Origin of the sequence: Actinomycetospora chiangmaiensis DSM 45062 (assembly GCF_000379625.1) — a bacterium.
Taxonomy (GTDB): domain Bacteria; phylum Actinomycetota; class Actinomycetes; order Mycobacteriales; family Pseudonocardiaceae; genus Actinomycetospora; species Actinomycetospora chiangmaiensis.
The window spans coordinates 225,282-282,952 of sequence record NZ_KB903244.1 but is presented as its reverse complement, the minus strand read 5'-3'; the positions used below and the strand labels follow the sequence as shown (position 1 = coordinate 282,952).

Here is a 57,671-nt window from a genome sequence, read left to right as displayed (position 1 = left end):
GGTGCTCGTGCTGGTCGGCGCGTTCGGGCTGCTCGTGCTCACCGGCACGCCCGTCCGCGACGTCCCGCGGCGCGTGCGTTGCCTGGTCACCGGGGAGGCGTTCGACGAGGACTACGACGACGAGTGGGGCAGCCCCGAGGACGTCGAGGACACCACGGACACCACGGACACGGCGGACGTCGCCGAGACCGAGGTCATCGAGAAGCCCCGGCGACGCCGCAGGAAGGCCGTCGACGAGGACGCGGCCGAGTCGCTCGAGGCCGACGCCCACCCGGCCCGCCACCGCGACCACCTCTCGGAGCCGGTCGAGCGGCCCGCCGAGCCCGAGCCACCCGTCGTCGAGAGGCCCGAACCCGCCGTCGCGAAGGAGCCGGCGAAGAAGCGGCGCCCGGCGGCGGAGATCCCCGAGACGCCCCCCGTCGTCGAGGACTCCGAGACCGACCCGCAGGCCGCGCAGTCGTTCTCGAGCCACCGCGAGCCGCCGGAGGGGGAGCGGGACTACCACCTGCCGCCGCCCGACCTGCTGGTTGCGGGCGACCCGCCGAAGGCCCGGTCCGCCGCGAACGACGCCATGATCGACGCGATCACCGGCGTGCTGGAGCAGTTCAAGATCGACGCGCAGGTCACCGGCTTCGTGCGCGGCCCGACGGTCACCCGGTACGAGGTGGAGCTCGGCCACGGCGTGAAGGTCGAGAAGATCACGCAGCTGCACCGCAACCTGGCCTACGCCGCGGCGACGGACAACGTCCGGCTGCTCGCGCCCATCCCGGGGAAGTCGGCGGTCGGCATCGAGGTGCCGAACTCCGACCGCGAGATGGTCCGGCTGGCGGACGTGCTCTCCTCGAACACGGCCCGCCGCGAGACGCACCCGATGGTCATCGGCCTGGGCAAGGACATCGAGGGCCAGATGGTGCTGGCGAACCTCGCGAAGATGCCGCACCTGCTGGTGGCGGGGTCCACCGGCTCCGGTAAGTCCAGCTTCGTCAACTCGATGCTGGTCTCACTGCTGGCGCGGGCGACGCCGGACGAGGTCCGGATGATCCTCATCGACCCGAAGATGGTCGAGCTGACGCCCTACGAGGGCATCCCGCACCTGATCACGCCGATCATCACCTCGCCGAAGAAGGCCGCGACCGCGCTGCAGTGGCTCGTCGAGGAGATGGAGCAGCGCTACGCGGACATGCAGGCCAACCGCGTGCGGCACATCGACGTGTTCAACGAGCACGTGCGCTCGGGGAAGATCCAGGCGCCGCTCGGCTCGGAGCGGGTGTACCGGCCCTACCCGTACATCATGGCGATCGTCGACGAGCTCGCCGACCTCATGATGACCGCCCCGCGCGACGTCGAGGAGGCGATCGTCCGCATCACGCAGAAGGCGCGTGCGGCCGGCATCCACCTGGTGCTCGCGACGCAGCGGCCCTCGGTCGACGTCGTCACCGGCCTGATCAAGACGAACGTGCCGTCGCGGCTCGCGTTCGCCACCAGCTCGCTCACCGACTCGCGGGTCATCCTCGACCAGCCGGGCGCCGAGAAGCTGATCGGCATGGGCGACGCGCTCTTCCTGCCGATGGGCGCGGGCAAGACCAACCGCCTGCAGGGTGCCTTCGTCGGCGACGACGAGATCCAGGCGATGGTCGACTTCGCGAAGTCCCAGGCCGACCCGGACTACGACGACTCCGTCACCACCGAGGCCGCGGCCGAGAAGAAGGAGATCGACCCGGACATCGGCGACGACCTCGACGTCCTGCTGCAGGCGGCGGAACTCATCGTCACCAGCCAGTTCGGCTCGACGTCGATGCTGCAGCGCAAGCTGCGCGTCGGGTTCGCGAAGGCCGGCCGCCTCATGGACCTGCTCGAGACGCGCGGGGTCGTCGGCCCCAGCGAGGGGTCCAAGGCCCGTGACGTGCTGTTCAAGCCCGACGAGCTGCCCGACCTGCTCGCCTCGATCCGCGGCGAGCCGGCGCCGGCCGCCGTTCCCGACGACGGGGATCCCGGCTCCGAGGACCCGGATCGGGTGGACGCCTGATCGTGTGCGCGTGTCCCGCGAGGGCACACAGGGTGGTCTGTCAGGCTGCCTCCCGGCTGGTTCCTCCGGGGGTCGGGAGTGGCGGACATGATCGGTGACGAGGAGCAGGACGCAGCGCGGACGGTCGAGACGGTCGGTCCGGACGTGCCGGGCGCCGTCGCCCGGGAACGCGACCGGGTGGCGGGCGACCTGCGGGCCGTCGTCGTCGACCACCTCCACCGCCTCGAGTCCGCCCTGGACGACGAGGCCGCCGGGCACGCCGCCGCGGCGCTCGACGCCGCGAGCCGGGCGGCCGCCCTCGGCGGCCTCCCGACCGTCGAGAGCCCGACGCGACCCGGGCGCGGCCGCTGGCCGTGGCTCGTCGTCGGGACCGCCGTGGGCGCCGCGATGCTCGCGCTCCTCGCGCTCGTGGTGGTCCTGCTGCCCGCGTCGGTGGCCGCCGGGCCGCTGCTGGTGCTCGTCCTCGCCGTCGCGATCGCCCTCACCGCCCGCCACGCCCCGCCGACCGCCTCCGCCCTCGGGCTCGCCGTCGTGCTCGGTGTCCTCGTCGTCGCCGCTCCGTTCGCGACGACGGCCGCTCCCGCGGCCGGGGTGGTCGCCGGTGCGGTGGACCTGCCGACCGGCACCACACCGGAGTCGGGGGCCTGCCTGCTCCTCGGGGTCGTACTCGCCGCGGCGTGGGGCCTCGGGCTCCACCGTCGCCGCCGCGCCGACGCGGCCCGTCGCCGCCGCTGGCTCGGGGCGGTCGACGCGCTCGGGCGCTGCGACGCCCACGGCCGGCTGGGGCTCGCGCCGGTCGTGCACCGGACCCTCGTGCACGAGCTCGCGGTGCTCGCCTCCGGCGCGGCCGAGGCCCGCCGCGCCCGGGTGGCCCGGCACCGCCTCGCCGGCGTGCTGCCCGCCCTGACCGTGGTCGACCCGGCGGGCCGGCCGCAGACCGTCCTCGCCGCGACCCTCGACGCCGGGCGCGTCGCCATGCTGGTGGCCGACGCCCAGCAGGCCGCGCTCGGCGACGTGCGCCGGGCCGGGCGCCCGCCGTCGGTCGTGGTGTGCGGGGTGCCCGCGACGGACCGTCCCGAGGTGGGCCTGCTCGCCGCGCGGCTGCTCAGCGACCTCGTCGCTGACGTCGCCTCGTGCCCCGGGCCGGTCCCGGCGAGCGTGTCCGTCGAGCACCGCGCGGACGCCGTCACCCTCGAGGTGACCTCCGGGCGGGGACGACGGGCCACCGACCTCCCGCCCGCCCTCGCCGAGCGGGCGGCCGTGCTGGGCGGCACCGTCGACGTGATCGCCACGAGCGGCACGCTGGCCGTGCGGGTCGTCCTGCCGACCGGCGCGCCCGCCGACGCCGGCGACCTGCCCGTCGCGCCGCCCGTCGTCGTGGACGAAGGCCCCGCGCGGGCCGCCTGAGAGCTACAGGTCGAGCAGCATCCGCGTGTTGCCGAGGGTGTTCGGCTTCACGTAGGCGAGGTCGAGGAACTCCGCGACGCCCTCGTCGGCCGACTGCATCATCTCGACGTAGATCTCCTGGCTCACCGGCGAGCCGTCGATCTCGCGGAAGCCGTGGCGCAGGAAGAAGTCGACCTCGAACGTCAGCACGAACAGGCTCGCCAGACCGAGGGCGCGCGCCTGGGCGATGAGTTCCTCGACGAGGGTGTGTCCGACACCACCGCCCTGCGTCGACGGGTGCACGGCGATGGTGCGGACCTCCCCGAGGTTCTCCCACAGCACGTGCAGCGCGCCGCAGCCCACGACCTCGCGGCCCCGCACCGCCACCCGGAACTCCTGCACGGTCTCGTACAGGGTGACCAGCGGTTTGCGCAGCAGGATGTTGTCGTCGGCGAAGGAGTCGACGAGGGCCTTGATCCCGCGGACGTCGGCCGTCCGGGCGCGTCGCAGCAGGACCGGGGACGACGGCGACGGCGACGGCGGAGACACGGGGTGCCACTGTAGGCACCGGACGACCGGCGGCGGGTCCGGGTGCGTCTACGCTGGACGGGTGCCACAGCGTTCCGGTTCTCCCCGCGCGGGCGCATCCCAGGAGGAAGCCCGGGGCCGTGTGGCGCTCGTGACCCTGGGGTGCGCGCGCAACGACGTCGACTCCGAGGAGCTCGCCGGGCGGCTCGCCGCCGAGGGCTGGGAGATCTCCGCCGACGACGACGGCACCGCCGACGTCGTCCTCGTCAACACCTGCACCTTCGTCGAGCAGGCCAAGAAGGACTCGGTCGACGCGGTGCTCGCTGCAGCGGGAGCGGCCGAAGGAACCCGGACGAAGGTCGTCGCGGTCGGCTGCATGGCGGAGCGCTACGGCACGGAGCTGGCCGAGGCCCTCCCCGAGGCCACGGCGGTGCTGGGCTTCGACCACTACGGGTCGATCGGCGAGCGCCTCGACGACGTCATGGCCGGCCGCCCGCTCGCCTCGCACCAGCCCGCCGACCGTCGCGCCCTGCTCCCGCTCAGCCCGGTGAAGCGGCCCGAGGCGGTCCGCGACGGCAGCATCCCCGGCCACGACTGGCTGCCCGAGGTGCCCCGCAAGCGCCTCGACGACGCGCCGGTCGCCCCGCTCAAGCTCGCCTCCGGCTGCGACCGGCGCTGCGCCTTCTGCGCGATCCCGTCGTTCCGCGGCGCGTTCGTGTCCCGCGCGCCGCAGGACGTCGTCGCGGAGGCGGCCTGGCTCGCCGACCACGGCGTGGCCGAGGTGACGCTGGTCAGCGAGAACTCGACGTCCTACGGCAAGGACATCGACGCGCGCGGTGCCGCCGGGGGAGCCCTCGAGCGGCTGCTCGGCTCGCTCGCGGAGGTCCCCGGCCTGCGGCGCGTCCGCGTGTCGTACCTGCAGCCCGCCGAGGTCCGCCCGCCGCTGCTGGCCGCGATCGCACGGACGGAGAAGGTCGCCGACTACTTCGACCTCTCCTTCCAGCACGCCTCCGGCCCGCTGCTGCGCCGCATGCGCCGGTTCGGCTCGCGCGAGTCGTTCCTCGCCCTCTGCGCCGAGATCCGCGCGCTCGCGCCCGAGGCCGGCATCCGCTCCAACGTCATCGTAGGCTTCCCGGGCGAGACCGAGGACGACCTCGCGGAGCTCGAGGCGTTCCTGTCGGAGGCCGAGCTCGACGCCGTCGGCGTGTTCGGCTACTCCGACGAGGACGGCACCGAGGCCGCCGACCTGCCCGACAAGATCGACCCCGCCGAGGTCGCCGCCCGTGTCGAGCGGATCACCTCGCTGGTCGAGGTGGTCAGCGCCGACCGCGCCGCCCGCCGCATCGGCACCGAGGTCGAGGTGCTCGTCGAGCGCCAGGAGCTCTCCGAGGGCGCGGCGGCCGCCTACCCCGACCTCGCCGACGTCGAGGACCTCGACCTCGCCGAGCTGGGTCTCGACGCCGAGCCGGAGATGACCGACCTGACCGACCCCACCGACTCCGAGGACGACGGGCCGGACGACGTCGAGGACACCGAGCCGGGCGACCTCGTCTGGATCGGCCGGGCCGCCCACCAGGGCCCGGACGTCGACGGGGAGTGCCTGCTCACCGGCTCCGAGGACCTGCTCGCGGACCTCACCCGGGGTGCGATGGTGCGCGGCCGCGTCGTCGGCTCCGACGGCGTCGATCTCGTCGTCGAGGCCCTCGAGGTGCTCACCCCCACCGTCGACCGTGAGCCCGCCGCGGCGGGCGCCCGGTGACCCAGCAGGCCGTGGATAGGAACGCGGCGGATCGCGTCGTTCCACTGGTCAACATCGCCAACGCGCTCACCGTGGCGCGGCTGGTGCTCGTCCCGGTGTTCCTCGTGGCGCTGTTCACGGCCGGGGGTCACGACGCCGGGTGGCGCTGGATCGCGTTCGGCGTCTTCGCCCTGGCCTCGGTCACCGACTCCTTCGACGGCGAGTTCGCCCGGCGCTGGGGCCTCGTCACCGACTTCGGCAAGATCGCCGACCCGATCGCCGACAAGGCCCTCGTCGGGGCCGCGCTGATCGGGCTGTCGGTGCTCGGCGAGCTGGGCTGGTGGGTGACGATCGTCATCGCGGTCCGCGAGCTCGGGGTGACCGCGCTGCGCTTCTGGGTGCTGCGCCACGGGGTGATCCCCGCGAGCCGCGGCGGCAAGGTCAAGACGGTGCTGCAGACCTTCGCGCTGGGGCTCGCGATCATGCCGCTGCCGGCCTGGGCCGCGCCCGGCGTGGCGACGTTGTTCCTGCTCGCGGTGGTGGTGACCGTCGTGACGGGGCTCGACTACGTCGCCCAGGCGGTCCGCCTGCGCCGTGCCGCGCTGCACTGACCGACGGACCGACCGGCAGTTCGCCCACGGTGAACGTGGTGCTCGCCCCCGACGCGGGGACGCGGGAGTCGGTACCGTGGTCGGAACGGTCATCGATGCCGGGCTCTCCGCGGGGCCGCTGGGTTCCCGACGGCGGGTACGGCCGGGAGGTGCTCACATGGCGCTGTTGTTGCGCGAGGCGATCGGCGGCACGATCCGTCGCGCCCGCACCGAGCGTCGGCGGACCCTGCGGGACGTCTCGCGGGACGCACGGGTGAGCCTGGGCTACCTGTCCGAGATCGAGCGTGGGCGCAAGGAGCCGTCGAGCGAGTTGCTCGCGGCGATCTGCGACGCGCTCGCGCTCCCGCTGCCCGACCTGCTCGACGACGTCGCGGCCACCATGCGGCCCGCGCCGGCGGAGCCCCGCCGCCCGGCCCGCCCGGCCCGCCTGGCCGACCGGCGGCTGGTCGAGGCGAGCGGAGCGACGGGGAAGTACTCGGTGGACCCCGCGCTCCGTTCGGCGGTCGAGGAGGCCTTCGAGGGCGCGCCCGCCGAGGGCGCCGGCACGGCCACGGACGAGACGCCCGCGGCCGAGGTGGTGGACCTGGTGGAGACCCCCGAGGGGTCGGGCGAGGACCGGGACGAGGCCCCGGTCGACGAGTCGACGGGCGAGCTGCGTCTGGTCGAGCTCGTGACGTTGGGCCGGGCCGACACGGTGCGTTCGGCGGCCTGAGTCCACCGCCCGCCACACCGGGGACGGGACCTCGGTGGTCGACTGCGGGCGGAGCTGACACGATGGGTACGGACCAGGTCAGCGTCAGCGGCCTGTGCGGACGGTGACGAGTTGGGCGGGAGCAGATGGCCAACCCCTTCGTGAAGGCCTGGAAGTACTTCCTGGCGGCGTTCTCGTCGAAGATCGACGAGCACGCGGACCCCAAGGTGCAGATCCAGCAGGCGATCGAGGACGCCCAGCGCCAGCACCAGGCGCTGTCGCAGCAGGCGGCCTCGGTGATCGGCAACCAGCGGCAGCTGGAGATGAAGCTGAACCGCCAGCTGGGTGACATCGAGAAGCTGCAGTCGTCGGCGCGGCAGGCGCTGACGATGGCCGACCAGGCGCGTGCCAAGGGCGACGAGCAGGCCGCGCAGCAGTACGAGCAGTCGGCGCAGGCGTTCGCCACCCAGCTGGTGACCGCCGAGCAGAACGTCGAGGACCTCAAGACGCTGCACGACCAGTCGATCGGTGCGGCGCAGCAGGCCAAGCAGGCCGTGGAGCGCAACGCCATGGTGCTGCAGCAGAAGCTGGCGGAGCGCACGAAGCTCCTCAGCCAGCTCGAGCAGGCCAAGATGCAGGAGCAGGTGTCGAACTCGCTGCGCCAGATGAGCGAGGTCGCCGCCCCGGGCAACACCCCGTCGCTCGACGAGGTCCGCGACAAGATCGAGAAGCGGTACACTACCGCCCTCGGCCAGGCGGAGCTCGCGCAGAACAGCGTGCAGGGCCGGATGCTCGAGGTGCAGCAGGCGTCCGCCGACTTCGCCGGGCAGAGCCGCCTGGAGCAGATCCGGGCGTCGATGCACGGGCCGAGCCAGGTCACGCAGGGTCAGCCCGCGGCCGGTCAGACGCAGCCGGCGCAGCCCGCCCCGGCGCAGCCGACCCAGCAGTACGCGCCGCCGCAGCAGAACTGAGGCGCCCGCTTCGGAGACCGGAGGGCCCCGTCGCTCGGACACCGAGCGAGGGGGCCCTTCGTGCGTTCCGCGCCGACCGGGTGCCGGCCCCGTCAGTAGCGGGCCCGGCGGCCCGTCTGCTGCTGGGGACGACGGCCACCCCGGGCGCGGGGGACGTCCGGATGGGGCCCGGGCTGGCACGTCGGGCACCAGTAGGCGACCCGGTCCTCGGCGTCCTTGGTCCCGTCGTCCTGCCGGGACACCCGCACCACGTCCCGGCAACGCCGGCAGTTCCGGCCGCCCCGCTCGAAGACCCAGTGCTGGGCGCCCTCACCGAGGTCGCCGGTGGTCGACTGCTCCGGGCGCCAGGCGTTGCGCAGCAGCAGCTTGCGCGACCAGCTGACGGCGTCGGCGGTCTGCCGGTCGGTGAGGTCGCCGACCTTCGTCCACGGCGACACCTTGAGCAGGAAGCAGATCTCGGCCTTGTAGAGGTTGCCCACGCCGCAGGCGACCCGCTGGTCGAGCAGCGCCGTCCCGAGCTCCCGGTCGGGGTCGGCCCGCAACCGGCGCAGGACCTCGGCGGTCGACGTCTCGTCGTCCCAGTCATCGCCCAGCAGGTCCGGGCCGAGGTGGCCGACGAAGCGGTCCTCCTCGTCGGTGGGCAGCAGCTCGAGGTCGTGCAGCCGGAACCCCACCGCGACCCGGTCCTCCACCGCCAGGATCGCCCGGATCTCGTGGTCGGCGCCCCGCCACGGGCGCCCCGGCCGGTAGAGGTGCCACGACCCGTCCATGCGGAAGTGGCTGTGCAGGCTGCGCCCGTCGTCGAAGCGGGTGAACAGGTGCTTGCCGACGCTCGCGACGCCGAGGACGGTGCGCCCCGCGAGGTCGTGGCCGATCAGCCGGGGGTGCCGCAGCTCGCCGCGGGTCAGCTCCTTCCCGGCCAGCGCGTCGTCGAGGCGACGGCCGGCGAGGAACACGGTGTCACCCTCGGGCACGCCCCCAGCATGCCCCGCCGGGGCCGTTCCCACCCGTGCCGTGGGCGGGCTCCACCCTGTGGCAGCGGAGCGTCGTTGCTGCCGTCCAGTGACAGCAACGACGCTTTCCTGCCACGAGGGGGAGTGACTAGCGCGCCAGCACCAGGTCCCGCGGGGCCGAGCGCTCGGCGGGCGACACGTGCTGGGCCGTCGGCCGCCCGCCGGGGCCGCTGGCGATGACGAGCACGGTCTCGGGGTGGTCGACCGGCGCGCGGAAGGTCCCGTCGGCCTCGACCGGGACGACGGCGAGCTGGCGGCCGTGCAGGTCGACCAGGGTCACGCGCGCGTCGGACGCCGGGGCGCCGCCGGCGAGCCGGACGTGCCCGTGCACGGCAGGACCACGCCCGTCGTCGGGAAGGGGGACCTCGGTCTCGACCACCGTGGCGTCCACGGACCGCGACCGCGGCAGCACCGGGATCAGCGCCGACGCGACCAGGGCGACGAGGCCGCAGCCCGCGGCGATCCACAGCGTGGTCTGCAGCCCGGCGAGCGAGGGGCCGGTGTAGAACGGGGACCGGACGATCATGGCCGAGAGCACGACGGCGGCGACGGCGGAGGCCGTCGAGGTGCCGACCGAGCGCATCAGCGTGTTCAGTCCGTTCGCCGCGGCCGTCTTGTCGGTGGGGACGGCCCGCATGATCAGGTCGGGCAGCGACCCGTAGGCCAGCGCCACACCCGCGCCGACCAGCGAGATCACCAGGGCGACGTGCCAGGGCGCCGAGAGCAGCATCGTGCCCAGGGCGTAGGCGATCACGATGATCACGAGCCCGATCCGCAGCGAGGTGCGGGGGCCGAACCGCGCCGAGACCCGCGCGGTGACCGGCGACATCAGCATCATGACGACGCCGTTGGGCGCGAGCACGAGGCCCGCCGCGAGCAGCGAGAGCCCGAGGCCGTAGCCCGACGACGTCGGGGCCTGCAGCAGCTGCGGGAAGGTCACCATGCCCGTGAACATCGCGACGCCGACCGGCACCGAGACGAGGTTCGGCACGAGCACGGCCCGCCGGGCGGTGACACGGAGGTCGACGATCGGGTCGGTGGTCCGGAGCTCCCAGCCGCCCCAGGCGAGCAGGACGACGACGGCGCCGATCGCCGAGCCGAGGGTCGGGGCGCTGCCCCAGCCCCACTCGGCGCCCTTGGAGATCGCGAGGAGACCGAGGACGAGGCCGACGGTGAGCGCGACCGCGCCGAGCCCGTCGAAGCGGCCCCCGGAGCGCTGGGCCGACTCGGGGATGACCGCGAGGATCAGCAGGATGCCGGCGACGCCGAGGGCCCCGGCGGTCCAGAACAGCGCGTGCCAGTCGGCGATCTGGACGATGAGGGCCGAGAGCGGCAGGCCGAGCCCGCCGCCGATACCGAGGGTCGCGCTCATGAGGGCGATGCCCGAGCCGAGGCGCTCCGGCGGGAGCGCGTCGCGCATGAGGCTGATGCCGAGCGGCACCGCGCTGACCGCGACGCCCTGCAGCGAGCGCCCGACGAGCACCGGCACGAGCGAGGAGGTCAGGGCGCAGATCAGGGCCCCGACGACGAGCAACGCGAGGGTGGCGATGAGGACACGGCGCTTGCCGATCATGTCGCCCAGCCGGCCCGCGATGGGCGTGGCGACCGCGCCGCCGAGCAGCGTCGCGGTGATCACCCAGGAGGCGTTCGCCGGCGTCGTGGCGAGCAGGGCGGGGAGCTGGGGCACGATCGGCACCACCAGCGTCATGCACAGCGAGGCGATCAGCCCCACCGAGGAGAGGACCGCGACGACCAGCGCGGGTGAGGCACCCGGCCGAGCTCCGACGTCAGCCTGCGCCACCCGTCCTCCGATCCGTCGATTCCGTGTATCGCGCAACGAAACACTAGACGCACCGTACGTCCGGGTGTGCCCGGATATTCCCTATCTCACGATCAGCGGGTGGCGAGCAGGACCGCGACGAGCCCGACGACGTTGGTGCCGAGGTGGATGCCGATGGAGGCGAACAGCGAGCCGGTCCGGCGGCGCACCACCGACATCACGACCCCGCCCAGGGCGGTGACCAGCAGCACGACCACCACGCCGAGCACGGGGACACCGCCGACCGGGGAGGCCAGCGCACCCGCGAGGTGCCACACGGCGAACGCCGAGGCCACGGCGAACACGACCCCGCGCCCGGCCCAGAGGCGCCCCGCCCAGGCCCGCTCGGTCAACCCGTGCAGCACCCCGCGGAACGCCAGCTCCTCGCACAGCACGGTGCCCACGGGGATGAGCAGCAGCGCACGCAGCACCAGGGCGGAGGACGAGCTCGACTCGACGCCCGGGTTCTCCAGCAACGGGCGGGTGGCCGGCAGCAGGAACGCGATGCCGTAGCCGAGCGCCGCCAGGCCCACCGCGGCGCCGCCCCAGCGCAGGCCGGCCCGCCACGTCGTCGGGCAGAGCCCCAGGTCCCGCCACGTGAGACCGCCCGCGCGGGCGGCCAGCACCAGCACCAGCACGCCCGCGACGTTCGCGATCATGCGCACCACCGGGTCGGCGGGCAGCACGGGCACGAGCAGGTTGTTCCACGCCACCAGCCCGGCGGCCACCACGGCCACGACGGCGGAGAGGACGAGGACGGCGGGCACGCGCCGTGGGGGAGCGGCGGGGAGGGCGGCGGTCATGTCACCTCGGGGGAGCGGTCGCGGACCCCTCCACGGTGCCACCCGGTCCTGTGTGCGAGCGGTGAGGGCGCCCACTCCCCGGGCGGTCACCCGCCGACGGAGGTCGCGGAGGTCCCGACGAGGGCCTGCTGCACCCGGGTGGTGTCGGCGTCGGTCCATCCCTGCGGGGCGCCGATCGCCGCCCACCCCCGGAGGACCTCGTCCTGGTAGACGTGGCCGTGGCCCGGCGGCACGTCCACGGCGTTGACCAGGTCGATCGTCACCTGCCAGAAGGTGATCACCGGGTACCAGCTCATGGCGCCGAGCACGTCGTAGCCCCGGGGCTCGACGAGCCAGTCGGGCCGTTCCCAGAGCAGGCGCGGGGACCACCAGACGACGGGGTCGGACGGGTGCTGCAGGTAGAGCACGTGCGGTGTGATCCACGGGGTGGAGGGTGTGTGGGACACCGCGGCCGCCCCCGCCCCGGCGGCGAAGCGCACCACCAGACCGTCGGAGTAGGTCGGGAGCACCTCGGGGGAGCCGGGGTCGCGGCGGGACACGATCTGCGACCACAGCCGGTTGGAGTTCGGCGGCCCGACCCAGAGCGCGCCGTCGGTGTTCGCCCGCACGTCGGCGAGGGAGGAGAACGCGGCCTCCGAGCCCTGCGAGCCGAGGCTCTCCCCGAAGACCAGCATCCGCGGGCGGGGCAGACCGGCCGGGATGGCCTCGATGCGCGCGTGCACCGCGTCGATCAGCAACCGCCCGGCCTCCTCCGCGCGCGGCCCGTCGAACAGGAACGACAGCCAGCTCGGCAGGTAGGAGTACTGCGTCGCGACGATGGCGCTGTCCCCGCCGTACAGGGCCTCCAGCGAGTTGGACACGGGATCGTCGACCCAGCCGGTGCCCGTCGTCGTGATGACCGCGATCACCGGCCGGGCGAACGCGCCCTCGCGGTCGAGCTCGGCGACGGCGAGGTCCGCGCGCGCCTGGGCGTCGGGGGCCGACTCGAGGCCCACGTAGGCCCGGACCGGATCGACGGCCGGGCGTCCCGCCGCGCGGGCGAGGGTCGCCGCCGGCAGACCGGCCGCGACGAAGCGACGGCCCTCCTTGCCGAGGGTCTCCCAGGGCACGAGCGAACCGGGCGAGCCCGAGCGCGTCGGGCTCGTGGGCCGGTCGAACCCCGGGTAGCTCTCGTCGTTGACCCCGGAGAAGGCCTGGTCGACGACGGCGAGGGTGCCGCGCAGCACCACCTGGTTCGCGAAGGCCGCCAGGACGACGGCGAGCAGCACCACGGCCACCGCGGCGGCGATGCGCCGCGGCAGGTGGGCGTAGCGCCGCAGGCCGCGGACGAGCACGTGGTCGGCGTGGCGGACGATCCGGACGGCGCCGATCGGCACGACGGCCACCAGGAGGCCGAGCGGTACCGCGCGGGAGTACCCGAGCAGCGTCGGAGGCTCCAGCCCCATGAGCGCGGCCAGCTCCCGTTGCCAGTGCACGCCCGCCACCAGGGCGATCAGCACGACCACCACGGCCGCGACGAGCAGGATGGGCCACGCGGCCAGCCGCACCGGACGCGGCACCCACAGCCGGAGGTGGGCGACGAACCGCAGGCCGACACGGGTCCGGCGGACGAGGAACCACAGCGACGTGCCCACCGCGTACCCCGCCGCGGCGGAGAGGCCGGTGGCGAGGCCCTGGACCATCCAGTCGCGGGGGATGAGCGACGGCGTCATCGCGAGCGAGCCGAAGGCGACCCCCACCACCAGCCCGAGGGCGTCGACGCGCAGCCAGCGCAACCCGGCGTGGTCCAGCGGCCCGGGCCCGCGGTGCACCACGTGCGCTGCCGGCGGGCGCGGCCGCGTCCCGTGCAGCGGCCCGGCGTCCGTCCCGGAGCCCGACGGCGGCTGCGGATCGGTGGCGAGCTCGGTGTCGGCCCTGGGCACGGAGGACAGTCTGGACCCTGCGCGCCTGGTCCGAATGGTCGGACCCGGCGGGTGTGACCGGGGACCCCGGAGGTTCTACACCGTTGTCGCGACCCGGCGCTGCGCCGTTCGGGGTCGTTACACTGCCCTGCGTGACGAGGGCCGACGGTGACCGGGGAGATCGCTCGTCGGTCCAGTCGGTCGACCGGGCGGTCACGATCCTCGAGATCCTCGCGGCGCGCGGCGAGGCCGGCATCACGGAGATCGCCGAGGAGCTCGGCGTCCACAAGTCGACCGCGTCCCGCCTGGTGTCCGCCCTGCAGCGCCGCGGCCTGCTCGAGCAGCTCGGTGACCGGGGCAAGTTCGCGCTGAGCTTCGGCATCGTGCGGCTCGCCGCGGCGACGACCGGGCGCATGGACCTCGCCCGGCTCGGCCAGCCCACCTGCCAGGCCCTCGCGGAGATCGTCGGCGAGACCGTGAACATCGCGGTGTCCGACGGCGAGGCCGCCATCAACGTCGCGCAGGAGTTCGGCACCTCCTCGGTGAGCACCCAGAACTGGGTCGGCCGCCGGACCCCGCTGCACGCGACCTCCGCGGGCAAGGTGCTCCTGGCCCACATGGACGACGGGGAGCAGCGGCTCCTGCTGCGCCGCCGGCTCCCGCGGTTCACCGAGGCGACGATCACCGAGCCCTCCGCCCTGCGCACCGAGCTGGCCCGGGTCCTCGACGAGGGCTACGCGCGCTCCTTCGAGGAGCTCGAGGTCGGCATGCACGCGGTCGCCGTGCCGGTCTGGGCGCACGACGGGTCCGTGGTCGCCGCCCTCTCGGCGTCGGGCCCCGCCTACCGCCTCCCGCGGCGACGGGCGCGGGCGATCGTGGGCGACATGCGGGAGGCGGCCCGGGAGCTCTCGGCCCGGCTCGGGTGGGTGGAGCCCTCCGGGTCGTCGTAGCTCCTGCCGTTCGGCGCAGCACCGCCTGTGGATGATCGTCGGTTGTCCACAGGGTGCGGTCGCGTCGTTGCCGGGGCGGGGACGCGGCGCCGACCCTGACCGCATGCGCGAGATGATCACGGTCCGCGAGGCGGACCACGAACTCCGGATCCAGGTCCTCGACGCCCGGGCGTACGTCGCGATCGTGCCCGTCGGGGCGGACGCGGGGACCGTGGCGGAGCCCGAGGGGCCGGGACTCTCGGTGTCGCTCCCGGCCCGCCGGCTGCACGCCCTGCTGCGGGCGGCCTGGGCCGACGACCAGTTCGGCACCGCCGGGCCGATGGACCCGCCGCTGTGGCCCCTGTCCGAGCCGGACCCGGAGGACGACCCCTACACCGAGGAACGGCGGCTCTTCGGCTGGCGGGAGGACTGGCCCGACGCGTGGGACGTGCCCGACGGCGAGGTCCTGCCGTTCCCGCGCCGGCCGCCCCGGCCCGCCAACGGGGGTCTGCCGTGGTCGGCCGAGGACGACGCGGCGCTGCGCGCGGCCTGGCTCGCGGCCGACCCCTCACGGTCCCGCACGGCCGTGCTCCACGACCTGGCCACCCGCTTCGCGCGGACACCGGCGGCCGTGACCGCCCGGCTCCACCGCGTGGGGTGCGCCCCGTCGGTCCGGGGCAGCGGCTGCACCGACCCGGTCCCGGATGAGCCAGGATCCCCGGCATGACCGACACCCCGCCCGCCGTCGAGCTGCACGTCCACGTCGAGGGGACCCTCGAGCCCGAACTGATCATGGAGCTGGCGGAGCGGAACCGGGTGTCGCTGCCGTACGCCGACCTGGACGACCTGCGCGCCCGCTACGCCTTCGACGACCTCCAGCACTTCCTCGACCTCTACTACGCGAACATGGCGGTGCTGCGGGAGCCGGCCGACTTCGCGGCGATGACGACGGCCTACCTGACGCGGGCCGCAGCGGCCGGGGTACGCCACGTCGAGCTGTTCGTCGACCCGCAGGCCCACCTCGCCCGCGGCGTCCCGGTCGAGGCGGTGCTCGAGGGCGTGTCGGGCGCCCTGGCGGCGGCCCCGGCCGGGATGACGACGGGTCTGATCCCGTGCTTCCTGCGCGACCGGCCCGCCGCCGAGGCCGACGCGGTGCTCGACGCGCTGCTGGCGGGTGGGACGCCGCTGCTCGGGATCGGGCTGGACTCCGCCGAGGTCGGCAACCCGCCGTCGCGGTTCACCGACGTCTACGCGCGGGCCCGCGCCGTGGGCCTCCGGCTCGTGGCGCACGCGGGGGAGGAGGGGCCCGCGGCCTACGTGTGGGAGGCACTCGACGTGCTCGGGGTGGAGCGGATCGACCACGGCATCCGCAGCCTGGACGACCCGGCGCTCGTCGCCCGGCTGGTCGAGGAGACCGTGCCGCTGACGGTGTGCCCATTGTCGAACGTGCGGCTGCGGTGCGTGGACACCCTCGCGGCGCACCCGCTGCCGGCCATGCTCGACGCCGGGCTCGCGGTGAGCGTCCACTCGGACGACCCCGCGTACTTCGGCGGCTACGTCGACGACAACCACCGCGCGGTCGCCGCGGCCCTGGACCTCGACCGCGACCAGGTCCGCACCCTCGCCGACAACGCCGTCGAGGCGGCCTTCGTCGACGACACCCGCCGGGCGCAGCTGCGGGCCGAGGTGGCCGCCTGGGCTCAGGCCTGAGCGTGGGCCCAGAGCAGGAACGCCGCGGCGTCGTCGAGGTCGGCGAACCCCGCGCCCAGCGCGTCGACCAGCAGGTCGTTCGAGCCGCAGGCCACCCGACCGATCGTGTGCCGGGTGCGGTCCACGGGCGGGAGCTCGACGCCGAGCACCGACGCCACGATCTCCCGCTTGCCCTCCCCGCCCGACCCGCCGTCGACGGTGAGGATCGGCAGGAACCGCTCCGGACGCGCCACCGCCAGGACGTGGGTCAGCACCGACTCCCGGGCGCCCCCCATGGCGTGCGGGCTGGTCTGCTCGACCAGGGCGGTGAACCGGTCCTCGAGCGGCGGGTCGTCCGGGGACTGCTCGTCGTCGCCGCTCTCGCCCCGCAGCAGGTACTCCACGGCGTCGCGGAACCGCTGCGAGGCGTCGCGGTCGCCGAGCTTGCGCCACTCGCGGGAGAACGACGAGGTGTTGCCCGACAGCGCCAGCACGTCGGTGGTCACGAAGTCCTTGAGCGGCCCGGGCTCGGCGTGGGGGAGCCCGGCGCGGCTGAACATCAGCTCGTAGAGCCGGCGGAAGTCGGCCGCGTAGGGGTCGGGACGGGGCCGCTGCCGGGGCCACGCCGCCTTGAGGGCGGCCAGTCGCTGCAGGGCCTCGCCGGGCACGTCGTCCAGGGTCGGGAACCGTCGCACGACGGGGGCCGCGGCGGGTGCCGGGACCGAGCGGGTGGTGACCGGCCGCGACGTGGTCGCGGCCCGCGGCGCCCGGGTGCGCGGGGTGGGCGTCTTCACGGGCTTCGGGGTCACCGCCCGGGGCGACACGGGTCGCGCGCCGTGCATCCAGTGGTGGCCGCACGTCGTGCACCGCATCTCGTTGCGGCCGTCGTCCGCCATCCCGACGTACTCCGCCGCTCCGACCTCGCAGCTCGGACACGCCAGCGCCATCGGACTCCCTCCTCGCCGGACCATGCGGCGCCCATCTTGCCTGCCGTCGCCCGAGCCCGCGCCCGGCGCACCGCGTCGGGGTCGCCCCGTGGGGTGGTACCCCGTCACGACGCCGTGGGCCGTCACGCCCGGATGCGCAGTCCCTTCGGGCTGTTGCGGAACCCGGCCTCGCCCAGCGCCTCGGCGAGCACCCCGTCCATGGCGCTCGACCCGTCGGTGCGTTCCACCGACAGCCCGCCGAGCGAGCCGTCCCGCACCGCGGTGGTGAGGGCCGTCGCCGCCTCGGTCAGCCGGTCGCGGTCGTCGGTGAACGACAGCAGGGACTTCCCGCCGCGCTCGACGTAGATCGTCGGCTCACCGTCGGTGAGGACCACGAGTGCGCCCGCCTTGCGCCCGGGCCGGTGCCCGGTCGTCCCGTCCTGCGAGGCCCGCGTCGGTGGCCACTCCAACGCCGCCCCCCAGGGCTGGGCCGGGTCGGTCGCCGCGAGCACGAGGGCCTGCTGTCCCCGCGCCGAGGCGTCGTCGTCGCGCGACGTGGCGCGGAGCCGGTCGATCGCGCCGGGCACGGCGAACTGCGCCGCGCCCAGCCCCTCGACGACGTAGCCGCGCCGGCAGCGGCCGGACTCCTCCATGGCGCGCAGCACCGGGTAGATGCCGGCGAATCCGCCGGTGATCCGCTCGGTGTCGAGCGCGCCACGGGTGAGCACCCCGTGCCGCTCCAGGAAGGACTCGGTGCGGGCCTGTGCCCGCCGGGTGGCGTCCGCCTCCCGCTCCGGTACGGCCGACCACCGGCCCGCGACGGTCGGCGGGCCGGTCCGCGACGGCATCTGCGGCCGCCCGACCCGCGCGTACCGGCCGCGCGACGGCGTCCGCCGTTGCTTGTGCGCGGCCTTCGACCGCCCCCCGCCGCCCGACACCAGCGCCCGGACCGGCGCGAGGGTGTCGTTCGTGGCGAGGCCCGCCCACACCAGGTCCCACAGCGCCTCGGTGGTGGTCGGGTCGTCGGGGATCGTCTCGCCGGCATCGCGCAGGATCGTGCCGGCGCGGTCGGAGAGCGTGCGGAAGAACAGCGCACCGCCGCCGTCGAGGGCCTCCAGCAGCGCCCGGTGCAGCGGCGACTCCGCCAACCCGTCGTCGGGCTCGGGCAGCATCAGGTCGGCGACGTCGGCCGGGGCGACGGCGAGCCACCCGTCCCCGCCGGACAACGTGCCGCAGCCGGTCCACGTGACCTCCCCGGCGCTGGTGAGCTCGTCGAGCAGCGCCGAGGTGTAGCCGGGCAACCGGGCCGGCAGCACGAGCGACTCCCACGCGCTCGCCGGCACCGGGGCGCCCGCGAGCTGCTCGATCACGTTCAGCAGGTCGTCGGGGCTCGGGGCGCGCCGGCGGCGGCCACCGATGCCGTGCCACGAGGGCAGGAACCGTCCGAGCGCCGCCGGCTCGACCGGCTCGACCTCGGCCCGGAGCCGGGCGAGCGACCCGCGCCGGATGCGGCGCAGGACCTCGGCGTCGCAGAAGTCGATGCCCGTCGCCGCGGTCGAGCTCCGCTGCGCTCCGTCCGCCCCGCCGGGGACCCCCGTGTCGCCCGGCACCGGCGGGGCGTCGGTCGGGCGCAGCTCGCCGCGCACGAGCCGCCCGGCGCCCGCCATCCGCTCCAGCACCGACGACACGACGGCGGGTCCGAGCCCGAACCGACGGGCCGCGGCGGACGCCGGGAAGGGCCCCCGGGTGCGGGCGTAGCGGGCGAGCAGGTCGCCGAGCGGATCGGCCACCGGCTCGGTGAACGCCTCGGGCACCCCGACCGGGAGCCCTGCACCGAGCGCGTCGCGCAGCCGGCCCGCGTCCTCGATCGCCACCCAGCGCCGCTCGCCCGCGATCTTCACCCGCAGCGCCCGGCGCGAGGACTCGAGCGATTCCAGCCACTCCTCGCGCACCCCGCGCGCAGCGGCCTCCGCCGTCGTCAGGTCACCGACGAAGCGCAGCAGGTCGGCCGTGCCCTCCACGTCGCGCACGTGCCGCTCGGGATCGGTGCGCTGCAGACCCGACTCCACCTCCGCGAGCACCTCGACGTCGAGGAGCTCCCGGATCGCCTCGGAGCCGAGCAGTTCGGCCAGCAGCGTCGAGTCCAGCGAGAGGGCCGCCGCCCGCCGCTCGGCCAGCGGGGCGTCCATCTCGTAGAGGAACATCCCGACGTAGCCGAACATCAGCGTCCGGGCGAACGGCGACGCCGACGGGGTCGCCACGTCGACCACCTGCACCGAGCGCGACCGGACGTCGCGCATCAGCTCGACCAGCCCCGGGACGTCGTAGACGTCCTGCAGGCACTCCCGGTAGGTCTCCAGCACCACGGGGAACTGCTCGTACTTCGACGCCACGCTCAGCAGCTGCGCCGCCTTCTGGCGCTGCTGCCACAGCGGGGTGCGGCGGGTGGGGTCGCGCCGCGGGAGGAGCAGCGACCGGGCCGCGCACTCACGGAAGCGCGCGGCGAACAGTGCCGAGCCGCTCACCTCCGCCGTCACCAGCTGGTCGACCTCGTCGGGGTCGAGCAACACGTCCTCGGCGCCCGGGAGGATCTCGGCGCCGGTGTCGTCGAGGGTGTCGGGCAGCCGCAGCACGATCCCGTCGTCCGCGGAGGCGGCCGAGACCTCGAGCCCGCGCTGCTCCCGGAACCGCGCGGCGATCGCGAGCGCCCACGGCGCGTTGACCTGGGCACCGAACGGCGAGTGCACCACGATCCGCCAGTCGCCGAGCTCGTCCCGGAACCGTTCGACGACGATCGTGCGGTCGCTCGGGACGTGCCGGGTGGCGTCCCGCTGCTCGCCGAGGTAGCCGACGAGGTTGTCGACGGCCCACGCGTCGAGGCCCGCCGCGGCCGCCCGTTCCCGGGCCGCGCCGTCGTCGGCCGCCGCGATCTCGCGCACGAAGGCACCGAGGGCGCGTCCGAGCTCGAGCGGCCGCCCGAGCGCGTCGCCCTTCCAGAACGGCATCCGTCCGGGCACGCCCGGGGCGGGCTCCGCGATCACACGGTCACGCGTGATGTCGAGGACCCGCCAGGTGGTGGAACCGAGCAGGAACGTGTCGCCCGCCCGCGACTCGTAGACCATCTCCTCGTCGAGCTCGCCCACCCGGGAGCCGCCGGTGCCGTTCTCCCCGGACCCGGGGGTGACGACGGTGTAGAGCCCGCGGTCGGGGATCGTGCCGCCGGAGGTCACGGCGAGGCGCTGGGCACCGGGCCGGCCCGCGAGCTCGTCCGTCACCCGGTCCCACGTGATGCGAGGCCGGAGCTCGCCGAACTCCTCGCTCGGGTAGCGACCCGCGAGCATGTCGAGCACCGAGGTCATCGCGGAGTCGGGCAGCCCGCTGAAGGGCGCCGCCCGGCGCACGAGGGCCGTGAGGTCGGTGAGCGACCAGTTCTCCATGGCGGTCATCGCCACGACGTGCTGGGCCAGGACGTCGAGCGGGTTGCGCGGGTAGCGCATCGCCTCGATCTTCCCGGTGGCCATCCGTTCGGCCACGACGGCGCAGGAGACGAGGTCGCCCCGGTACTTCGGGAACACGACCCCCTCGGACACGGCGCCGACCTGGTGGCCCGCGCGCCCCACCCGCTGCAGGCCGCTCGCCACCGACGGCGGCGCCTCGACCTGGACCACGAGGTCGACCGCGCCCATGTCGATGCCCAGCTCCAGGCTCGACGTGGCCACCACGCAGGGCAGCTGCCCCGACTTCAGCGCCTCCTCGACGAGGGTTCGCTGGGTGCGGCTCATGGACCCGTGGTGCGCCCGCGCCACGATCACCTCGGCGGGCTCGGCCACGCCGGACTGCCCGACCGCCTCCGCCGGGAAGGGGCCCCTCGCGACGACGGCTGCCTCGGCCTGTCCCCCGGAATCGTGGTCGGAGTCGTCGTCGAGGTCGTCGTCGTCGAGGTCTGCGTCGAGGTCGACCGGTTCCGCCTCCGCCTGCGCCAGGGCGGCCCGTTCGGTGGCGAGCTCGTTGATCCGCGCGGTCAGCCGTTCGGCGAGCCGTCGGGAGTTGGCGAACACGATGGTGGAGCGGTGTGCCTCGACGAGGTCGAGCACCTTCTCCTGCACCGCCGGCCAGATGGAGGCGCGCTGCGCGGCGCCGGCGGCGGAGCCCTCGACCTCCTCCTCGACGCCCGGGCCGCTCTGGTTGTCGCCGGCGTCGAGCGCGCTCATGTCCTCGACCGGGACCACCACGCTGACCTGGACGACCTTGGTCGACTCCGGCTGCACCACCCGCACGGGGCGCCCGCCCGCGAGGAAGGTGGACACCTCCTCGACCGGCCGCACCGTCGCCGAGAGCCCGATGCGCTGGGCGGGCGTGTCCAGCAGCGCGTCGAGGCGCTCCAGCGACAGCGCCAGGTGCGCCCCGCGCTTCGAGGCCAGCACGGCGTGGACCTCGTCGAGGATCACGGTGTCGACCCCGCGCAGCGACTCCCGCGCCGCCGAGGTGAGCAGCAGGAACAGCGACTCGGGGGTGGTGACGAGGACGTCGGGCGGGGTGCGGTTGAACGTGCGCCGCTCGTCGGCCGGGGTGTCGCCGGTGCGGGACCCGACGGTGATGTCGGGCTCCGGCAGCCCGAGCCGGTGGGTGGCCTGGCGCAACCCGGCGAGCGGCGAGCGCAGGTTGCGCTGCACGTCGACGGTCAGCGCCTTCATCGGCGACACGTAGAGGACCCGGCAGCGTCGCTGGGGCTCCTCGGGCAGCGGCGCGGCGGCCAGCCGGTCGAGCGCCCAGAGGAAGGCGGCCAGCGTCTTGCCCGAGCCGGTCGGGGCGACGACGAGGGCGTGCTCGCCGTCGGCGACCGCCTCCCACGCACCCGCCTGCGCGGCGGTGGGCTCACCGAAGGCACCGGTGAACCAGTCCCGCGTGGCGGGGGAGAAGCGGTCGAGAACGGTCACGACGTCATGCATACCCGCCGGGTCCGACACTCACCGGCCGTCACCGGCGCTGGGAGAACCACCAGCGCAGCAGCACCACGAGCGCGGCGACCAGGCCGAGCACCGCCAGCACCGGCCCGAACCACTCGTAGCCCGCCGGCACGGGCAGGCCGATCTGGGCGACCACGACATCCACGCCCTCGAGGCTACCGATCGGGCACCGCTCGCCCCGCTCCACGGCCGGGGCTTCCCGTCCCCGACGACGGGTGGGGTCGGGCCGCGCCCGCGGGCGCACCTACCCTCGGGGGCGTGCGTCTGACCCACTTCCGGCAGCTGATGGAGGACGAGTTCGGCGCCGTGCGCGCCTCCTCGATCGCCCGGGACCACGTGTTCTCCGCGCTCGACGGGCGGACCGTGGAGCAGGCGCTGGAGTCCGGCGAGGAACCCCGCGAGGTCTGGCGGGCGGTGTGCGCCGAGTTCGACGTGCCGGCGTCGCGCCGGTGAGACCGTCCGGCGACGACCGGCGTGTCCCCCTGCTGGATCGAACACGTGTTCGTCTAGTCTGAACGCCCTAGGCGGTTGTCCCCACCGGCACCGACCGCCCGAGTTGTCCACAGCCGCAGACCTGCTCCTACGACGTTGTCGGACCCCTGCCCTAACGTCGCCGCCGAAGACCACACCCGTCCCGAGGGGGAACCCCGAATGCCTCAGGCCCCGGATCGCGACAAGGCGCTCGAACTCGCCCTGGCGCAGATCGACAAGCAGTTCGGCAAGGGCTCGGTGATGCGCCTCGGCGACGAGGGTCGCGCGCCGATCAGTGTCATTCCCACCGGCTCGATCGCCCTGGACGTCGCGCTCGGCGTCGGCGGTCTGCCGCGTGGCCGCGTCGTGGAGATCTACGGTCCGGAGTCCTCCGGGAAGACCACCGTCACGCTGCACGCGGTCGCCCAGGCGCAGGCGCAGGGCGGCGTCGCGGCGTTCATCGACGCCGAGCACGCGCTGGACCCGGAGTACGCCAAGGCGCTCGGCGTCGACACCGACGCCCTGCTTGTCGCCCAGCCGGACACCGGTGAGCAGGCGCTCGAGATCATGGACATGCTGATCCGGTCGAACGCGCTCGACATCATCGTCGTCGACTCGGTCGCCGCGCTCGTGCCCCGCGCCGAGATCGAGGGCGACATGGGCGACAGCCACGTCGGCCTGCAGGCCCGGCTCATGAGCCAGGCGCTGCGCAAGATCACCGGTGCCCTGAACCACTCCGGCACCACGGCGATCTTCATCAACCAGCTGCGCGAGAAGGTCGGCGTCATGTTCGGCTCGCCGGAGACCACCACCGGTGGCCGCGCGCTGAAGTTCTACTCGTCGGTACGGCTGGACATCCGCCGGATCGAGACGCTGAAGGACGGCACCGACGCGGTCGGCAACCGGACGCGCGTCAAGGTCGTGAAGAACAAGGTCGCCCCGCCGTTCAAGCAGGCCGAGTTCGACATGATCTACGGCCACGGCATCTCCAAGGAGGGGTCGCTGATCGACGTCGGCGTCGAGCAGGGCTTCGTCCGCAAGTCGGGCGCCTGGTACACCTACGACGGCGACCAGCTCGGCCAGGGCAAGGAGAACGCCCGGAAGTTCCTGCGGGAGAACCCGGACGTCGCCGGCGAGATCGAGAAGCGGATCAAGGAGAAGCTCGGCATCGGGCCGAAGCTCGACGCCGACGAGACCCAGCCGGCCCCGGCCCCGGTCGACTTCTGATGGCTCTCGGGCAGCGGCCGCGCCGCCGCGCCCGGGAGGAGCCGGAGCGGGACGCACCGCCCGATCCGGCCGCCGACCCCGAGTCGGTGGCGCGCGCGATCTGCCTCGACCTGCTCACCGCCCGCGCCCGCACGCGGGCCGAGCTGGCCACCGAGCTGGCGCGACGCGACGTCGCCGACGACGTCGCCGTCGCCGTCCTGGACCGCCTCGAGGAGGTCCGGCTGCTCGACGACACCGCATTCGCGGAGCAGTGGGTCGACTCCCGGCACCGCCACCGGGGTCTCGGTCGCCGGGCGCTGTCGCAGGAGCTGCGGCGCAAGGGGATCGACGCCGAGACCACGGACGCCGCGGTCGCCGAGCTCGACCCCGGGTCCGAGCGCGCCAAGGCCGTCGAACTGGTCCGGCGGCGGCTGCCCTCGCTCGACCGCGTGGAACCCCAGGCCGCCGCACGGCGCCTGGTGGGGATGCTCGCCCGCAAGGGCTACGGCGCCGGCCTCGCCTACGAGGTCGTCCGCGAGGAGATGGCCACGCGCGGCGCCGAGCTGGAGGGCGACGCGCCGGACGACGACGAGGTCTGACGGCCTGACACTCCGTCAATCGTGCTCGTGATGCGGATCACCACAACATCACCTGTGATCCGGACGACAGCCGGGAACACTCAGTCGTAGTGTGCTGCGCACCACACGGCGTGACGCCGTGCCGGAGGCCCTCCACCACCACCCGGGGGCGCGGCGCCGGTCGTCACGCGAGCCCGTCGACGAGGACCGGTGCGAGTGACCACCACAGCGCACGACCCCGGAGCACCTTCGGCCGAGAACCCCGGCCGCGCGGACATCCGGGCGAGAACCCTCCGCCGCGACCGCTGGTGGCTGGCGCCGCTGGTGAACGCCCTCGGACTGGCCACGTTCGTCGTCTACGCGACGATCCGGTCGTTCTGGGGATCGGCGTACTACGTCCCGGCGTACCACTACCTCTCGCCGTTCTACTCGCCCTGCTTCTCGGCGAGCTGCGTGCCGGGGTCGAGCCACTTCGGGGCGTTCCTGCCGGCCTTCCCGCCGTGGATCCCGCTCGCGATCCTGTCGTTGCCGTTCCTGCTCGGGTTCCGGCTGACGTGCTACTACTACCGGAAGTCCTACTACCGGGCGTTCTGGATGTCGCCGCCGGCGTGCGCGGTCTCGGAACCCCACGGCAAGTACACCGGCGAGACCCGCTTCCCGCTGATCCTGCAGAACGCGCACCGCTACTTCTTCTACGTCGCCTTCCTGATCTCGCTCATCAACACCTACGACATGGTCGTGGCGTTCCAGAGCGACGCGCCGGACGGCTCCGTGCGATTCGGGCTCGGGCTGGGCAACGTCATCCTGCTGGTCAACGTGATCGGGCTCTGGCTCTACACGCTCTCGTGCCACTCCTGCCGGCACGTCACCGGCGGGCGGCTCAAGCACTTCTCGCGGCACCCGGTGCGGTACCGGATCTGGACCACCGTCTCGCGCCTGAACACGCGCCACATGCTGTTCGCGTGGATCACCATCGCGACGCTGATCCTCACCGACCTCTACATCATGCTCGTCGCGAGCGGCACCATCTCCGACCTGAGGATCGTGAACTGATGGCCGACACCACGACTCCGGACGTCGTCCACCACACCTACGACGTGCTCGTGATCGGTGCCGGGGGTGCCGGCCTGCGCGCGGCGATCGAGGCCCGGATGCGGGGCAAGCGCGTCGCGATCCTCTCGAAGTCGCTGTTCGGCAAGGCGCACACGGTGATGGCCGAGGGCGGCATCGCCGCGTCCATGGGGAACGCCAATCCCCGGGACAACTGGGAGGTGCACTTCCGCGACACCATGCGCGGCGGGAAGTTCCTCAACAACTGGCGGATGGCCGAGCTGCACGCCAAGGAGGCGCCGCAACGCGTCTGGGAGCTCGAGACCTACGGCGCGCTGTTCGACCGCACGCCCGAGGGGAAGATCAGCCAGCGCAACTTCGGCGGTCACCAGTTCCCGCGCCTGGCCCACGTCGGCGACCGCACCGGCCTCGAGCTGATCCGCACGCTGCAGCAGAAGATCGTGTCGCTGCAGCAGGAGGACCACGCCCGCACCGGCGACTACGAGTCCGACCTCAAGGTCTTCCACGAGTTCACGGTCACCGAGCTGTTCAAGGACGGCGACCGCATCGCCGGCGCCTTCGGCTACCGCCGGCCCACGGGGGAGTACCTCTGCTTCCACGCCCCCGCGGTCGTGCTCGCGACCGGCGGGATCGGGAAGTCGTTCAAGGTCACCAGCAACTCCTGGGAGTACACCGGCGACGGCCACGCCCTCGCGCTCCGCGCCGGCGCCCGCCTGATCAACATGGAGTTCGTCCAGTTCCACCCGACGGGGATGGTCTGGCCGCCCAGCGTCAAGGGCATCCTCGTCACCGAGTCCGTCCGTGGTGACGGCGGCGTGCTCAAGAACTCCGAGGGCGAGCGGTTCATGTTCCGCTACATCCCGGACGTGTTCCGCGAGCAGTACGCGACCAGCGAGGACGAGGGCGACCGCTGGTACGACGACGCCGACAACAACCGCCGTCCCCCGGAACTGCTGCCGCGCGACGAGGTGGCCCGGGCGATCAACAACGAGGTGAAGGAAGGTCGCGGGTCGCCGGCCGGTGGGGTCTACCTCGACATCGCGAGCCGCCGGAGCACCGAGTTCATCCGCAAGCGCCTGCCCTCGATGTACCACCAGTTCAAGGAGCTGGCCGACGTCGACATCACCGCCGAGCCGATGGAGGTCGGCCCGACCTGCCACTACGTCATGGGCGGCGTCGAGGTCGACCCGGACACGGCCGGCACGGTCGTGCCGGGGCTCTTCGCCGCGGGCGAGGTCGCGGGCGGGATGCACGGCTCGAACCGTCTCGGCGGCAACTCGCTGTCCGACCTCCTCGTCTTCGGCTGCCGGGCGGGGGCCGGCGCGGCGGACTACCTCGACGCGCTGGCCGGTGCTCCCGCCGTCAGCGAGGAGGCCGTCGACGCGGCGCTCGCCGAGGCGGAGAAGCCGTTCTCGGTACGGGGCGCGGAGAACGCGTACACGCTGCACCAGGAACTGCAGCAGACGATGAACGACCTCGTCGGCATCATCCGGCGCGCCGACGAGATGGAGATGGCGCTCAAGCGGCTCGCCGAACTGCACGACCGCATCCCGAAGGTCGGCGTGACCGGTGGACGGGCCTACAACCCGGGCTGGCACCTCGCGATGGACCTCCGCAACATGCTGATGGTCAGCCAGTGCATCGCGATGGCGGCCCTCGAGCGCCAGGAGAGCCGCGGCGGCCACACGCGCGACGACTACCCCGCGATGAACGAGAACTGGCGGCGCGAGCTGCTCAACTGCTCGCTGACCGACGGTCCGGACGGCCCGCAGGTGCACCTCGAGCACCAGCCGCAGCCGGCGATGCGCTCGGACCTGTTCGACCTCTTCGAGCTCGACGAGCTGAAGAAGTACTACACCGGCGACGAACTCGGCGGTCACCGCGCGGATCAGGGGATGTGAGCCATGGGATACCGGGCGAAGTTCGAGGTCTGGCGCGGCGACTCGACCGGCGAGGGCGCCCTGCAGCCGTTCGAGGTGGACGTCAACGAGGGCGAGGTCGTCCTCGACATCGTGCACCGGTTGCAGGCCACCCAGGCCGGTGACCTCGCGGTGCGCTGGAACTGCAAGGCCGGCAAGTGCGGGAGCTGTTCCGCCGAGGTCAACGGCCGGCCGCGGCTGATGTGCATGACGCGGATGTCCACGTTCGACGAGCACGAGACGGTGACGATCACGCCGCTCCGGACGTTCCCGGTGATCCGGGACCTCGTCACCGACGTCGACTTCAACTACGTCAAGGCGCGCGAGATCCCCTCCTTCGCGCCGCCGGAGGACCTGGCGCCGGGCGAGTACCGGATGAGTCAGATCGACGTGGAGCGGCCGCAGGAGTTCCGCAAGTGCATCGAGTGCTACCTGTGCCAGAACACCTGCCACGCGGTGCGCGACCACGAGGAGAACAAGGCGGAGTTCGCCGGCCCGCGCTACCTGATGCGGGTCTCCGAGCTCGACATGCACCCCCTCGACGTCCGTGACCGCAAGGACGCCGCCCAGGAGGACCACGGCCTCGGCTACTGCAACATCACCAAGTGCTGCACCGAGGTCTGCCCCGAGCACATCAAGATCACGGACAATGCGCTGATCCCCATGAAGGAGCGCGTGGTCGACACGAAGTACGACCCGCTGGTCTGGCTCGGCCGCAAGATCTTCAAGCGTGAGGACCTGGAGCGCAAGCACGCCACCGGGAAGCGCTCGCTCGACGACGCCGGGCCCGACAACGGTTCACCGTTGCCCGCCGACTCGATCGGCCCCGCGGGGACCTGAGGCCCGGTCCCGACGGCCGGTGCGCGGTACCCGCCGTCGGGACGGGGGTCGGTCAGCGCCGCACGGTGTAGTGCAGGTGCAGGACGCGGTCGCCCTGCACGATCCGGTCGGCGTCACCGAGCAGGACCGTCCCCGCGTGGTCCCCGAAGAACCGCACGCCCTCGCCGAGGACGACCGGGGCGACGTCCATGGCCACCTCGTCGACGAGGCCCGCGGTGAACGCCTGACCGCCGATGTCGCCGGCCGTGACGCAGACGAGCCCGTCGTCCCCGGCGAGTTCCCGTGCCCGCCCGATGCCCTCCTCGACCGACCCCGCGACGTGGAACGGGGCCTCCGGGTGGGCGGCGAGCCATTCCGGCGGCAGGGGCCGGTGCGTCACGACGACGAGCTGGTCACCGGCCGCGGTCCGGCCGTCCCAGCCGTTCGTGGTGTCGAACAGGTGCCGACCGATCACGGTGACGTCGACCGCGTCCCAGAACGGCTGGAGGTAGTCGGCCGACGCCGCGGTGACCGAGAAGTGCCAGTCGCTCGGCCGGGCCACCACGTCCGTGTCGCCGTTGGAGTACCAGTCGAACAACGGCCCGACCGAGTCGTCCGGGCGGGCGATGAACCCGTCGACCGACACGACTGCCTGCATCACGACGCGCGCCATCGACGCACACCCCCGGACTCGTGGTACTGACACTGAGATGTGTAGTCCTACTGCAGGACCACGGCGTTGTCATCTGCCGGAGGGATCTCGGCCCTCGACGGGCGTGGCGCCGCCCTGCGAAGCTGGGTCGTCCGCCCGGCGGAGGGAGAGTCCCGTGTCCGTCGATCCCGCTCCACGACGCGGTCCGGACGGCCGGCTGCTGTGGGCCCGGTCGCCGGAACTCACCGGGTTCGAGGCCCTGATGTGGCGCGTCGAGGCCGACCCGCGGATGCGGTCCACCGTGCTGGTCGTCGAGACCCTCGACCGCGAGCCCGACTGGGACCGCATGGTCGCGGCCACCGACTGGGCCTCGCGGGTGGCTCCGCGGCTCCGGGAACGGATCGTGACGCCGTTCCTCGGGGCCGGGACCCCGTACTGGGCGGTCGACCCGTACTTCGACCTGCACTACCACCTCCGGCGCCTGCGCCTGCCCGACGGCGCCGGGACCGCCGACCTCCTCGAGCTGGCCGAGCAGGTCGCCATGACGCCGCTCGACCCGGCCCGGCCGCTGTGGGAGGCGACCGTCGTCGCCGGGCTGCCCGACGGTGGCGCCGCGCTGCTGTTCAAGCTCAGCCACGTGCTCTCCGACGGGATGGGCCTGGCCCAGCTCCTCGCCGGGCTGCACTCCCGCACCCGGGAGCCCACGCCCGACAAGCCCCAGCCACCGGCGCCGACCCCGACGCCGGACGGGCCCGCCGACGCGGTCGTCCGGCAGGTCCGGGCCGACCTCGGCCTGCTCGCCGGTGCCTCCCGGGGCCTCCTCGGCGCGGCGGGCGCACTCGTCCGGCCCGACCGGGCGGTCCGGGACGCCGCCGCGTACGTGGCCTCCGCGGTCCGGGTCCTCTCGCCGCCGCCCGCCCCGCCGCTCCCGGTCCTCGCGGACCGGAGCCCGTCGTGGCGCTTCCGCACGCTCGACGTGCCGTTCGACCGCCTGCGGGCCGCCGGGAAGGCGGGGGGCGGTTCGGTGAACAGCGCCTTCGTCGCCGCGCTCCTCGGCGCCTTCCGCCGCTACAGCGCCCGGTGCGGCGACCCGCTCCCTGCGGACCGGCTCATGCCCGTGACCATGCCGATCTCGGTGCGCCGCGCGGAGCACGAGGCGGGCGGCAACCGCTTCGCGCCCGCCCGCCTGTCGGCGCCGGTGGGCCTCGCGGACCCGGCCGCCCGGATCGCCGACGTGCACCGCCGGGTCCGGGCCGCCCGCGACGAGCCGGCCCTGGAGAGCGTCGAGCTGGTCACGCCCGTCCTGGCCCGGGTGCCCGGGGCGCTCATCACCCGCTTCGGCGGCGCCACCACCGGGGGCAACGACCTGCAGGCCAGCAGCATCCCCGGCCTGCAGGGCGATCACTACCTCGCCGGGGCCCGCATCCGGCGCGCCTACCCGTTCGCGCCGCTGCCCGGCTGTGCGGCGATGATCGCCATGATCACCCACGGCGACGTCTGCTGCGTGGCCGCGAACCTCGACCCCGCCGCGATCACCGACCTCGAGGGCTTCACCCACGACCTCGCCGACGGCTTCGACGAGGTCCTGGACCTCGCGTGAGGCTCGGGCGCCCTCGTCGGCGACGGCGCCTGCGGCGCCGAGGGTCACCGCCCCCGCGCCGAGGAGCACCGTCCGCCGACCGACCACGGCACCGTGCTCCCGGCCGCCGGGCCTACCCTGGACACCGATGAGCGGCGCCAGGACCTTCGCCATCCGCACCCACGGATGCCAGATGAACGTGCACGACTCCGAGCGCCTGGCCGGCGTCCTCGTCGAGGCGGGCTGGGAGCCGGCGCCGGACGGTCAGGCCGTCGAGGACGCCGACCTCGTCGTGTTCAACACCTGCGCGGTGCGCGAGAACGCCGACAACAAGCTGTACGGGCAGCTCGGCCGGCTCGCCCCGGTGAAGGCTGCGCGGCCCGACCAGCAGATCGCCGTCGGCGGCTGCCTCGCGCAGAAGGACCGCAGCACCGTCACCGCGAGGGCGCCGTGGGTCGACGTCGTGTTCGGCACGCACAACGTCGGGTCGCTGCCCGCGCTGCTCGAGCGCGCCCGGCACAACGGCGAGGCGCAGGTCGAGATCCTCGAGGCGCTCGAGACGTTCCCCTCGCACCTGCCCGCGCGCCGCGACTCGGCCTACTCGGGCTGGGTGTCGATCTCGGTCGGGTGCAACAACACGTGCACCTTCTGCATCGTCCCCTCGCTGCGCGGCAAGGAGGTCGACCGGCGGCCGGGGGAGATCCTGGGCGAGGTCGAGGCGCTCGTCGCGGAGGGCGTGCTCGAGGTGACGCTGCTCGGGCAGAACGTCAACGCCTACGGGGTGGGCTTCGAGGACCGGGCCACCGGCCGGACCGCGTTCGCCGACCTGCTCCGCGCGTGCGGCGGCGTCGAGGGTCTCGAGCGGGTCCGCTTCACGAGCCCACACCCGCGTGACTTCACCTCCGATGTCATCACCGCGATGGCCGAGACCCCGAACGTCTGCCCGCAGCTGCACATGCCGCTGCAGTCCGGCTCGGACCGGGTGCTGAAGGCGATGCGCCGCTCCTACCGGGCCCGCCGCTACCTCGACATCGTCACCGAGGTGCGCGCGGCGATGCCGGACGCGGCGCTCACCACCGACATCATCGTCGGGTTCCCGGGCGAGACCGAGGCCGACTTCGCCGAGACGCTGCGCGTGGTCGAGGAGTCCCGTTTCGCGCAGGCGTTCACCTTCCAGTACTCACCGCGGCCCGGCACCCCCGCCGCGACCCTGCCCGACCAGGTGCCCAAGGCCGTCGTCCAGGACCGCTACGAGCGGCTGGTCGCGCTGCAGGAGGAGATGTCGCTCGCGGGCAACCGGGAGCAGGTCGGCCGCGAGCTGGAGCTCCTGGTGGCCACCGGCGAGGGGCGCAAGGACGCGGCGACCCGCCGGATGTCCGGCCGCGCGCGCGACGGGCGGCTCGTCCACTTCACCCCGACCGGCGTCGCGGGGCCGATCCGACCCGGGGACGTCGTGACCGTGCGCGCCACCTACGGCGCGCCGCACCACGTCGTCGCCGACGGGGACGTGCTCACGCACCGGCGCACGCGGGCCGGCGACGCGCACGAGGCGGGCACGCGCCCGACGACGCCGCGGGTCGGGTTGGGTCTGCCCGCCATGGGTAAGCCGCAGGATCAGCCGGTCGAGACCGGATGCAGCGTCGGGAGCCTCACGTGAACCCCTTCGACAGCGACACCGAGACCGCCGAGCCGCAGCCGGCCCGGCCGTCGATCTCCCGCGAGGTCGACTTCGGGCCGAAGGTGCTCGTCGTCGCGATCGCCATCTTCGTGCTGCTCGTCGCCGCGATCCTGCGCTGGACCGCCGGCGGCGCGACGGGCTGGCAGGTCGTGTCCGGCGACCCGGGCGTCACCGCGCTGCCGCGGCTGTTCTCGATCCTGGCGCTCGTGTTCGGCGTCGGGTTCTCGGCCGCGTCCGTGATGACCCGCCGCTGGGTCCTCGTCTTCGTGACGGCGGCCGGCTGCGCGATCACCTCGGTGACGGGGCTCTGGGCCGTGTGGTCGCAGAACACCGTCCCCGAGGGCGGCCCCGGGATCGGCCTCGTGCTCGCGCTGGTCGCGATGGTGGTGCTCACCGGCCGCTGGGCCGGCTGGGCGTTCTCCCGCACCTGAATCACAGCTCGAGCGTCGACCCCATCACGACGGTGCGCGCCACCGGCAGCTTGAACGAGCCGGCGGGTGAGGCCGCGTTGTGCGCCAGGCCGACGAACAGCCGCTTGCGCCACGTGGGCAGGCCCGGCGCGTCGCCACGCTCGATCATGACGCGCGAGATGTAGTACGACGCGGTGTCCGGGTCCGCTCTCTCGAGCTCGGGGGAGAGCCCGCAGGCCAGGCGGAGGACGTCGGGCACGTCCTGCCGGTCCTGGAACCCGAAGCGGGCGCGGACGTGGACGACGCCGTCGTGGGAGTTCTCGAGGTCGTCGACCGTGACCCGCTCCTCCCGCGGCACGTGCGGCACGTCGATCGACACCAGGGACACGATCACGACCTGCTCGTGCAGGACGTGGTTGAACTCGACGTTCGCGCGCAGGGCCAGCGGCGCGGTCTCGTTGGTGGGGNGGGGGAAGACCGCCGTGCCGGGCACGCGGGTGACGCCGTCGAGGGAGTCGAGGAAGTCGTCGAGCGGTCCCTCGAGCGAGGTCCGGCGCTGGGTGATCACGCGCCGGCCGCTCTGCCACGTGCTCATGACGAGGACGACGATCACCGCGACCAGGAGCGGGAGCCAGCCGCCGGAGACGATCTTGATGATGTTGGCGCCGAAGTAGAGCAGCTCGACGACGCCGAAGAGCACGCCGAGGCCCACCACCTGCCACCACGCCCAGTGCCAGGTGTGCCGGGCGTGCAGCAGGAACAGCGTGGTGGAGATCAGCAGCGTGCCGGTGACGGCGAGGCCGTAGGCGGTGGCGAGGCTCGCCGAGGACCGGAACGTGGCCACGAGGATGAGCACCCCGCCGAAGAGCAGCCAGTTCACGGCGGGCACGTAGATCTGGCCGCTCTCGGACGACGAGGTGTGGCGCACGGTGAGCCGCGGCAGGTAGCCGAGCCGCATCGCCTGCAGCGAGACCGAGTAGGCCCCGGAGATGACCGCCTGGGAGGCGATGACGGTGGCCGCGGTGGCGAGCACGATCAGCGGGATGCGCGCCCAGCCCGGGGCGAGCAGGTAGAAGGGGCTCGAGACGGCCGACGGGTCGTGCAGGACGAGCGCGCCCTGGCCGAGGTAGTTGATGATCAGAGCCGGGAAGACGGCGACGAACCACGCCATCCGGATCGGGCGCCGCCCGAAGTGGCCCATGTCGGCGTAGAGGGCCTCGGCGCCGGTGATCGACAGGACGACCGCCCCCATGGCGATGAACGCCGTGTAGGGGTGGTCGGCGATGAAGGTGACGATGTAGGTCGGCGAGAGCCCGAGCAGGACGTCGGGGTGCTCGATCACGTGCGGGAGCCCGAGCACCGCGAGCACCACGAACCACACCGCCATGACCGGCCCGAACAGCCGCCCCACCCGCTCCGTGCCGCCCCGCTGGACGATGAAGAGGGCCGCGAGGATCACCGCCCCGATCGGCAGGACCGCCTCGGCGAGCTCGGGCCGCACCACCTCGACGCCCTCCACGGCCGAGAGCACGGAGATCGCGGGCGTGATCAGCGAGTCGCCGTAGAACAGGGCGGCGCCGAGGACGCCGAGGCCGATCGCGAACGTCGCCGCCCGGCCGGTCAGGGCGCTGCGGACGAGCGCGGCGAGGGCCATGACGCCACCCTCGCCGTCGTTGTCGGCGCGCAGCATGAACAGCACGTACTTGATGGTCACGATGATCAGCACCGACCAGAAGATCAACGAGATCACGCCGAGGACGTCGCCCCGGGAGGGGCTGACGGCGCCGTTGTCGATCGAGAAGACGGTCTGCATCGCGTAGAGCGGGCTGGTGCCGATGTCGCCGAACACCACGCCGAGGGCGCCGAGGGCCAGGCCCGCGCCTCCCCGGCCCAGGGCCGCCGGGTGATCGACACCGACGGAGCGCCCGCGCGGGGTGGCAACGCTCGTGACTGCCTCGGTCATGCGCGCCAGTGTGCTCCGTAGCGCCGATCACGTCGCTTCGAACCCTGTCCGATCGGGTTGACGGATTGTTGAACAATCCCTACCTTCCCGGCATGGCAGCGGACGAGGGCCGACCCACCGTCGACGTGCGACGCAGCCTGGCCGTCGCCGGCGCCATGTTCCTCATGGCGATGTCCGCGGCGGGTCCCGGATTCATCTCCCAGACCGGCACCTTCACCGCGCGCTACGGGCCGAGCTTCGCCGCCGCCATCGTCGCGAGCGTCCTCGTCGACCTGGCGATCCAGCTCAACGTCTGGCGCATCATCGGGCTGTCCGGGATGCGGGCCCAGGACCTCGCCAACCGGGTGGTCCCGTACTCCGGGCACGTGCTGGCGTTCCTCGTCGTGGTCGGCGGCCTCGTGTTCGGGATCGGGAACATCAGCGCCGCGGGCCTCGGGCTCCACGACACGTTCGGCCTCGACATCCGGCTCGGCGCGGTGCTCAGCGCCGTCCTCGCGATCGTGATCTTCAACTTCCGCGCCCTCGAGGGCACGATCGACCGGGCGGTCCTCGGGCTCGGCGTGCTCAAGATCGGCCTGATCGCGGTGGTCGCCGTGGTCACCGCCCCGCCGGTCGGGGAGGCGGCGCTGCGCACGGTCGCGCCCGTCGGCCTCGACTTCCTGCCGGTGCTCACCCTCATCGGCGGCACCGTCGGCGGGTACATCACCTACGCGGGCGCCCACCGTCTCATCGAGTCCGGCACCACCGGGCCCGAGCACCTGCGGACGATCAGCCGCGGTTCGGTCAACGGCATCCTCGTCACCGGCGTGCTGCGCATCCTGCTGTTCCTCGGCATCCTCGGTGCGGTGGCGGGCGGGGCGCAGCTCTCGGCGGCCGACCCGGCCGGTTCCGCGTTCGCGTTCGCCCTGGGCCCGGTCGGGCTGCGGCTGTTCGGCGTGGTGCTCTGGACGGCGGGCATGACGTCCACGATCGGCGCCTCGTTCACCTCCGCGACCTTCCTGCGGACGCTCTCCGGGGTGGTCGACCGTCGGTTCAACCTGACGATCTCGGCCTTCATCACCGTGTGCACGATCGCGTTCCTGCTGCTCGGGCAGACCCCGTCGGCGCTGCTCGTGTTCGCGGGCGCCTTCAACGGCCTGATCCTGCCGTTCGGCCTCGCGATCCTGCTCTGGATCGGCTGGCGGCGCCGTGACCTGCTGACGGGCTTGCGTCAGCCGGTCTGGCTGCTCCTGCTCGGACTGGCCGCGTTCGTGTTCACCCTCGTCGCGAGCGTGCAGTCGCTGGCCGCGCTGCCCACCATCTTCCGGTGATGCGGACCCGACCCTGCGGGGACACCGGCCTGCTCGTCGAGCTCGACTCGCTCGACGAGGTCCTGGCGCTGCACGCGGACCTCGCCGCGGACCCGCCGTCGGGAACCGTCGATCTCGTCCCGGCCGCGCGGACCGTGCTCGTCCGCGTCGCCGCCGCGGCCGACCTCGCGGGCGTGGCCGCCGACGTGCGCGCCCGCGCGCCCGAGCCCGTCGGCGAGCGCGGGGCGGGGGAGGTCGTCGAGATCGCGGTGACCTACGACGGGGACGACCTCGACGAGGTCGCGCGGCACACCGGCCTCACCGCCGACGAGGTGGTCGCGGCGCACACCGGCCAGACCTGGACGGTCGCCTTCGCCGGCTTCACCCCCGGCTTCGGCTACCTCGTCGGGTCCGACGACCGGCTCCACGTCCCCCGCCGGGAGTCCTCGCGCACCCGCGTCCCGGCCGGCGCGGTCGGCCTCGCCGGCGAGTTCAGCGGCGTGTACCCGCGCGAGTCACCCGGCGGCTGGCAGCTCATCGGGCGCACCGACCACGTCCTGTGGGACCTCGAGCGCGACCCGCCCGCCGTGCTGCTCCCCGGCACCCGCGTCCGGTTCCGCGTCGCATGATCACCGTCCTCGCCACCGGCGTGCAGACCACCGTGCAGGACGTCCGGGGCCGACCGGGTCGCGCCGACCTCGGCGTCGGCGTGTCCGGTGCCGCCGACCGTCGCGCCCTCGCGCTCGCGAACCGCCTCGTCGGGAACGCCCCCGACGCCGCCGGCCTGGAGATCACCCTCGGCGGCTTCGCCGCGACCTTCCTGACGTCGGGTGTGGTCGCGCTGGCGGGCGCCCCCGCCCCCCTCACCGTGGACGGCCGGGCGGCGGATCCGTACCGACCCGTCGTCGTGCCGGCCGGGGCCCAGGTTCGGCTCGGGACCCCGGCGACCGGCCTGCGCACCTACCTCGCCGTGCGGGGCGGGATCGCCGTGACACCGGTGCTGGGCAGCCGGGCGACCGACGTCGTCGCGGGACTCGGCCCCGCCGTCGTGACCGAGGGCGACGAGCTGCCGGTGGGGCCCGCGCCGACCGCCCCCGTACCCGTCGTCGACCTCGCGCCGCCGCCCCGCTCGGACGGCGTGCTGCGGGTGGTGCCGGGGCCGCGTCACGACTGGTTCGCCGACCCGGCGGTGCTCCTGCGCAGCGCCTGGAGCGTCACGGACGACCTCAACCGCGTCGGGTTCCGGCTCGAGGGACCGGAGCTCGTGCGGGCCGACGCGTTCGCCGAGGTCGAGCTCCCCAGCGAGGGCGTGATCCGGGGGAGCGTGCAGGTGCCGCCGTCGGGCCGCCCGACGGTGTTCCTCGCCGACCACCCCGTCACCGGCGGCTATCCGGTGATCGGGGTCGTGGTGGACGCCGACACCGACGTCGCGGGACAGCTACGTCCGGGGGACACGGTGCGGTTCCGGGCGGTGTCGGTGTGAGCGGACCGCACCCCGGTGCCGCGACCGCACGGCTGCGGAGAGTGTCGGAGACCTCGGAACGTTAGGGCCGTGTTTCCCGGGGTAGCCCCCTGACCGAGGAACCTCGTCCGTCGTCCGGTGGCCACCGGCGTCGGCTCCCACGCACCCGACGCGGAGACGACCGTCTCCCCGCCATCACAGGAGCGGCTGACCCGTGACCTCTGCGATCTTCTTCGGCTCGATCTCCACGGTCGTCGACACCTCCGAGCTGCAGCGCAAGGCCTTCAACCGGGCCTTCGCCGAGCACGACCTGGACTGGGAGTGGAGCCGCGAGGACTACCTCGCGATGCTCGAGAGCAACGGCGGCGCCCAACGGGTCGCCGACTACGCCGCCCAGCACGGCCAGTCCGTCGACGCCGACGCCGTCCACGCGACGAAGTCGCGCATCTTCCAGGAGTCGCTCGCCACCGAGCAGACCGCGCCGCGACCGGGCGTCCTCGACGTCGTGCGCGGGGCCAAGGAGTCCGGCCTGAAGCTGGGCCTCGTCACGACGACGAGCCGGGACAACGTGCGCGCACTGCTGGACGCGCTCGAGCCCGACATCCGGTCCGCGGACTTCGACGTCATCGAGGACACCTCGGACGTGCAGGCCGTGAAGCCGGACCCGGAGGTCTACCGCACCGCGCTGCGCGAGACCGGCCTCGAGCCCGGCGACGTCGTCGCCATCGAGGACAACGTGGGCGGTGTGGCCGCCGCCAAGGGCGCCGGCATCACCACCGTCGCCTTCCCCAACGCCAACACCGCGGGCCACGACTTCTCGGCCGCCGACACCCGCGTGGACGCCCTGAACCTCGCCGAGCTGCGCGCGCTCGCGTAGCCCTCCCTCTCCTCCTCAACCCACCCGACCGGTCCGGCGCCCCGCCGGGCCGTGATTCGGCCTGCACCCAGGAGCCCAGACCATGGTCGCCCCGCAGCCCACCCTGACCAGCACCGAGACCGCGTTCCACGTCGAGGCCTACGAGAAGATCGACTACTCGCTGGTCTACGTCGACGGCGTCTTCGACATCGCCAACCCGCAGCTCGCCGACACCTACCGGCCCTACGGCCGGGCGATGATGGTCGTGGACCGGACCGTCCACGAGCTCTACGGCGAGCAGATGCGCGCCTACTTCGAGCACTACGAGCTCGAGCTCACGACGTTCCCGATCATCATCCGGGAGCCCGACAAGACGCTGCGTACCGTCGAGAAGATCATCGACGCGTTCGGCGACTTCGGACTGAACCGCACCGAGCCGGTGCTGGTGGTCGGCGGCGGCCTCATGACGGACGTGACGGGCACCGCGTGCTCGCTGTTCCGCCGGTCGACGCCCTACATCCGCATCCCGACGACGCTGATCGGACTCATCGACGCCAGCGTCGCCATCAAGGTCGCGGTCAACCACGGCAAGAACAAGAACCGGCTCGGCTCGTTCCACGCCAGCCAGCAGGTCATCCTCGACTTCTCGTTCCTGAAGACGTTGCCGGTCGACCAGGTGCGCAACGGGATGGCCGAGCTCGTCAAGATCTCGACGGTCGGCAACTCCGGCATCTTCGAGCTCCTCGAGAAGTACGGCGAGGACCTGCTCCACACCCGCTTCGGCCACCTCGACGGGACCCCGGAGCTCCGCGAGATCGCGCACCGGCTCACCTACGACGCGATCCGCACCATGCTCGAGCTCGAGGTGCCGAACCTCTGGGAGCTCGACCTGGACCGCGTCATCGCGTTCGGGCACACGTGGAGCCCGACCATCGAGCTCACGCCCGAGCCGCCGTACTTCCACGGGCACGCCATCTCGATCGACATGGCGCTCTCGACGACGCTCGCGGAGCGTCGCGGCTACATCTCGGTCAGCGAGCGCGACCGCATCTTCTGGCTCATGAGCCGCATCGGGCTCACGCTGACCAGCCCGCACCTCACGCCGGAGCTGCTGGCCAAGGCCACCGACTCCATCACGCAGACCCGCAACGGGCAGCTGCGTGCGGCGGTCCCGCGGCCGATCGGCACGTGCTACTTCATCAACGACCTCACGCCCGAGGAGTTGACCGAGACCGTCGAGACCCACAACCAGGTCGTCCGCTCCTACCCGCGTCAGGGCGAGGGGGAGGACATGTACGTGGTGCCGGAGGACCAGGCGAGCGGAGCGACGGGCAGCGGAGACCAGGCGTGAAGACCGCGCCGGGTGCGGCCCGCCCGGTCACGCCGGCCTCGATCCTGGCCGCCCGCCTCGACGACCTCGTCGCGCGGGCGGCCGGGACGGGACTCGAGGACGAGTTGCGCGCGGCGCGCGACCTCGCCGTCGGGTTCGACCCCTACGTCGAGTCGATGACGTCCCCGGAGTCGCCGGACCTGACGGCGCTCGCCCGCGCCACCGCCGCGTTCGACTGGCGCGACGCCGCCGGCGCGCTCGAGCAGGAGATGCTCTCCGGGCACGTCGAGGGCCGATTCCTCGCGATGCTGGCGCACGCCACGCACGCCCGGCGGGTGCTCGAGGTCGGGATGTTCACCGGCTACTCGGCGCTCGCCCTCGCGGAGGCCCTTCCCGACGACGGGTCCGTGGTCGCCCTGGAGATCGACCCGGAGGTCGCGGCGTTCGCCCGGGAGCAGTTCGCGGGGTCGGCGGCGGGGCGCCGTATCGACGTGCGCGTCGGACCGGCGGGGGAGACCCTGGCCGCCCTCGCCGGTGACGCGTTCGACCTCGTGTTCATCGACGCCGACAAGGCCGGCTACGTCGAGTACCTGGAGACGATCCTGACGACGGGGCTGCTCGCGCCCGGTGGGCTCGTCGCCGTGGACAACACCCTGATGCAGGGGCAGCCGTGGGCGGGGCCGGACACGGTGAACGGCCGGGCCATCGCGGACTTCAACGCGGCCGTGGCGGCCGACCCCCGCGTCGAGCAGGTGGTGGTGCCGCTGCGCGACGGGATCACCCTGATCAGGGAGACGGAGCGCAGCGGAGCTCGACCGTCGAGCGGGGCCGTGCGATGAACCGGGTCCTGCGCAGCGTCGGGATGCAGGCGCTGCTCGCGGCGGCCCTGCCCGCCAACCTCGCGGTGACGGCCGGGTCGCTGCTGTACTCGGCCGTCGTCGGGAAGCCGGCGCGGGAGCGGCCGGACCGGCCGCGCACCGTCATGCTCAGCGGCGGGAAGATGACGAAGGCGCTCGCGCTCGCCCGGGCCTTCCACGCCGCGGGGCACCGGGTCGTGCTCGTCGAGGCCGCGAAGTACCGGCTCACCGGGCACCGGTTCTCCATCGCGGTGGACGCCTTCCACGTGGTGCCGCCGCCGGACGACCCGGAGTACGCCGCCGCGCTCGTCGACGTGGTGCGCGCCGAGGGCGTCGACGTGTACGTCCCGGTCTGCAGCCCGGCGTCGAGCTGGTACGACGCCCTGGCGAAGCCGCTGCTCGAGCAGTACTGCGAGGTGGTGCACGGCGACGCCGACGACATCGGCACGGTCGACGACAAGGGCGCCTTCGCGGCGGCGGCCGCCGAGGCGGGGCTCCCCGTGCCCGACACGCACCGGGTGACCTCCGCCGACGAGGTCGCGGCGTTCGACTTCCCGCCGGGAGCGACCTACGTCCTCAAGTCGATCCCCTACGACGCGGTCAACCGGCTGGACCTGACCCCGCTGCCGCGCTCGTCGACGGCCGAGACCCGCGCGTTCGCGGCGTCCAAGCCGATGTCGCCGGACCGGCCGTGGATCCTGCAGGAGTTCGTGCCGGGCACGGAGTACTGCACTCACGGCACCGCGCGGGACGGCGTGCTGACCGTCTACTGCTGCTGCGAGTCCTCGGCGTTCCAGCTGAACTACGACCACGTCGAGCGGCCCGCGATCGAGGAGTGGGTGACGCGGTTCGTCGCCGACCGGAAGCTCACGGGGCAGTACTCGTTCGACTTCATCGTCGCCGCCGACGGCGCGGTGCGGGCGATCGAGTGCAACCCGCGCACGCACTCGGCGATCACGATGTTCTACGACCAGGAGGCGGCGCTCTCGCGGGCGTACCTCTCCGACGGCTGCGAGACGCTGCGCCCCACGGCCGCGAGCCGGCCGACGTACTGGCTCTACCAGGAGCTGTGGCGGCTGCTGTCGGACCCGTCGTCGGTGGCGGAGCGGGTGAGGACGCTGTGGGAGGGCACCGACGCCATCTTCTCGGTGCACGACCCGCTGCCTTTCCTGCTGGTCCACCACCTGCAGATCCCGTCGCTCCTCCTGGAGAACCTGCTCTCCGGCCGGGACTGGGTGAAGATCGACGTCAACATCGGGAAGCTCGTGGAGCCGGGCGGTGACTGAACTGCCTGGGTCGAGCTCCGCTCCGCTGCGTCTCCCGCGAACCCTGCATCTGGTGGGCTCGCCCACCGACGAGTTCTTCGCCGACCTGTCCCGGCTCTATGCGCGGGGAGCGCTGGCCGCCGTGGGCGGGCCGGACGACGCGGTCGCGCACGTCTCGCCCGACGGCCGCTGGCGGTTCCCGCGGGACCTGTCCCCGGCCGCGCTGGAGGCGGCGCCGCCGGTCGACCTGGCCGGAGCGGTGGGGTATCTGACGGCGCTCGCGCCCGACGTCATGGTCCCGCAGATGTTCTGCCCGGCCGGGATGACCGCCTACCGGGCGTTGTTCGACGTCCTCGCCGTGCCCTACGTCGGGAACCCGCCCGAGGTCATGGCGGCCTCGATGGTGAAGCCGCGGGCGAACGCGCTGGTGGCGGCCGCGGGCGTCGACGTCCCGACGTCGGAGGTGCTCGCGCCTGGGGAGACGGCGACGCTCGCGCCACCCGTCGTCGTGAAGCCGACGGACGCCGACAACTCGGTGGGTACGACGCTCGTCCGGTCGGCCGGGCAGTACCCGGACGCGCTCGTGGCGGCGTTCGAGCACTCGTCGTCGGCGTTGGTGCAGACGTTCGTCCCGGCGGGCCGCGAGGTGCGCTGCGGTGTCCTCGACCGCGGGCACGGGCTGGAATGCCTGCCGCTCGAGGAGTACCCGGTCGGCGACCTCGCCCCGATTCGCGGTGAGGCCGACAAGCTGGCGCGTTCCGACTCCGGCGAGCTCGGACTCGTGGCCAAGGGGGAGGGCCGGGCGTGGATCGTCGACGTCGCCGACCCGGTGGTCGAGGCCGTCTGGGAGGCCTCGCGGCGCTGCTACACCGCCCTGGGCTGCCGGGACTACGGGCTGTTCGACTTCCGGATCGACCCCGATGGCCGACCGTGGTTCCTCGAGGCGGGCCCGTACTGCTCGTTCAGCCCGTCGAGCGTGGTGGCGACGATGGCCGGCGCTGCGGGCATCGAGCTGCCGACGTTGTTCGCCGACCTGGTGGCGCGGGCGGTCGCGCGCGGGTGAGACTGCGCGCGTGATCCGTCCGGTCGTCCTGGGCGTCGTGCGCCGGGGAGACGACCTGCTGGTGCTCGTCGGCCACGACGCCGTCAAGGGCGAGACCTTCCACCGCCCGCTCGGTGGGGGCATCGAGTTCGGGGAGCTCTCCGAGGATGCGCTGCGCCGGGAGTTCCGGGAGGAACTCGCCGTCGAGCTGACCGACGTCGTCCGGCTCGGCGTCGTGGAGAACGTCTTCGAGTTCGAGGGCCGGCCGGGCCACGAGATCGACGTGCTCTATTCGGCGTCGATCGCCGACCCCTCGTTCTACGAACGCCGTGACCCGGGCCCGATCCTGGACGAGGGCACACCGGTCCGGTGGCTGCCGATCGCGGACGTCGTCGCCGGGAACGCCGTGCTCTACCCGACCGGCCTGCTCGACCTGATCCTTCCGCCCGAGGGGTGTCAGTAGGGCGGTTCGTCGTCGTCTGCCGTGGGGGTCGTCCGCCGCACCGGGCGGGTGGCGAGGAGGTGTTCGAGGGTCCCGGGGGCGCTGGTGGCGGTGTGTCGCCGGCAGGGGTCGGTGGGGTGTTGATCGGCAGGGTGGAGGTCGGCGGGGTGGAGGTCGGCGGGGTGGGGCCGGCGCGGCGCCACGGGGTCCGGGAGCGGGCGCACGACGCGGCTCTCGGTGTGGTGGACCGTGCCGGTCGGGTCGGTGATGGTGAACCGCCCGGGTGCGGGTTGGTCGTAGGTCCAGCCACGGACGTGCTTGGCCCGGTGGTCGGCGCGGCAGAGATTGGCGAGGCCGTCGGCGTGGGTGCGGCCGCCGTCCTGCCAGTCGAGGGTGTGGTCGTGTTCGCAGCGGCGGGCGAGGGTGCGGCAGCCGGGGGCGACGCAGACCGGGTCGCGGGCGTCGATCCAGCGGCCCAGTGCGGCGCCGGGTAGCCGGCGGTGGGCGTCGCGGGTGGTGGTGGCGGGGTGGTGCTCGGGTGGTGCGTCGCGGGAGCGGCGGTAGGCGGCGAGCAGGCTGGCCAGCCACGGATCGTCGTCCGGGTGGGTGGTGGCGTCGAGGGCGTCGAGCAGCGCCGCAGGAGCCGTGATTTCGACGGTGCGTCGCTGGTGTCGGGGGTCGGGCCGGGCGTCGGGTGGGGCGTGGAGCGCGAGCAGGTGGATGAGGTGCCCGTCGGTGTCGTGCACCAGGACCTGCCAGCGGGCGGTGCCCATGTCGAGGGCCCGCCGCCGGGCGATCTCGGCCAGGGTGCCCGAGAGCCCGGGGAGTTCGGCGGGGTGCTCGTCGTGCCCGAGCAGGGTCGAGAGCCGCATCCGCAGCGCCACCTCCGCCGGATACGGCTCCACGATCGGGCCGGGCGTAGCGGCCCCGCGCTCCTCGGGTCCAGCGTTGTCGTCGGGCCCGCTGCCGTCGTCGGGCCCGCTGTCGTCGTCGGGTCCGCTGTCGTCGTCCGGCCTGCCGTCGTTGCCGTCGTCGGGTCCGCTGTCGTCCGGCTCGGGGCCGTCGGGGCCGTCGGGGCCGTCGGGGCCGTCGTCGGGCGTGCTGTCGTCGGGGCCGTCGTCAGGATCGCTGTCGCCATCCGGGCCGGCTGGGTCCTCGCCGGAGAGTTCGGCGATGACGGCGTCCTGCACGGCAGGGTCGTCGAGGCCGGCGAGGGTGCCGTCGAGCAGCCGGGCGAAGATGCGGGCGGCGATGAACCCGACCCCGAGTTCGACGCCGAGGAACGCCAGCCGGGCCTGCACCTGGCCCGCGAGGGCGTCGAGGTGGGCCTTCGCGTCCTGGGCGAGGTCGGGTGGCAGGTCGTAGCCACACAGGTCGACCGCGCCCGAAGGCGACGGCCGGGTGGCGACGCGGGCCCGCGCGACGGCGGCAGCGAGCCGCCCCGCCGCCCACTCGGGGTCCAGCGCGCGGGCGACCTCGAGGATCCGCTCGCGCAGCGCCTGGTAGGCCAGCCCCGGCGCCTCGGGCAGCACGATGCGGACCACCTCGGTGATCTGGTTCTCGTCGAGGCCCTCGGTGGCGGAGTCGAAGATCTCGGCCTTGCGCGCCTCGAGCACCCCGTCGTACATCGCCGCGCCGAGCGCCGGCTGGGCGTCGAGGACGAACACCGCCAGCGAGTAGCGCGAGGAGGCGGTGACCGCCGACCAGCCCAGGTTCGCGGCCACGACCCGCGGGGCGAACCCGTCGTCGAGCACCCGGCGGCAGCTCCCAGCGCGCGAGCGGCAGGTCTGGCGGATCGCGTCGAGCAGCACCGCGTCCTCGTGGTTGCGTTGCCGGAACGTCGCACGCATCCAGGCCGCCACCTGCTCGCCGGGCAGCCCCGCCACGTCCACCGCGGCCAGCGCGGCCGCGAGCCCCGGACCGGTGGGGACGCCCGCGAACGGGTCCCCGCCCGGGGTCTCGGTGAGCACGACCGCTGCCATGATTCGAACGCTAGTACGAAGGTCCGACAGTCACGGCCGGTCGCGATCGGCGGCCCCGAGGCCTGCCGCGTCGCACGTACGCCGTCGACGGCGAGACCTCGGCGGCGACGGCCTGGATCGACGGTGTCGGACCCCCCGGGCAGGGTGGGCGCCATGGTCGACCACCCGATCCTCCGCCAGACCGTGCTCGACGCCGTGGACGCCCGCGGGATCGCCGAGTTCTACCGGCAGCTCCTCGGGCTGCGGTACCGGATCGGCGACGAGCCGCCGGGCGACGGCGGGCCGGACCGGCAGGCGCAGGAGTGGCTCGCGCTGCGCGACGGACGCGGCATGCCGGTGCTCGCCGTGCAGCCCGTGGCGACCCTGCCGCCGGTCGACTGGCCGAGCGGGCACCAGCGGGTCCACCTCGACCTCACCGTGCCGACGACCGCGGACCTACACCGGCAGCACCGCCGCGCCCTCGGCCTCGGCGCGACCCTGCTCCTCGACCGTTCCGACGACGAGGACGAGCCGCTGTACGTCTACGCCGACCCGGCCGGGCACCCGTTCTGCATCTTCGTGGCGCCCAGCACCCCGGACGACGGGCACTGATGGAGCTGACCGTCCGGTCCTGGCGCGATGACGAGGAGGACGAGTTCGTCGGCCTCGCGACCGATCCGCGCGTGACGTCCGAGGTGGGGGACGGTACGGCGTGGTCGCGGGAGAGGGCGCGAGCCCGGTTCCGGCGCGCACGGAAGGTCGTCGACACCGGGCGCGGCTGCTGGTGGCGGGTGGGCGACCGCGACGGTCACCTCGTCGGTCTGCTGGTCGCGGAACTCGATCCCGCCGAGGACACCGGGCGGGATCCCCGGGCGCACGGGAGTCTCGAGATCGGGTACTGGGTCGTTCCCGAGCGCTGGGGCCAGGGATGCGCGACGGCACTCGTCGGGATCGCCGTGCATCGGCTGGTGGGGCACTTCCCCGGGACGGACCTGCGCGCCGAGACCCACCTCGACAAGCGTCGCCTCGGCCGCTGCCCTCCTCCGGGCCGGGTTCGCCGAGGAGGCGCGCGGTACGGGGCGGTACGGCGCGCCCGTCCGGCGGTTCCGCCGGGAGACCGGGACAACGGCATGACCGAGCGGCCCTCCCGCGCATCGTCGCGAGAGCGCCGCTCGGAGAAGGGGCGTGGCGGCGGGTCAGCCCGTCGCGCGCTCCGCGGCGGCGAGCCACTCCCGCCACGTGGTGGCCTGCTTCTCGGCCTCCTTGGCCCGGCGTTCGTCCCCGGCGGCCCGGGCCTTGGCGGCCTGCGCCTCGAAGGCCTCGACCCGCTCCCGGAACTGGCCGACGCGGGCCTCCTTCTCCGGGTCGGTCCGGGACCAGCGCTTGTCGACGGCCGCGCGCACGCGGTCCTCGACCTCCTTCAGCCGGTTCTGGAACTCCCGGACCCGCTCGCGGGGGACCTTGCCGATCTCGTCCCACCGCTCCTGCACCGAGCGCAGCGCGGCCCGGGCGGAGTCGGTGTCGGACAGGTCGATCGCGGCGGCCTCCTTGAGGAGGGCCTCCTTGGCCGTCGCGTTCTGCGTGAACTCGGCGTCGCGGGCGTCGAACGTCGCCGAGCGGCGCGAGAAGAAGGCGTCCTGGGCGCCGCGGAAGCGGGCCCAGAGGGCGTCGTCGGCGTCCTTCGACGTCCGGCCGGCCGCCTTCCACTCCGTCATGAGCTCCTTGTAGCGCCCGGCGGTCGCGCCCCAGTCCTCCGAGGACTGCAGCGACTCCGCCTCGACGACGAGCTCCTCCTTGCGGGCCTTCGCGGCCGCCCGCTCGCGGTCGAGCTCGGCGAAGTGCGCCCCACGACGACGGGTGAAGGTCTCACGGGCCTTCGCGAAGCGCTTCCACAGCGCGTCGTCGGTCTTGCGGTCGATCCCGCGGATCGTCTTCCACTCCTCGAGCATCGCCGAGAAGCGGTCGCCCGCGTGCTTCCAGCGCGTGGTCTCCTCGGAGAGCGTCTCCGCCTCGCCGATGAGCGCCTCCTTGCGGGCCACCGCCTGCTCGCGCGCGCCGGCCTTCGCCGTCTTCTCGGCCTTCCCTGCCTGCTCGGCGGCGGTGATCACGGCGTCGAGGCGAACGACGAGGCCGGGGAGGTCCCCGACGACCGCCGCGACGTCCAGCCGCTCCCGCAGCACCGTCGCGCTGCGCAGCACGTTCGCGGCGTCGCCCCGACCGGAGTGGAGACGACGGACGAGGAGGTCGGCCTCGGTGCGGAGGTCGTCGAAACGGCGTGCGTAGTGGGCCAGGCCCTCGACGGCGTCGCCGGCCTGCCACGACCCGACCGCGCGCTCGCCCTCGGGTGCGACCGTGTAGACGGTGCCGTCGGTGTCGACGCGACCCCACCGGGAGGGCTCGTCGGTCGCGGCGGGGACGGTGGGCAGTTCGGCGACCTCGGCGGCGGGGCTCGCCGGCCCCGCGTGCTCCTCCGCGCCGTCACCGCCCGGACCCGGCATCGGCTCCGGCGGCGCGGCCACTCCGGGCGTGCCCGGGACCTCGGGCGCTCCGGGGGGTGGGCCGGGGGCCGGGATCGGCGGCGCGGACTCCGCAGGAACCTGCGCGGCGTCGTCGGCGGCGGCGTCCTCGGGGGTCGCGTCGTCGGGTGCCACGGCGGCCGGGGACACCGTCACCGGGGCGTCACCGGACGTCGCGGGCACGGGCTCGTCGGACGCCACGGCCTCCGGGGCCACGCTCGTCGCCCCGTCGACCGACTCCGGGTCCTCCGCCGCCACCGCGGCCGGGGAGATCTGCACCTGCTCCGCCTCGTCGGGCCCGCCCTCCGGCGTCCCCGTCGTCGACTCCTGCTCCGTCACGTCTTCCGTCGCCCCGCTCGTCTCCGGGACCGCGCCGGCCACCCCCGTGGCCTGCTCGTCGGCCATGCGCCGCACACCTCCCGCTCCGATCGTGCGGGCATTCAAACAGTAGAGCCGGCGGTGCCGCACCCCCGACCTGCGACAACCCGCCCGCAGGACACCCCACCCGCCCCACGCGTGCATCGCGGCCCCACGGGATCATGGCCTTGATGACCAGGCCCATCGCGCTCGTCGGCCCGACCGCCACGGGGAAGTCCGACCTCGCCCTGGATCTGGCCGAGCGACTCGACGGCGAGATCGTCAACACCGACGCGATGCAGCTCTACCGGGGCATGGACATCGGCACCGCCAAGCTCCCGGTCGCCGAGCGCCGGGGTGTCCCGCACCACCTGCTCGACGTCCTGGAGGTCACCGAGACCGCCTCCGTCGCCGCCTACCAGCGCGACGCGCGGGCGGCGGTCGACGCCATCCGCCGTCGGGAACGGACCCCGATCGCGGTCGGCGGGTCGGGCCTCTACGTCCAGGCGCTGCTGGACGACCTCGCCTTCCCCGGCACCGACCCCGCGGTGCGGGCGCGCCTCGAGGCCGAGCTCGCCGAGGTCGGGCCGGGCGTGCTCCACGGCCGCCTCGCGGACGTCGACCCCGACGCCGCGGCGAGCATCCTGCCCGGCAACGGCCGCCGGATCGTGCGGGCGCTCGAGGTCGTCGAGATCACCGGACGGCCGTTCGCCGCGAGCCTCCCGCGCCCCGGCCGGCCGCGCCACGACACCCTGCTCGTCGGGCTCGACCGCGACACCGCCGAGCTCGACGTCCGCATCGAACGCCGGGTCGACGCGATGTTCGACGCCGGGCTCGTCGACGAGGTGCGCGCGCTCGAGGCCCGCGGGCTGCGGGCGGGGGAGACCGCGTCCCGCGCCGTCGGCTACCGGGAACTCCTCGACGTCCTTCCCGACGACGGGTCGGTGCAGCTCGCCGAGGCGCGGCGGCGGATCGTCGTCGCCACGCGCCGGCTGGTGCGCCGCCAGCGGTCGTGGTTCCGGCGCGACGGCCGGGTGCGGTGGCTCGACGCGGCGTCGCCCACGCTCGTCGACGAGGTGCTCACCCTGCTGCGCGACGATTCGTAGGCTGGACCCATGGAGTACGTCCTCGGCCACGGCACGGAGAACGACTTCGTGCTGCTGCCCGACCCCGACGGCCGGCTCGACCTCGGCCCGGCGGCCGTCCGCGCCCTCTGCCACCGGCGGCGTGGGCTCGGCGCCGACGGGGTGCTGCGGGTGGCGCCGTCGGAGGACCCGGGCGCGACGTGGTTCATGGACTACCGCAACGCCGACGGCTCGATCGCCGAGATGTGCGGCAACGGCGTCCGGGTCTTCGCCCGCTACCTCGTGGCGGCGGGGCTGGCCGGGGCCGGGGAGTTCGCCGTCGCGACGCGGGCCGGTCTGCGGACCGTCACGCTCGGCGACCAGGGCGACGTCACCGTCGACATGGGCCCGGCCCGGATCGGGCCGGAATCGACGGCCGTCGTCCCCTCGACGGCGGGGCCGACGGGGTCGGTGACCACGTTCCCGGGCATCGCCGTCGACGTCGGCAACCCGCACCTCGCCTGCGTGACGACCACCGACGTCGACGCCCTGGACCTCACGGTGGCCCCGGGGCACGACCCGGCGCTCTTCCCGCACGGGGTCAACGTCGAGTTCCTCTCGCCGCTGACCGACGACCTGACGACCCGGCTGCGGGTCCACGAGCGTGGCTCGGGTGAGACCCGGTCCTGCGGCACGGGAACCGTCGCCGGGGCGGTCGCAGGGCTGCGGGCGGCGGGCCGGGAGACCGGGACGGTCACGGTCACGACGCCGGGCGGGGTGCTGCGGGTGGGGGTGGCGGCCGGGACGACGACGCTGACCGGCCCGGCCGTGCTGATCGCCCGCGGCGAGGTCGAGCTCGGCGGCTCCGACGACGAGCCGTACGCGTTCACCCGCGTGGCGCAGACGGCACGCGCGTAGCAGCCGTCGATAAGACGTGGTGAGGCGCCCCGGGTCGTGGGACAGTGGAGTCAAGATGACTGAACCTGCACCCGCTCGTCGCCCCGCGTCCCCCGACCCCCGTCCCGTCGGCCGTCCGATCCGGCTCGACGGCGACGTCCCCGTGGAGCCCGCCGAGGCCCCGGCCCCCGACGTCACGACGGGGGCGATGGAGCTGGAGGAGCGCACCTCGCTCCGCCGCGTCCCCGGGCTGTCCGGTGCGTCCACCGAGCTCACCGACGTCACCGAGGTCGAGTACCGGCAGCTGCGCCTCGAGCGCGTCGTGCTCATCGGTGTCTGGACCCACGGCACCGCCAAGGCCGCCGACGCCTCCCTCGTCGAGCTCGCGCGGCTGGCCGAGACCGCCGGCTCCGAGGTCCTCGACGGGCTCATCCAGCGCCGCTCCTCGCCCGACCCCGCGACCTTCGTGGGCTCGGGCAAGGTGGCCGAGCTGCGCGAGACCGTGCAGTCGACGGGCGCCGACACCGTGATCGCCGACGGTGAGCTCTCGCCCGGCCAGCTCCGTCAGCTCGAGGAGAAGCTCAAGGTCAAGGTGGTCGACCGGACCGCCCTGATCCTCGACATCTTCGCCCAGCACGCCCGGTCCCGGGAGGGCAAGGCGCAGGTCGAACTGGCCCAGCTGCGCTACTTCCTGCCCCGCCTGCGTGGGTGGGGCGAGTCCATGTCCCGCCAGGGTGGTGGCGCGGGCGGTGGGGCCGGTGGCGGCGTCGGCACCCGTGGTCCCGGTGAGACCAAGCTCGAGACCGACCGGCGGCGCATCCACCAGCGGATCGCCAAGCTGCGCCGCGAGCTCGAGGGCATGAAGACCGTCCGCGACACCCAGCGCGACCGACGCCGTCGTCGGGACGTCCCGGCCGTGGCCATCGCCGGGTACACCAACGCCGGCAAGTCCTCGCTGCTCAACGCGATCACCGACGCGGGCGTGCTCGTCGAGGACGCCCTGTTCGCCACCCTCGACCCGACCACGCGCCGCTGGGAGACCGCGGACGGCCGGGTCGCGACCCTCACCGACACCGTCGGGTTCGTCCGGCACCTGCCCCACCAGCTGGTCGAGGCGTTCCGCTCGACGCTGGAGGAGGTGGGCGACTCCGACCTCATCGTGCACGTGGTCGACGGCTCCGACCCCTCGGCGCTCGAGCAGATCGCCGCGGTCCGGGAGGTGATCGCGGAGATCGGGCACGACCCGGACGAGCCGCGGCCGCCGTCCCGCGGGGACGACCCGCAGCGGGCACTGCCCACGCCGCCGGAGCTGCTCGTCGTCAACAAGGTCGACGACGCGGACCCGATGGCCCTCGCCCAGCTGCGGGGGACGCTCTCGGGTGCGGTGTTCGTCTCCGCCCGCACGGGGGAGGGGATCGACCTGCTCCGCCGGCGCATCGCCGAGGAGCTGCCGCGACCGGAGGTCGAGGTGGAGGTCGTGCTGCCCTACACCGAGGGCGCGCTGGTGGCCCGGGTGCACGCCGAGGGCGAGGTGCTCTCCGAGCGGCACGTCGCCGAGGGCACCGTGCTCCACGCCCGGGTGTCCTCCGAGCTGGCCTCGGCCGTCACCGACGCGGCCGTCCCCGTGCCGGTGCCCTGATCCTCGAGCTGTTCCTGACGGCGGGTCCGGTCACCGTCGGTGGCAGGGACGCCCGGCCGGACCCGTCGTCGTGGACGACAGCGGGTTCGGCCCGAGCGGGCCGACGGCGCGGTCAGAGGCGCCGCAGGACCGCCGTGACCTTGCCGAGCACGGTCGCCTCGTCGCCGGGGATGGGCTCGTAGGCCTCGTTGGCGGGGAGCAGCCAGACGTGGCCGTCCTTGCGCTTGTAGGTCTTCACGGTGGCCTCGTTGTCGAGCATCGCGGCCACGATCTCGCCGTTCTCGGCGTTCGGCTGCTGCCGCACGACCACCCAGTCGCCGTCGGTGATGGCGGCCTCGATCATCGAGTCGCCGACCACCTTGAGCAGGAACAGCGAGCCCTCGCCGACGAGCTCCTTGGGCAGCGGGAAGACGTCCTCCACGGCCTGCTCGGCGAGGATCGGGCCACCGGCGGCGATGCGGCCCACCACGGGCACGTAGGACGGGGTGGGCCGGTCGGCACGCACGCCCTCGGTCTCGGACCCGCCGGCGAGCTCGGGATCGAGCTCCTCGGGCATGAAGACCTCGAGCGCCCGGGGGCGGCTGGCGTTGCGGCGCAGGAACCCCTTCTTCTCGAGCACCTTCATCTGGTGGGCCACCGACGAGGTGGAGGTGAGGCCCGCGGCGTCGCCGATCTCGCGGACGCTCGGTGGGTAGCCCACGCGTTCCATGTAGTCGCGGATGACCTCGAGGACCTTGCGCTGGCGCGGCGTGAGGGCCGGCGTCCCGGAGGCGGAGGGCTCGGGCTCCCGGTCGGGGAACGCGTGCACCTCCGCGGTCGCGGCCGTGGCGACCCCGGCCGCCTCCTCGTCGGCCCCGGGCGGGTCGGTGGCCCCGCGGCGGCGTCCGGTCATCGCGTCCTCCTCGATTCGTGGCGTGGGCTCGCGCGACGTCCCGGCCGTGACCGGCGGGACGGTGACGCAGCGTGCTCCCGGTCGAGAAGGTAGCGCCGAGTGCGCGACGGATCAAACACGTGTTCGAAGGACACGCCGGTCGGTCCGTCGACGTTGTCGGGGGTCGGTGCTAGACATCGCACAGACGTTCGATCGAACGCCTGTGCGATGGAAGAAGGTGCCCGATGAGCTCTTCGACTCCGGTGCGGCCGCGGTCCGCGGCCGTCGGCCCCGATTCGGTTTCCGAGCAGGTCACGAGGGGTGTCGACGCCGGGTGGGGCGGCCGGTCCACCGGTCGCGTGCGCCCCGCGGGGCGGTCCGTCGCGGGCGTGCCGACCCGGCCCGCGCCCCGTCGGGACGCCTGCCGCCCGGCCGGTCGTCCGGCGGCGCTGGTCGTCCCGTCCACCCCGGCGCTGCCCTCCGTCGGGCGGGTGAATTCCACCGATGTGATTCATGTCGCTCCCGCGCCCGTCGTGGTGCTGCGTCGGCGACGGGCCGTGGCGGTGGTCGTGCTCGCCGTCCTCCTCGTCGGGCTGATGGCCCTGGCCGTGCGCCTGGCCGGCGGCGTGGTCGGGTCGGCGGGGGCCACGGAGCCGGTTCCGGCCGGGACCACGGTCACCGTCGTGGCGCCGGGGGAGACGCTGCTCGACGTGGCCGCCCGGGTGGCGCCGCGCTCCGAGCCGTCGGCGGTCGTCGCGCACATCCGCGACGCCAACCACCTCTCCTCCTCGCTCGTGACTCCCGGTCGCCCCCTGGTGGTCCCCGCAGCGCCCTGAGCCGCCGGAGGGGTGGTGTCGCCCCGTCACCCACGCGTGCGCTCACCGGCACCACACGCGGCCGCCCGGCGCGCGAGGGTGCCGTTCGCCGCCGGGGTCGCTGGAACAGGGGATCCGGCTTGCACCGGTTTCTCGGGTGTCGCTAGCGTCCCGCCCCAACATCTTGTGGTTACATGGATGTAGTTAGTCCACAGGTTGTGTGTGCAGGTGGAGTGTTGTCCACAGGGTCCCGCACAGGATCCGGGTGTCGCTCCACCGAGGTCGGTGGTCCGTCCACCGGCGGCGCTCCCGAATCCACACCCCGGGGGCGTCTGGTCCACAGCGGTGTCCCCAGGCGGTGCGCGGGGAGGCCGTCCATCCACAGGCCGGTCCGGTCGCGCGAGGAAGGGGAACCGGGATGCGCTGCCCGTTCTGCCGCAACGACGACTCCCGGGTCGTCGACTCCCGCGAGGCCGACGAGGGCCAGGCGATCCGTCGCCGCCGCTCCTGCACCGCGTGCGGGAAGCGGTTCACCACGGTGGAGGAGGCCGTCCTCGCGGTGGTCAAGCGCAGTGGGGTCACCGAGCCGTTCAGCCGCGACAAGGTCGTGCGCGGGGTGGCGAGGGCCTGCCAGGGACGTCCGGTGGACCCGGACGCGTTGGCACTGTTGGCGCACCAGGTGGAGGAGACGGTGCGGGCGTCGGGCACGGCCGAGGTGCCGAGCCACGAGGTCGGGATGGCGATCCTGGGACCGCTGCGGGAGCTGGACGCCGTGGCCTACCTGCGGTTCGCCAGCGTCTACCGGAACTTCTCCTGCGTGGCCGATTTCGAGGCCGAGATCGCCGACCTGCGGGGTCGGTTGGCCGCGGACCCCGCGGACCAGGGGACAGAGCACGAATCAGTGTGATCGCACAGGGCCGGCGGCGACGTCGGTGATGAGTCGGGGATTACGGAGCACCGGAACGTGGGGAAGCGTCCCCGGTGCAGGAGGCGAGGAACGCATGACGGAGACCGTCGGGTCCGACACGAGCACGGACGGCGCGCCGGAGGGTGCGGCCGGCCGGGGCCTGTCGATCACGCGCGTGCACACCACCGAGGGGGTCCACCCGTACGACGGGGTGGAGTGGGAGCGCCGTGACGTCGTCATGACCAACTGGCGCGACGGCTCGGTGAACTTCGAGCAGCGCGGCGTCGAGTTCCCCTCGACGTGGTCGGTCAACGCCACGAACATCGTCACCAGCAAGTACTTCCGCGGGGCGGTGGGCACGCCGCAGCGCGAGTCGAGCCTGCGGCAGCTGATCGACCGCGTCGTGCGCAGCTACACCACGGCCGGCCGCACGCACGGCTACTTCGCGACGCCCGCCGACGCCGAGGTGTTCTCCGACGAGCTGACCTGGATGCTGCTGCACCAGTACTTCAGCTTCAACTCGCCGGTGTGGTTCAACGTCGGCACCGCGTCGCCGCAGCAGGTCAGCGCCTGCTTCATCCTCTCCGTGGACGACACCATGGAGTCGATCCTCAACTGGTACCGCGAGGAGGGGCTGATCTTCAAGGGCGGCTCCGGTGCCGGCCTGAACCTCTCCCGCATCCGCTCGTCCAAGGAGCTGCTCTCCTCCGGTGGCACCGCCTCCGGGCCGGTGTCGTTCATGCGCGGCGCGGACGCGTCCGCCGGCACGATCAAGTCCGGGGGAGCCACCCGGCGGGCCGCGAAGATGGTCGTGCTCGACGTCGACCACCCCGACATCGCGGAGTTCGTCGAGACGAAGCGCAACGAGGAGAAGAAGATCCGCGTCCTGCGCGACGCGGGCTTCGACATGGACCTCGGCGGCGCCGACATCGCGTCGGTGCAGTACCAGAACGCCAACAACTCGGTGCGGGTCACCGACGAGTTCATGCGGGCCGTCCAGTCCGGTGGCCAGTTCGGGCTGCGGGCGCGGATGACGCACGAGGTCATCGAGTCGGTCGACGCCAAGGGCCTGTTCCGGCAGATGGCCGAGGCGGCGTGGGAGTGCGCCGACCCGGGCCTGCAGTACGACGACACGATCAACGACTGGCACACCTCGCCCGAGTCCGGCCGGATCACCGCGTCGAACCCGTGTTCGGAGTACCTGCACCTGGACAACTCCAGCTGCAACCTCGCCTCGCTGAACCTCATGAAGTTCCTGGGTGACGACGGGCGGTTCGACGTCGAGGGTTTCACGCGCTCGGTCGAGCTCGTCATCACCGCGATGGACATCTCCATCTGCTTCGCCGACTTCCCGACGCCGGAGATCGGGGACACCACCCGCGCCTTCCGGCAGCTGGGCATCGGCTACGCCAACCTCGGCGCCCTGCTGATGGCCACCGGCCACGCGTACGACTCCGCGGGCGGGCAGGCGCTCGCCGCGGCCATCACCTCGCTGATGACCGGCACCGCCTACCGCCGCTCGGCAGAGCTGGCCGGCGCCGTCGCTCCCTACGACGGCTACGCCCGCAACGCCGACGCCCACCGCCGGGTCATGCGCAAGCACGCCGCCGCGAACGACGCGATCCGCACGCTGCACCGCGAGGACGCCCGCATCCGCGACGCCGCCACCCGGCAGTGGCAGGACGGCCTGGAGATCGGCGCCCGCAACGGGTGGCGCAACGCCCAGGCCAGCGTGCTCGCCCCCACGGGGACGATCGGCTTCATGATGGACTGCGACACCACCGGGGTGGAGCCGGACTTCTCGCTGGTCAAGTTCAAGAAGCTGGTCGGCGGCGGCTCGATGCAGATCGTCAACCAGACGGTGCCGCGCGCCCTCGCGTCCCTCGGCTACCAGGGCGAGCAGATCGAGGCGATCGTCGAGTTCATCGCCGAGCACGGGCACGTCGTGGACGCCCCGGGGCTGCGCCCCGAGCACTACGAGGTGTTCGACTGCGCCATGGGCGAGCGGGCCATCGCGCCGATGGGCCACGTGCGGATGATGGCGGCCGTCCAGCCGTTCATCTCCGGCGCCATCTCCAAGACGGTGAACATGCCCGAGCGGGCCACCGTCGAGGAGGTCGAGGAGATCTACTTCGAGTCCTGGAAGATGGGGCTCAAGGCGCTCGCGATCTACCGCGACAACTGCAAGGTCGGCCAGCCGCTGTCCGCCGGCAAGACCGGCGGGTCGACGGCCGAGTCGACCACCGGCAACGAGGTCGCGACCACCGACCACCGTCCGGTGCGCAAGCGGCTCCCGAAGAAGCGCCCGAGCGAGACCGTGTCGTTCGCGGTCGCGGGCGCCGAGGGCTACATGACGGCGGGCTCCTACCCCGACGACGGCCTCGGCGAGATCTTCGTCAAGATGTCGAAGCAGGGGTCGACGCTCGCCGGCGTCATGGACGCGTTCTCGATGGCGATCTCCATCGCGCTGCAGTACGGGGTGCCGCTGGAGACCTACGTGTCGAAGTTCGTGAACATGCGCTTCGAGCCCGCGGGCATGACCGACGACCCGGACGTACGGATGGCGACGAGCATCGTCGACTACCTGTTCCGCCGGATCGCCCTCGACCACCTGCCCTACGAGAAGCGCGCCCAGCTGGGCATCTTCTCGGCGGACGAGCGCACCGCGCAGGTCGCGAACGACTACGGGCAGGCCCCGGCCGCCCCGGTCGAGGTCGTCGAGGAGCTGCGGTCGACCGTCGACGCGGCCGAGGAGTCGGCCACGCCCGCCGGGGTCCGGAAGGCGGACATCTCGGTCGGCAGTTCGACCGAGCTGCTCGAGCTGCAGCAGGGCAAGGCGGCCGACGCGCCGCTCTGCCTGACCTGCGGCACGAAGATGCGGCCGGCCGGCTCCTGCTACGTCTGCGAGGGCTGCGGCTCCACCAGCGGCTGCAGCTGAGGGCCCGGCGCCCGGCCGTCCGCGGTCCGGGCGCCGTGGCTGCCGTCGACGTGACCGGGTGTCCGGTCATGCCGGCGGCCAGGTCGTCGCGGGGGCTGGAGAGTCTCCCCGCGGCGCAGGGCGAGGTAGGTGCGTCGCCCGTTGTCGAGCCAGCGGTCCGCCGTCCGGACGGGCAGGAGCTGGCGGGTGCGGTGCCGGAGGAAGCGCCAGGCGGGCAGGGGGCCCTGGCGCCCGCACATGGCGGCGGCGAAGTCGGTGGCGTCGCGGTCGGTGTAGCGGTCGAGGTGCTCGAACCAGGCCATGCTGCTGCGGGCGGCGGCCTGGACGCGGCTGATGCGTGGCAGGCGGTCGCGCTCGAAGCCGGGCAGGGCGGTCGCGAGCACGTTGTCGTGCCGGTACAGGCGGTCGGCCAGCGCGATGGCGTCGTTGATGGCGAGCCGGGTGCCCGAGCCGATGGTGAAGTGCGTGGTGTGGGCGGCGTCGCCCAGCAGGACCACCGAGCCGTCGTACCAGTGGGTGTTGCCGACCTCGGTGAAGCGGCGCCACGTGACGTCGCGGTCCCGGGGCGCGAGCAGCAGCCGGTGGCCGCCCAGCAGGTCGCCGAAGATGCCCTCCAGGAGGGAGACGGTCTCGTCGACGGGCAGGGTGTCGAGTCCGAGGGCCTCCCAGGTCGACGGCTGGCACTCCACGATGAAGGTGCTCGCCCCGGCGCTCGATGGGTACGCGTGGCACCACACCCAGCCGCCCGGCGTCGGGACGAAGTCGAAGACGAACGAACGGAACACGCGGTCGGTGCCGAGCCAGAGGTAGGGATTGGCG

Annotated in this window: 48 protein-coding genes and 1 pseudogene (2 of these 49 cut by a window edge); 35 read left to right on the top strand and 14 right to left on the bottom strand. The window is 73.7% G+C overall.

The window, feature by feature from the left end:
- Window positions 1-2,026 carry the 3' portion of a DNA translocase FtsK gene (locus A3CO_RS0123190; protein WP_018334643.1) on the top strand. It extends 644 nt beyond the left edge of the window, so the window shows 2,026 of its 2,670 coding nt (coding positions 645-2,670); the start codon falls outside the window, past its left edge; the stop codon is at window positions 2,024-2,026.
- An 87-nt stretch (window positions 2,027-2,113) separates the two neighbouring features.
- On the top strand, window positions 2,114-3,433 hold the full coding sequence (locus tag A3CO_RS0123185; RefSeq protein WP_157647805.1) for a hypothetical protein: 1,320 nt from the start codon (window positions 2,114-2,116) through the stop codon (window positions 3,431-3,433).
- Between the two features lie 3 nt (window positions 3,434-3,436).
- Here A3CO_RS0123185 and A3CO_RS0123180 read toward each other — a convergent pair whose 3' ends face one another.
- A complete protein-coding gene (locus A3CO_RS0123180) occupies window positions 3,437-3,961 on the bottom strand; it encodes an amino-acid N-acetyltransferase (protein ID WP_018334641.1) in 525 nt (174 codons plus the stop codon).
- Window positions 3,962-4,082: 121 nt separating this feature from the next.
- On the opposite strand from A3CO_RS0123180, the gene A3CO_RS0123175 reads away from it, so the two are divergent.
- The 4 genes from A3CO_RS0123175 to A3CO_RS0123160 all read left to right on the top strand — a co-directional run bounded on the left by A3CO_RS0123175 (window position 4,083) and on the right by A3CO_RS0123160 (window position 7,951).
- Window positions 4,083-5,699: a MiaB/RimO family radical SAM methylthiotransferase gene (locus A3CO_RS0123175; RefSeq protein WP_018334640.1), complete on the top strand. Its 1,617-nt coding sequence runs from the start codon at window positions 4,083-4,085 to the stop codon at window positions 5,697-5,699.
- 11 nt (window positions 5,700-5,710) lie between these two features.
- Entirely contained in the window at window positions 5,711-6,289 is a 579-nt protein-coding gene (gene pgsA / locus A3CO_RS0123170; protein WP_026204912.1) for a CDP-diacylglycerol--glycerol-3-phosphate 3-phosphatidyltransferase, read from the top strand.
- Window positions 6,290-6,446: 157 nt separating this feature from the next.
- Window positions 6,447-7,001, top strand: coding sequence for a helix-turn-helix domain-containing protein (locus A3CO_RS37665; protein WP_018334638.1), 555 nt, complete (start codon window positions 6,447-6,449; stop codon window positions 6,999-7,001).
- A gap of 125 nt (window positions 7,002-7,126) precedes the next feature.
- Complete coding sequence (locus tag A3CO_RS0123160) at window positions 7,127-7,951, top strand: PspA/IM30 family protein (protein ID WP_018334637.1); 825 nt, start codon at window positions 7,127-7,129, stop codon at window positions 7,949-7,951.
- Between the two features lie 92 nt (window positions 7,952-8,043).
- On the opposite strand, the gene A3CO_RS0123155 is transcribed toward A3CO_RS0123160, so the two are convergent.
- The 4 genes from A3CO_RS0123155 to A3CO_RS33960 form a co-directional block, all read right to left on the bottom strand.
- Window positions 8,044-8,925, bottom strand: a complete 882-nt coding sequence (locus A3CO_RS0123155; protein ID WP_018334636.1) for a DNA-formamidopyrimidine glycosylase family protein — start codon at window positions 8,923-8,925, stop codon at window positions 8,044-8,046.
- 127 nt (window positions 8,926-9,052) lie between these two features.
- Window positions 9,053-10,765: an MFS transporter gene (locus A3CO_RS0123150; protein WP_018334635.1), complete on the bottom strand. Its 1,713-nt coding sequence runs from the start codon at window positions 10,763-10,765 to the stop codon at window positions 9,053-9,055.
- 92 nt (window positions 10,766-10,857) lie between these two features.
- Complete coding sequence (locus A3CO_RS0123145) at window positions 10,858-11,586, bottom strand: CPBP family intramembrane glutamic endopeptidase (protein ID WP_018334634.1); 729 nt, start codon at window positions 11,584-11,586, stop codon at window positions 10,858-10,860.
- An 86-nt stretch (window positions 11,587-11,672) separates the two neighbouring features.
- Window positions 11,673-13,508, bottom strand: a complete 1,836-nt coding sequence (locus A3CO_RS33960) for an alpha/beta hydrolase (protein WP_018334633.1) — start codon at window positions 13,506-13,508, stop codon at window positions 11,673-11,675.
- A gap of 131 nt (window positions 13,509-13,639) precedes the next feature.
- On the opposite strand from A3CO_RS33960, the gene A3CO_RS0123135 reads away from it, so the two are divergent.
- The 3 genes from A3CO_RS0123135 (at window position 13,640) to A3CO_RS0123125 (ending at window position 16,126) form a co-directional block, all read left to right on the top strand.
- Window positions 13,640-14,437 carry an IclR family transcriptional regulator gene (locus tag A3CO_RS0123135; protein ID WP_018334632.1) on the top strand — a complete coding sequence of 266 codons (798 nt, stop codon included), beginning with the start codon at window positions 13,640-13,642 and terminating at the stop codon, window positions 14,435-14,437.
- A gap of 103 nt (window positions 14,438-14,540) precedes the next feature.
- Window positions 14,541-15,143, top strand: a complete 603-nt coding sequence (locus A3CO_RS36230; protein WP_018334631.1) for a hypothetical protein — start codon at window positions 14,541-14,543, stop codon at window positions 15,141-15,143.
- On the top strand, window positions 15,140-16,126 hold the full coding sequence (locus A3CO_RS0123125; protein ID WP_018334630.1) for an adenosine deaminase: 987 nt from the start codon (window positions 15,140-15,142) through the stop codon (window positions 16,124-16,126). Before A3CO_RS36230 ends, A3CO_RS0123125 begins: the two co-directional genes overlap by 4 nt.
- Here the strand turns inward: A3CO_RS0123125 and A3CO_RS33950 are convergent.
- From A3CO_RS33950 to A3CO_RS40145, 3 genes are all read right to left on the bottom strand, one after another.
- Window positions 16,117-17,052 (bottom strand): zinc ribbon domain-containing protein, encoded by a 936-nt coding sequence (locus A3CO_RS33950; protein WP_018334629.1) that lies wholly within the window; start codon window positions 17,050-17,052, stop codon window positions 16,117-16,119. The two genes, A3CO_RS0123125 and A3CO_RS33950, sit on opposite strands and share 10 nt — an antisense overlap.
- Before the next feature lie 122 nt (window positions 17,053-17,174).
- Window positions 17,175-21,980 carry an ATP-dependent helicase gene (locus A3CO_RS0123115; protein WP_026204910.1) on the bottom strand — a complete coding sequence of 1,602 codons (4,806 nt, stop codon included), beginning with the start codon at window positions 21,978-21,980 and terminating at the stop codon, window positions 17,175-17,177.
- A 28-nt stretch (window positions 21,981-22,008) separates the two neighbouring features.
- The gene (locus A3CO_RS40145) at window positions 22,009-22,143 is read right to left on the bottom strand and encodes a hypothetical protein (protein ID WP_281167699.1); all 135 of its coding nucleotides are present in this window, start codon (window positions 22,141-22,143) and stop codon (window positions 22,009-22,011) included.
- 113 nt (window positions 22,144-22,256) lie between these two features.
- Between A3CO_RS40145 and A3CO_RS0123105 the strand changes: the two genes are divergently transcribed.
- The 6 genes from A3CO_RS0123105 to A3CO_RS0123075 all read left to right on the top strand — a co-directional run bounded on the left by A3CO_RS0123105 (window position 22,257) and on the right by A3CO_RS0123075 (window position 28,083).
- On the top strand, window positions 22,257-22,451 hold the full coding sequence (locus A3CO_RS0123105) for a DUF3046 domain-containing protein (RefSeq protein WP_026204909.1): 195 nt from the start codon (window positions 22,257-22,259) through the stop codon (window positions 22,449-22,451).
- A gap of 198 nt (window positions 22,452-22,649) precedes the next feature.
- On the top strand, window positions 22,650-23,696 hold the full coding sequence (recA, locus tag A3CO_RS0123100) for a recombinase RecA (RefSeq protein ID WP_018334625.1): 1,047 nt from the start codon (window positions 22,650-22,652) through the stop codon (window positions 23,694-23,696).
- On the top strand, window positions 23,696-24,274 hold the full coding sequence (locus tag A3CO_RS0123095) for a regulatory protein RecX (RefSeq protein WP_018334624.1): 579 nt from the start codon (window positions 23,696-23,698) through the stop codon (window positions 24,272-24,274). The genes recA and A3CO_RS0123095 overlap by 1 nt, the downstream gene beginning before the upstream one ends.
- Before the next feature lie 195 nt (window positions 24,275-24,469).
- Window positions 24,470-25,306, top strand: coding sequence for a hypothetical protein (locus tag A3CO_RS0123085; RefSeq protein WP_018334622.1), 837 nt, complete (start codon window positions 24,470-24,472; stop codon window positions 25,304-25,306).
- Complete coding sequence (locus tag A3CO_RS0123080) at window positions 25,306-27,225, top strand: fumarate reductase/succinate dehydrogenase flavoprotein subunit (RefSeq protein WP_018334621.1); 1,920 nt, start codon at window positions 25,306-25,308, stop codon at window positions 27,223-27,225. The genes A3CO_RS0123085 and A3CO_RS0123080 overlap by 1 nt, the downstream gene beginning before the upstream one ends.
- 3 nt (window positions 27,226-27,228) lie before the next feature.
- Window positions 27,229-28,083: a succinate dehydrogenase/fumarate reductase iron-sulfur subunit gene (locus tag A3CO_RS0123075; RefSeq protein ID WP_018334620.1), complete on the top strand. Its 855-nt coding sequence runs from the start codon at window positions 27,229-27,231 to the stop codon at window positions 28,081-28,083.
- A 52-nt stretch (window positions 28,084-28,135) separates the two neighbouring features.
- On the opposite strand, the gene A3CO_RS0123070 is transcribed toward A3CO_RS0123075, so the two are convergent.
- A complete protein-coding gene (locus A3CO_RS0123070) occupies window positions 28,136-28,735 on the bottom strand; it encodes a dihydrofolate reductase family protein (protein ID WP_018334619.1) in 600 nt (199 codons plus the stop codon).
- 154 nt (window positions 28,736-28,889) lie between these two features.
- On the opposite strand from A3CO_RS0123070, the gene A3CO_RS0123065 reads away from it, so the two are divergent.
- From A3CO_RS0123065 to A3CO_RS33945, 3 genes are all read left to right on the top strand, one after another.
- Entirely contained in the window at window positions 28,890-30,314 is a 1,425-nt protein-coding gene (locus A3CO_RS0123065; protein WP_018334618.1) for a wax ester/triacylglycerol synthase domain-containing protein, read from the top strand.
- Window positions 30,315-30,441: 127 nt separating this feature from the next.
- A complete protein-coding gene (gene miaB, locus A3CO_RS0123060; RefSeq protein ID WP_033414849.1) occupies window positions 30,442-31,950 on the top strand; it encodes a tRNA (N6-isopentenyl adenosine(37)-C2)-methylthiotransferase MiaB in 1,509 nt (502 codons plus the stop codon).
- Entirely contained in the window at window positions 31,947-32,402 is a 456-nt protein-coding gene (locus tag A3CO_RS33945; RefSeq protein ID WP_018334616.1) for an Rv2732c family membrane protein, read from the top strand. Before miaB ends, A3CO_RS33945 begins: the two co-directional genes overlap by 4 nt.
- Before the next feature lies 1 nt (window position 32,403).
- Here the strand turns inward: A3CO_RS33945 and A3CO_RS0123050 are convergent, their stop codons facing one another.
- Window positions 32,404-34,344 carry a potassium transporter Kup gene (locus A3CO_RS0123050; RefSeq protein WP_018334615.1) on the bottom strand — a complete coding sequence of 647 codons (1,941 nt, stop codon included), beginning with the start codon at window positions 34,342-34,344 and terminating at the stop codon, window positions 32,404-32,406.
- A gap of 92 nt (window positions 34,345-34,436) precedes the next feature.
- On the opposite strand from A3CO_RS0123050, the gene A3CO_RS0123045 reads away from it, so the two are divergent.
- From A3CO_RS0123045 to A3CO_RS0123005, 9 genes are all read left to right on the top strand, one after another.
- The gene (locus tag A3CO_RS0123045) at window positions 34,437-35,654 is read left to right on the top strand and encodes an NRAMP family divalent metal transporter (protein ID WP_018334614.1); all 1,218 of its coding nucleotides are present in this window, start codon (window positions 34,437-34,439) and stop codon (window positions 35,652-35,654) included.
- Window positions 35,654-36,262 (top strand): 5-oxoprolinase subunit B family protein, encoded by a 609-nt coding sequence (locus A3CO_RS0123040; RefSeq protein ID WP_026204908.1) that lies wholly within the window; start codon window positions 35,654-35,656, stop codon window positions 36,260-36,262. The genes A3CO_RS0123045 and A3CO_RS0123040 overlap by 1 nt, the downstream gene beginning before the upstream one ends.
- Window positions 36,259-37,116, top strand: coding sequence for a 5-oxoprolinase subunit C family protein (locus A3CO_RS0123035; RefSeq protein ID WP_018334612.1), 858 nt, complete (start codon window positions 36,259-36,261; stop codon window positions 37,114-37,116). Before A3CO_RS0123040 ends, A3CO_RS0123035 begins: the two co-directional genes overlap by 4 nt.
- 193 nt (window positions 37,117-37,309) lie before the next feature.
- Window positions 37,310-37,972: an HAD-IA family hydrolase gene (locus tag A3CO_RS0123030; protein WP_018334611.1), complete on the top strand. Its 663-nt coding sequence runs from the start codon at window positions 37,310-37,312 to the stop codon at window positions 37,970-37,972.
- Window positions 37,973-38,054: 82 nt separating this feature from the next.
- The gene (locus A3CO_RS0123025) at window positions 38,055-39,302 is read left to right on the top strand and encodes a sedoheptulose 7-phosphate cyclase (protein ID WP_018334610.1); all 1,248 of its coding nucleotides are present in this window, start codon (window positions 38,055-38,057) and stop codon (window positions 39,300-39,302) included.
- The gene (locus A3CO_RS0123020) at window positions 39,299-40,120 is read left to right on the top strand and encodes an O-methyltransferase (protein WP_018334609.1); all 822 of its coding nucleotides are present in this window, start codon (window positions 39,299-39,301) and stop codon (window positions 40,118-40,120) included. The genes A3CO_RS0123025 and A3CO_RS0123020 overlap by 4 nt, the downstream gene beginning before the upstream one ends.
- Complete coding sequence (locus A3CO_RS0123015; RefSeq protein ID WP_018334608.1) at window positions 40,117-41,424, top strand: ATP-grasp domain-containing protein; 1,308 nt, start codon at window positions 40,117-40,119, stop codon at window positions 41,422-41,424. The genes A3CO_RS0123020 and A3CO_RS0123015 overlap by 4 nt, the downstream gene beginning before the upstream one ends.
- A gap of 52 nt (window positions 41,425-41,476) precedes the next feature.
- Window positions 41,477-42,466 (top strand): D-alanine--D-alanine ligase family protein, encoded by a 990-nt coding sequence (locus tag A3CO_RS0123010; RefSeq protein WP_018334607.1) that lies wholly within the window; start codon window positions 41,477-41,479, stop codon window positions 42,464-42,466.
- 10 nt (window positions 42,467-42,476) lie between these two features.
- Window positions 42,477-42,908 (top strand): NUDIX hydrolase, encoded by a 432-nt coding sequence (locus tag A3CO_RS0123005; protein WP_018334606.1) that lies wholly within the window; start codon window positions 42,477-42,479, stop codon window positions 42,906-42,908.
- Here the strand turns inward: A3CO_RS0123005 and A3CO_RS36225 are convergent.
- Complete coding sequence (locus A3CO_RS36225; protein ID WP_026204906.1) at window positions 42,902-44,869, bottom strand: HNH endonuclease signature motif containing protein; 1,968 nt, start codon at window positions 44,867-44,869, stop codon at window positions 42,902-42,904. The genes A3CO_RS0123005 and A3CO_RS36225 overlap by 7 nt on opposite strands.
- 153 nt (window positions 44,870-45,022) lie before the next feature.
- Between A3CO_RS36225 and A3CO_RS0122995 the strand changes: the two genes are divergently transcribed.
- Together A3CO_RS0122995 and A3CO_RS40480 are read left to right on the top strand one after the other, a co-directional pair.
- On the top strand, window positions 45,023-45,460 hold the full coding sequence (locus A3CO_RS0122995) for a VOC family protein (protein ID WP_018334605.1): 438 nt from the start codon (window positions 45,023-45,025) through the stop codon (window positions 45,458-45,460).
- Window positions 45,460-45,852: pseudogene (locus A3CO_RS40480) on the top strand (GNAT family N-acetyltransferase); the annotation flags it as partial. The gene A3CO_RS0122995 and the pseudogene A3CO_RS40480, both read left to right, overlap by 1 nt.
- A 192-nt stretch (window positions 45,853-46,044) precedes the next feature.
- On the opposite strand, the gene A3CO_RS33935 reads toward A3CO_RS40480, so the two are convergent.
- Window positions 46,045-47,346 (bottom strand): DUF349 domain-containing protein, encoded by a 1,302-nt coding sequence (locus A3CO_RS33935; protein WP_169510971.1) that lies wholly within the window; start codon window positions 47,344-47,346, stop codon window positions 46,045-46,047.
- Between the two features lie 566 nt (window positions 47,347-47,912).
- On the opposite strand from A3CO_RS33935, the gene miaA reads away from it, so the two are divergent.
- From miaA to hflX, 3 genes are all read left to right on the top strand, one after another.
- Entirely contained in the window at window positions 47,913-48,827 is a 915-nt protein-coding gene (gene miaA / locus A3CO_RS0122985; RefSeq protein ID WP_018334603.1) for a tRNA (adenosine(37)-N6)-dimethylallyltransferase MiaA, read from the top strand.
- Between the two features lie 9 nt (window positions 48,828-48,836).
- Complete coding sequence (dapF, locus tag A3CO_RS33930) at window positions 48,837-49,703, top strand: diaminopimelate epimerase (RefSeq protein ID WP_018334602.1); 867 nt, start codon at window positions 48,837-48,839, stop codon at window positions 49,701-49,703.
- 187 nt (window positions 49,704-49,890) lie between these two features.
- Window positions 49,891-51,321 carry a GTPase HflX gene (hflX, locus tag A3CO_RS0122975; RefSeq protein ID WP_051086068.1) on the top strand — a complete coding sequence of 477 codons (1,431 nt, stop codon included), beginning with the start codon at window positions 49,891-49,893 and terminating at the stop codon, window positions 51,319-51,321.
- Between the two features lie 112 nt (window positions 51,322-51,433).
- Here the strand turns inward: hflX and lexA are convergent, their stop codons facing one another.
- A complete protein-coding gene (gene lexA, locus A3CO_RS0122970; RefSeq protein WP_018334600.1) occupies window positions 51,434-52,213 on the bottom strand; it encodes a transcriptional repressor LexA in 780 nt (259 codons plus the stop codon).
- A 470-nt stretch (window positions 52,214-52,683) separates the two neighbouring features.
- Between lexA and A3CO_RS38415 the strand changes: the two genes are divergently transcribed.
- The 3 genes from A3CO_RS38415 (at window position 52,684) to A3CO_RS0122955 (ending at window position 56,852) form a co-directional block, all read left to right on the top strand.
- Entirely contained in the window at window positions 52,684-53,028 is a 345-nt protein-coding gene (locus A3CO_RS38415) for a hypothetical protein (RefSeq protein WP_157647804.1), read from the top strand.
- A gap of 397 nt (window positions 53,029-53,425) precedes the next feature.
- Entirely contained in the window at window positions 53,426-53,914 is a 489-nt protein-coding gene (gene nrdR / locus A3CO_RS0122960; protein ID WP_018334598.1) for a transcriptional regulator NrdR, read from the top strand.
- 94 nt (window positions 53,915-54,008) lie between these two features.
- On the top strand, window positions 54,009-56,852 hold the full coding sequence (locus A3CO_RS0122955; protein ID WP_018334597.1) for a vitamin B12-dependent ribonucleotide reductase: 2,844 nt from the start codon (window positions 54,009-54,011) through the stop codon (window positions 56,850-56,852).
- Here the strand turns inward: A3CO_RS0122955 and A3CO_RS0122950 are convergent.
- On the bottom strand, window positions 56,810-57,671 hold the 3' portion of the coding sequence (locus A3CO_RS0122950; protein ID WP_018334596.1) for an FAD-dependent monooxygenase. It continues 467 nt past the right edge of the window; only the last 862 of its 1,329 coding nucleotides appear in the window; its start codon lies beyond the right edge, outside the window; it ends in the stop codon at window positions 56,810-56,812. The genes A3CO_RS0122955 and A3CO_RS0122950 overlap by 43 nt on opposite strands.

Excerpts from the sequence above, each read along its gene's own strand:
- A3CO_RS0123185 (WP_157647805.1), top strand. The coding sequence starts at position 2,114 with ATGATCGGTGACGAGGAGCAGGACGCAGCGCGGACGGTCGAGACGGTC.
- A3CO_RS37665 (WP_018334638.1), top strand. The coding sequence starts at position 6,447 with ATGGCGCTGTTGTTGCGCGAGGCGATCGGCGGCACGATCCGTCGCGCC.
- A3CO_RS0123160 (WP_018334637.1), top strand. The coding sequence starts at position 7,127 with ATGGCCAACCCCTTCGTGAAGGCCTGGAAGTACTTCCTGGCGGCGTTC.
- A3CO_RS0123145 (WP_018334634.1), bottom strand. The coding sequence starts at position 11,586 with ATGACCGCCGCCCTCCCCGCCGCTCCCCCACGGCGCGTGCCCGCCGTC.
- A3CO_RS36230 (WP_018334631.1), top strand. The coding sequence starts at position 14,541 with ATGCGCGAGATGATCACGGTCCGCGAGGCGGACCACGAACTCCGGATC.
- A3CO_RS0123125 (WP_018334630.1), top strand. The coding sequence starts at position 15,140 with ATGACCGACACCCCGCCCGCCGTCGAGCTGCACGTCCACGTCGAGGGG.
- A3CO_RS33950 (WP_018334629.1), bottom strand. The coding sequence starts at position 17,052 with ATGGCGCTGGCGTGTCCGAGCTGCGAGGTCGGAGCGGCGGAGTACGTC.
- A3CO_RS0123115 (WP_026204910.1), bottom strand. The coding sequence starts at position 21,980 with ATGCATGACGTCGTGACCGTTCTCGACCGCTTCTCCCCCGCCACGCGG.
- recA (WP_018334625.1), top strand. The coding sequence starts at position 22,650 with ATGCCTCAGGCCCCGGATCGCGACAAGGCGCTCGAACTCGCCCTGGCG.
- A3CO_RS0123095 (WP_018334624.1), top strand. The coding sequence starts at position 23,696 with ATGGCTCTCGGGCAGCGGCCGCGCCGCCGCGCCCGGGAGGAGCCGGAG.
- A3CO_RS0123080 (WP_018334621.1), top strand. The coding sequence starts at position 25,306 with ATGGCCGACACCACGACTCCGGACGTCGTCCACCACACCTACGACGTG.
- A3CO_RS0123075 (WP_018334620.1), top strand. The coding sequence starts at position 27,229 with ATGGGATACCGGGCGAAGTTCGAGGTCTGGCGCGGCGACTCGACCGGC.
- A3CO_RS0123070 (WP_018334619.1), bottom strand. The coding sequence starts at position 28,735 with ATGGCGCGCGTCGTGATGCAGGCAGTCGTGTCGGTCGACGGGTTCATC.
- miaB (WP_033414849.1), top strand. The coding sequence starts at position 30,442 with ATGAGCGGCGCCAGGACCTTCGCCATCCGCACCCACGGATGCCAGATG.
- A3CO_RS0123045 (WP_018334614.1), top strand. The coding sequence starts at position 34,437 with ATGGCAGCGGACGAGGGCCGACCCACCGTCGACGTGCGACGCAGCCTG.
- A3CO_RS0123040 (WP_026204908.1), top strand. The coding sequence starts at position 35,654 with ATGCGGACCCGACCCTGCGGGGACACCGGCCTGCTCGTCGAGCTCGAC.
- A3CO_RS0123035 (WP_018334612.1), top strand. The coding sequence starts at position 36,259 with ATGATCACCGTCCTCGCCACCGGCGTGCAGACCACCGTGCAGGACGTC.
- A3CO_RS0123025 (WP_018334610.1), top strand. The coding sequence starts at position 38,055 with ATGGTCGCCCCGCAGCCCACCCTGACCAGCACCGAGACCGCGTTCCAC.
- A3CO_RS0123015 (WP_018334608.1), top strand. The coding sequence starts at position 40,117 with ATGAACCGGGTCCTGCGCAGCGTCGGGATGCAGGCGCTGCTCGCGGCG.
- A3CO_RS36225 (WP_026204906.1), bottom strand. The coding sequence starts at position 44,869 with ATGGCAGCGGTCGTGCTCACCGAGACCCCGGGCGGGGACCCGTTCGCG.
- A3CO_RS0122995 (WP_018334605.1), top strand. The coding sequence starts at position 45,023 with ATGGTCGACCACCCGATCCTCCGCCAGACCGTGCTCGACGCCGTGGAC.
- A3CO_RS33935 (WP_169510971.1), bottom strand. The coding sequence starts at position 47,346 with ATGCCGGGTCCGGGCGGTGACGGCGCGGAGGAGCACGCGGGGCCGGCG.
- miaA (WP_018334603.1), top strand. The coding sequence starts at position 47,913 with ATGACCAGGCCCATCGCGCTCGTCGGCCCGACCGCCACGGGGAAGTCC.
- dapF (WP_018334602.1), top strand. The coding sequence starts at position 48,837 with ATGGAGTACGTCCTCGGCCACGGCACGGAGAACGACTTCGTGCTGCTG.
- hflX (WP_051086068.1), top strand. The coding sequence starts at position 49,891 with ATGGAGCTGGAGGAGCGCACCTCGCTCCGCCGCGTCCCCGGGCTGTCC.
- lexA (WP_018334600.1), bottom strand. The coding sequence starts at position 52,213 with ATGACCGGACGCCGCCGCGGGGCCACCGACCCGCCCGGGGCCGACGAG.
- nrdR (WP_018334598.1), top strand. The coding sequence starts at position 53,426 with ATGCGCTGCCCGTTCTGCCGCAACGACGACTCCCGGGTCGTCGACTCC.
- A3CO_RS0122955 (WP_018334597.1), top strand. The coding sequence starts at position 54,009 with ATGACGGAGACCGTCGGGTCCGACACGAGCACGGACGGCGCGCCGGAG.